The sequence below is a fragment of the Roseobacter sp. HKCC-CH-9208 genome, from assembly GCF_037805125.1.
GTDB lineage: Bacteria > Pseudomonadota > Alphaproteobacteria > Rhodobacterales > Rhodobacteraceae > M30B80.
In genome coordinates this window covers 853,362-910,756 of sequence record NZ_JBBLYK010000001.1, presented here as the reverse complement: position 1 = coordinate 910,756, position 57,395 = coordinate 853,362, and the positions used below count along the sequence as shown (strand labels likewise).

Below are 57,395 nucleotides of genomic sequence, written 5' to 3'. Positions count from 1 at the left end.
CCAAACGCTCGCCCGTGGCCTCGTCACGGCTGTCGATGATCCACCGATAGGCGTGCAGAAGCGCGGCTGGTCCAAGGTAGCGATCGCCGTTCCACCAATAGCTAGGGCAGGAGGTGGAGCAGGAAGCGCACATCACACATTCATAGAGCCCATCCAGTTTTTTGCGGTCTTCGATGGATTGGCGCCATTCCTTTTCAGGGCGCTGCGTTTTCGTCTCAAGCCAAGGCATGATCGAGGCGTGCTGCGCGTAGAAATGGGTCAGGTCGGGTATCAAATCCTTGACCACGGGCATATGGGGCAGCGGATAGATTTTCACATCGCCCTTGATCTCATCCATGCCATAGATACAGGCCAGTGTGTTGATCCCGTCAATATTCATCGCGCAAGACCCGCAAATTCCCTCGCGGCACGAACGGCGGAAGGTGAGCGTTGGGTCGATCTCGTTTTTGATCTTGATCAGCGCGTCCAAAACCATCGGCCCGCAGTTGTCCATATCCACCCAATAGGTGTCGACACGGGGGTTTTGCCCGTCATCGGGATTCCAGCGGTAAATCTGGAATTTGCGCAGGTTTGTAGCCCCCTCGGGCTTGGGCCAAGTTTTGCCCGTTGTGATCTGTGAATTCTTTGGAAGTGCGAGTTCTACCATGGTCGTCTCCGTCTCACTGGCTGCCCGTTTCGGGGTAGAGGGGTGTTTCGGGCGCTTGGCCCGTCAATCTGATAACGCAGGTGGTGTAGACATCTCCGGGGTCTCGCCCTGCGAGGTAGTCTGAGGAAAGGCCGATTTGCATACCCGCAGATGTGCCGCCAGTGCCAACACCGACCGCAATCTGGGTTTGCGGTCGTGTCGCCGCGTCTGCGCGTTGGCGGCATTGTGCTTCGGCCTGCGCCAATGTGGGCGGTGCGGGGGGCGTGCATGCGGCCATCAGCGCCACAGCAAGGAGGGGCCTAGTGCGTATCATGGCCTGCAGTCCCACCGCATTCTCCCTTAGTAAACCCGCGCTTTCGGGGCAATTTTCTTGAGGTCAATCCCGCCTTCTTCATGCGTGGTCAGCGGGTCAAGATGAACGGGGCGATAATCGAGCGCCACTTTTTGATCCTCAACCACCGCAAGGCTGTGTTTGCGCCATGTTTTGTCATTGCGGTCGGGATAATCCTCATGCGCATGTGCACCACGGCTCTCTTTCCGCGCCTCAGCCGAGACGATGGTGGCCAAGGCGTTTGGCATCAGGTTGGTCAGTTCCAATGTTTCCATCAGGTCTGAGTTCCACACGAGGCTGCGATCGGTGACTGATAGGTCATCCATCTTGGCGGCAACCGCCTCCATTTTTGCGCACCCTTCCGAAAGGGTCTTATCGGTGCGGAAAACAGCCGCATCGGCCTGCATGGTTTTCTGCATCTCAAGGCGCAATTCGGCTGTGGCGACCGTGCCCTTCGCATGGCGCAACCCATCAAAGCGAGCCAAAGCTGCATCAAGGCTGGCTTGGTTCAACGCAGGGTTAGGGGTGTTAGGATCGACAACCTTGCCTGCGCGGATTGCGGCAGCACGGCCAAAGACTACAAGGTCGATCAGCGAGTTTGATCCAAGGCGGTTGGCACCATGCACCGAGGCGCAGCCTGCCTCACCCACGGCCATCAGGCCAGGAACCACCGCATCGGGATTGTCCTTGGTGGGGTTCAAGACCTCGCCCCAGTAATTGGTGGGGATGCCGCCCATATTGTAATGCACAGTCGGCAGCACGGGGATTGGTTCGCGTGTTACGTCCACGCCTGCAAAAATCCGTGCGCTTTCCGAGATGCCGGGCAAACGTTCTGCCAAGGTTTCGGGCGGCAGGTGGTTGAGGTGCAGGAAGATATGATCCTTTTCCTTACCAACGCCACGGCCTTCGCGGATTTCCATTGTCATACAGCGTGAAACCACATCGCGTGACGCTAGATCCTTGTAGGTTGGGGCATAGCGCTCCATGAACCGCTCGCCCTCTGAGTTGGTCAGATAGCCGCCTTCGCCGCGCGCGCCTTCCGTAATCAAGCAGCCTGCGCCGTAAATCCCCGTGGGGTGGAATTGAACGAATTCCATGTCCTGCAGGGGCAGACCATGACGCGCGACCATGCCGCCGCCGTCGCCTGTGCAGGTATGCGCTGAGGTTGCGCTGAAATAGGCGCGGCCATAACCGCCTGTGGCCAGAACGACCATCTTGGCATTGAAGGCGTGCAGCGTGCCATCGTCCAATTTCCAAGCCAGAACGCCTTGGCACTGACCGTCTTGAGACATGATCAGATCAGTTGCGAAATATTCGATGTAGAAATTCGCGTTATTCTTCAACGACTGGCCGTAGAGTGTGTGCAAAATCGCGTGACCTGTACGGTCTGCGGCGGCGCAGGTGCGCTGCACGGGCGGGCCTTCGCCGAATTCGGTGGTATGGCCGCCAAAGGGGCGTTGATAAATCTTGCCTTCTTCGGTGCGCGAGAATGGAACGCCGTAATGTTCCAACTCATAAACCGCCTTGGGCGCTTCACGGGCGAGGTATTCCATCGCATCCGTATCGCCAAGCCAGTCCGACCCTTTGACTGTGTCATACATATGCCACTGCCAACTATCAGGCCCCATATTGCCAAGCGAGGCTGCGATGCCCCCTTGTGCCGCAACAGTGTGAGAACGGGTTGGGAAAACCTTGGTCACACAGGCAGTCTTAAGACCCTGTTCTGCCATACCCAAGGTCGCACGAAGGCCCGATCCGCCCGCGCCAACAACGACAACGTCATAGCTGTGGTGATGAATTTCGTAGGAAGCGGTCATGTTCCGTCTGCTCCTGTTTGTCTGTTCAGAACGCGAGTTTTGCAATCGCGAAAAGCCCGATCGCCATCAGCCCGTAGGAGATGATCGAAAAGGCGATGAGAAGGCCTTTGCGGGTCAAACCGCCGGTGTAATCCTCAACCACCACTTGGATGCCGAGGCGAAAATGGTGCAGGCCCACGATCAACATCAGCGCGATAATCAGCGCGCGCAGCGGATGACCGAGGGCTGCGATCACCGCGTCAAAAGGCTGGCCCAAAAGTGGCCCGAAGGTGAACACGAAAAGCGGGGTCAGAACCATGAGCGCCACCGAGGTGAGGGTCATTGTCCAAAAATGTTCTGTGCCTGAGCGGGCAGATCCAAGGCCGATCACGCGTTTGCGGTCTGTTGCGAATTTCATAACCTATGCCTTTCCTGCCTTAGACAAAGATGAGGGTGAGAATGGTCAGCGCCACCGCGCCCACAATCATGGCCCATCCCATGCGATCTGCTGCCTCAAGCTCTAGCCCGCGACCAGTGTCCCAGATCAGGTGACGCAGCCCGCCAAGCGTGTGATACCACAGCCCCAATACGGAAAGCGTCATCACAACATCTCCAAGCAACGATGTCATCAGCCCGTCTACGAGATCGAAATAGGCCTTCCCTGTCGCTGCGGCAAATAGCCACCAAACGATAAGCAAAGCCGAGCCAAGCATCGCGATACCCGTGATGCGGTTTAGGATTGATGTCGCGGAATTGAGCTGTTTGCGATAAATCTGCAAATGCGGCGACAAAGGGCGACTGCCCCGATTTACGTCTGCCATTCTGGGAACCCTCTCAGGTTGTCTTGGTCTGGTCGTCTGTTCAACGACCATCCATACCCGAATTTTCGCCCCTGTCACGGGGAGAGTGAACGCTAACAGGTGAATTAAGGGCAGAATTAGGTGATTTATTGCCGCAGTTGACCCTTTGTGATCACATTTAGAAATCCTGTGATCACTAAATTTCTATGGAATCTCAGCGTGGCATGAGTGTCCAGTAATCCAGATCAAGCAACACATGGGGCAGATATTTTCCTGCCTCATCGCGCAGCTGTCCTGCGGTGCCTGCCGCGCTGGTGGCAACCAATCGAAGGCGCAGCGCGCCGATATCTGGCGATGCAGTCTCAGCTTTGTCCAACACTTCAGACCATGCGCGGATTGTCGTGCCTGCAAAGCATGGGTTGGCATGGGCGCCCGCGTTTATGCCTGCAATCATCTGCGCATTGGCCAAGCCATTAAAGGACAAAGCCCGCGCCATGGAGATGACATGTCCCCCATAGATCAATCGCTGGCCGTCATCGCGGAAGGTCGCGTCAAAATGCACTTTGGCCGTATTCTGCCAAAGGCGGGTGGCCATCATATGTTCGGCCTCCTCGATGGTGACGCCGTGCACATGGTCGATCACCTCGCCAATTTCATAATCCCCCCAAAGATGCGGCTCTCCTGCCAGAGTGGTCGGGTAATTGGCGAAGGTAAGGCCTTGGGGAATAGCCAAATCGTCTGGTGCAATGACCTTTGCCAAATCTGGGATCACGGTTTCTGGTGCGGCGGCATCAAGATTGTTTTTGCGCACCATGACCCAACGCACATAATCAAGCACCACATCGCCATTTTGATTGCTGCCTTGTGTGCGCACATAGACCACGCCAGATTTACCATTGGAATTTTCTTTGAGGCCAATGACCTGACTTTTTGAGGTCAGGCTGTCACCTGCGTAAACGGGCTGCAAAAACCGCCCCTCAGCATAGCCCAAATTAGCAACGGCATTGAGCGAAATATCTGGCACAGTTTTGCCAAAGACGATGTGGAAGGTGATCAGGTCATCCAATGGGCTTTGAGCTAGCCCGCAGGATTGGGCAAAAGCATCAGAGGAATGCAACGCGTGGCGTGCAGGATAGAGCGCGTGATAGAGAGCCCGCTCTCCACCCGAAACTGTGCGTGGAACGGCATGCTCAATCACTTGGCCGAGGCGATAATCCTCGAAAAAATTGCCAGAATTGGTTTTCATGCCGCCATTCCTTTGCGTGTTTATTGCTGACCGAGTTTCATATCGGCGTGATAGGCATCTGCGATTGTCTTCGTCACTGCCTGCGCGCAGCGCATTTTGTTGGTGCTTGGATCAAAGGCGTAAGATGGGCTGCCATAGAGCACCCATCCCTTCGCTAGCGCATCTGACACTTTGTGGCAGAAGGCCGATGTGTCCTCTTCGGTAAGAAGTCTATAAATTACGTTTGCCTCAGCCATAGGGGAAATACCCCAGTAATGTGTGGATATAGCCCACAATTCCCATCACGATGATCCCGATGACAAGGGCCAAGATGTCCTTGACGATACTTGGATTGGCGGGACGCACCCAATCGCGACCTTGGCGGTTGATGATGATGACTGAGGCCACGGCCCAAGCCAACATTCCCCCAAACAAAATGATTGAGGCCAAATCGTCATTCACCAAGATATGGGCAATAGCCCAAGCCTTAATCGCAGACAGTTGTTTGTGGCGGATGCGGGCCGAGAGGGTGCCCGACATGTGCGAAAGCGCGAACAGCCAAAACGCGATCAGCACCAAAAGATTGTTGATATGGGTAAAGAAGGCTGGGGGTGACCAAATCTGCACAACGGGTGCTGCACGATAGCCGATGATCATCAGCACAACACCTGCAAGCATCGCAAAGGTCAGGATCAGCCGACCTTTAGGATCCCCCATGTTGGCACGAAAATCAGGTGCAAGCCGTTTGACCCAATGCCCGCCCGCGAACAGGACAAGCCCAAGGATGAGAAGGAGATAGCCCATTAAATTTGCTCCAATTCTGCAATTGCTTCTGCTTTTGCAAGCATGGCACGGGCTGTCTCGACATGGAGGTTTTCAACGATCTTACCATCTACAACCGCGACTGCCTCGCCACGCGCGATGGCGGCATCATAGGCGTCTATCTGTCGGCGGGCGAGGTCAATTTCAGGCTCAGACGGAGAAAAGACCTTATTTGCAATCTCAAGCTGCGCGGGATGGATCAAGGTTTTTCCATCCATGCCCCAATCGCGCCCCTCAAGGCATTCGGCATGAAGACCATCTTCATCCTTGAAGGCGTTATAAACCCCATCAATACAAACAATTCCATGGGCGCGTGCGGCCATGAGGCAGGATTGCAGCGCGAAATGCATCGCGCCTCTGGTGCGCGATCCTAGATCCTTGGCCAAATCATTCGTGCCCATGATAAAACCCGCCATGCGCGGGGCTGCGGCAATTGCGGCGGCATTCAAGATGCCCAGTGGCGTTTCCATCATCGCCCAAATCTGGGTATCCCGCGCTGCGTGTATTGTGTCGAGTAGGGCCGCAACCGCCTCAATATCCGCGGCGGTGTTCACTTTTGGCAGTAAGATCGCTTCAGGGCCAATCGCGGCAAGAGCCACCAGATCGTCCTTGCCCCAGACTGTGTCGCTGCCGTTGATCCGCACGATTTGTGCGCGCTTGCCATAGCCGCCCTGTTGCAGGCGATTTTTAAGAATGTCACGCGCTGCTATTTTCTCATCAGGGGCGACCGCATCCTCAAGATCAAAGATAATCGCATCAGTTTGAAGCGTCTGCGCCTTTTCCAAGGCACGTTCCTTAGAGGCAGGAATATAGAGAACGGAGCGATAAGGGCGGGCGCTGCGTGCGGATGGATCGGACATATGGCCCCCTTTGGGCTGATTGATTCTGCGTTGCAGCATAAAAAGCAGGATGGGCGTGCGACCGCAAGTTACGTTTTGACGCATCTATAAGAAATTTTATTACGCACGCCTTGCTGGTCAGAATAGCCCATCGTAAATTAACTTCACGCCCGTCAGCACCAATGCGACATAGGTGATCCCAAAAAATAGCCGCTCTGGGATGGCGTGATGGGCCTTAACACCCACCCATGTGCCGAAAATGGCAACAGGGGCAAGCAGCGCCACATCGCCCATCAAGTCCCATGAGAAGAGGCCAAGATAGGCGTAGCTTGCGAATTTCATCAGGTTGATTGCCCAAAACACAATAACCGTGGTCGCTTGGTATAATGTCTTTCCCACATTACGTTGCGACAGCATAAACACTGCTACCGCAGGCCCGCCTGCGTGGGAAATAAAGCTTGTGAAGCCTCCTGCGATGCCCGCGATGATGCCATCCCGACTTGAGAAATCGCGCGCGCGCGGGGAAATCCACCCCCGCGCGCGCGCCAATTGAAACAGGGGAAAGAGCAATGCAATCGCCCCAATCATGAGGCGCAGCGCATCAGCTGAGATGATTTTGAACAGTAAGATCCCAGCGATACAGCCAAAGACAGACCCAATCATAAGCACCCGGGTTGAGGGGCCATCCCATTGCTTCCAATAGGGTTTGAGGGCTGAGAAATCCATGATGATCAGAAGGGGCAGCATAAGGGCCAAGGCGTGGGTCGGCTCGAGAACGACAGCGAGAATCGCTGACGAAACAAACCCAATGCCAGACCCAAATCCGCCCTTTGAAATGCCTGCGACAAAGACCGCAAATGCCGCCAGCAGCCATAGCCATCCCTCTAGCATTTTGCCCTCTTTGTTCGCTGAATTATGACCAAAATACAGTGTTTTGAGTGAAGGGAAACCCCCGATGCTCGGGCCGCATATGGTGCGTCATGCGCTTTGTGCCGCAGCGCAGAGACTTGCAACGAGGCAGGGGCGGATGTAGGGGTCGCTTCAGTTTCAACACGGATCCGGAGACATTTCTCATGGCCAGACCTAAGATTGCACTGATCGGCGCAGGACAGATTGGCGGCACGCTTGCCCATCTCGCGGCGCTAAAAGAATTGGGCGACGTTGTCCTTTTTGATATCGCCGAGGGCACCCCGCAGGGCAAAGCCCTTGATATCGCCGAATCTGGGCCTTCTGAAAAATTCGATGCCAAGCTCAAGGGCACGAATGATTACGCCGATATCGCGGGCGCTGATGTGTGCATTGTGACTGCAGGTGTTCCTCGTAAGCCTGGCATGAGCCGCGATGATCTTTTGGGGATCAACCTCAAAGTCATGAAATCTGTTGGCGAAGGCATTCGCGATCATGCGCCCAATGCCTTTGTGATCTGTATCACCAACCCATTGGACGCAATGGTTTGGGCCTTGCGCGAATTTTCTGGCCTGCCGCATGAAAAGGTTTGCGGCATGGCAGGCGTTTTGGACAGCGCGCGCTTCCGCCATTTCTTGGCGGAAGAGTTTGACGTGTCCATGAAAGACGTCACAGCGTTTGTTTTGGGCGGCCATGGTGACACGATGGTGCCTTCTGTGCGCTACTCAACAGTTGCAGGTGTTCCTTTGCCTGACCTGATTGAAATGGGTTGGACAACGAAGGATCGCTTGGATGCCATCGTGCAGCGCACCCGTGATGGTGGGGCTGAAATCGTGGGTCTTTTGAAAACGGGCTCTGCATTCTATGCGCCTGCGACATCCGCGATTGAGATGGCCGAAGCCTACCTTAAAGACCAGAAGCGTGTTTTGCCATGCGCGGCCTATTGTGATGGCCAGTTTGGCCTGAAAGGCATGTATGTTGGTGTTCCCACAGTCATCGGTGCAGGCGGTGTTGAGCGCATCGTTGAGATCAAGCTGACCAAAGACGAGAAAGCGATGTTCGACAATTCTGTCGCTGCCGTGAAGGGTCTTGTGGATGCTTGTAAAGGCATCGATGAGAGCCTCGCTTGATCTAAGTGAAGAATTCCAAAACTTATCTAAAAGGCGGCGCTTTGCGCCGCCTTTTTTGGTTTTGATGAATGGTGAGTCGGCAAAGTTAATACACTCTTAAAGCGAGTAGGCCGCGGCCCTGCCTTGGAAACCCGTTTGTGATCACGCTTATTTTTTCTGTGATCACAAATGTCGAATTTTGCGCTTAAAACTAAGCTGTTGGGCAGATTGCCGTTTATTTTATGCGGCGGGATGTGCTTACACGCCGTGAAACGACAGCAACACACGGGACAGTTTCATGAACATTCATGAATATCAAGCGAAAGCCTTGCTTCGCCAATACGGCGCACCGGTCAGTGATGGCCGCGTTGTTCTAAAAGCCGAAGAGGCCAAAACCGCAGCGGGCGAATTGGATGGCCCGCTTTGGGTGGTCAAGGCGCAGATCCACGCAGGCGGTCGTGGCAAGGGTAAGTTCAAAGAATCCGATGCGGGCGAAAAAGGCGGCGTACGCCTTGCCAAGTCGGTCGAAGAGGCCGCAGCCGAAGCCAAAAAGATGTTGGGCCGCACCCTTGTGACCCATCAAACTGGCCCGGTCGGCAAAGTTGTGAACCGCATCTATATCGAAGATGGGTCGGGCATTGAGCGCGAGCTTTACCTCGCCCTTTTGGTGGATCGCCAATCGAGCCGTATCTCCTTCGTCTGCTCCACTGAGGGCGGCATGGATATCGAAGATGTGGCCGCAAAGACACCAGAGAAAATCCTGTCTTTCGCTGTTGATCCTGCCACTGGATACCAAGCCTTCCACGGGCGCCGCATTGCCTTTGCGGTTGGCCTTGAAGGCAAGCAGGTCAAAGAATGCGTAAGCCTGATGGGCATCCTCTATAAGGCCTTCGTTGAGAAGGATATGGAGATGTTGGAAATCAACCCGCTGATCGTGACGGATGAGGGCAGCCTCAAGGTGCTGGACGCGAAAGTTGGTTTTGATGGCAACGCCATTTATCGCCATGCAGATATTGCTGCGCTGCGTGATGAGACCGAAGAAGACGCCAAAGAATTGGCCGCATCCAAATTTGACCTGAACTACATCGCGCTTGATGGCGAGATTGGCTGTATGGTCAACGGCGCGGGTCTTGCAATGGCCACGATGGATATCATTAAGCTCTATGGCGCTGAGCCCGCGAACTTCCTTGATGTGGGCGGCGGTGCAACCAAGGAAAAGGTGACCGAGGCGTTCAAAATCATCACCTCTGACCCCAACGTAAAAGGTATTCTTGTGAATATCTTTGGCGGCATCATGCGCTGCGACATCATCGCCGAAGGCGTTGTGGCCGCAGTGAAAGAGGTGGGTCTGCAGGTGCCACTGGTCGTGCGCCTTGAAGGCACAAACGTGGAGAAGGGCAAGGAGATCATCAACACCTCTGGCCTCAATGTGATCGCGGCTGACAATCTGTCGGACGCGGCCCAGAAAATCGTTAAAGCGGTGAAAGGCTGAGCTTATGGCTGTTCTTGTCGATGAAAATACAAAAGTCATTTGTCAGGGTTTCACGGGAAGCCAAGGCACATTCCATTCTGAACAGGCGATTGCTTACGGCACAAAAATGGTTGGTGGCGTGACCCCTGGTAAAGGCGGTCAGACCCATCTTAACCTGCCCGTTTTTGACAGCGTGCATGAGGCGAAAGCCAAAACCGAAGCAAACGCATCGGTGATCTATGTGCCACCGCCCTTTGCGGCTGACTCCATCCTTGAGGCGATTGATGCTGAGATGGAATTGATCATCTGCATCACCGAAGGCATCCCTGTGCTGGATATGATGAAGGTCAAGCGTGCTTTGGAGAATTCATCTTCCAAGTTGATCGGGCCAAACTGCCCCGGTGTGATTACACCTGACGCCTGCAAAATCGGCATCATGCCGGGTCATATCCATCGCCGTGGGTCGGTTGGTGTGGTGTCGCGCTCTGGCACCTTGACCTATGAGGCGGTGAAGCAAACCACAGATGTGGGTCTGGGTCAGTCCACTTGTGTTGGCATCGGGGGTGACCCCATCAAAGGCACCGAACATTTGGATGTGTTGGAATGGTTCTTGGCGGACGATGAAACCCAGTCGATTATCATGATCGGTGAAATCGGTGGTTCCGCGGAAGAAGAAGCGGCGCAATTCCTTAAAGACGAAGCCAAGCGTGGCCGCAAGAAGCCTGTGGCGGGCTTTATTGCAGGGCGCACGGCCCCTCCAGGCCGCCGTATGGGCCATGCTGGCGCAATTGTTGCCGGCGGCAAAGGCGGCGCAGAAGATAAGATCGAAGCGATGAAATCCGCAGGGATCGTGGTGGCAGACAGCCCCGCAACCCTTGGTGAAGCAGTTCTCAAAGCAATCGGTTAAACACAGTTGCCTCGCGCGCTCAATTTGATCGTGCGGGGCTATTCCATTTCTCAGGTGCGGTCATGACTGAACAAAGCCCGAATGATATCTTCCACGCCTCAAGCTTTATGCAGGGGCATAATGCCGAATATCTCGAACAGCTTTATGCGCGTTATGCGCAAGACCCAAATTCGGTCGAAGAAAGTTGGCGGGCGTTTTTTGCTTCGCTTGGCGATGCACCAGCTGATGCAAAGGCCGAGGCCGCAGGCCCCTCTTGGGCGCGTGGTGACTGGCCGTTGCAGCCTGCCGATGATTTGACCCGTGCGCTCACGGGCGAGTGGCCTGCCGCAGCGGTCGAAGTCAAAGGCGCAGAAAAGAAAATCCGCGAAAAGGCGGCAGATGCAGGCATCGAGTTGACCGATGCACAGGTGCAGCGCGCAGTTTTGGACAGTATCCGCGCGCTTATGATCATCCGTGCCTATCGTATCCGTGGTCATTTGATTGCCGATATCGATCCGCTTGGCATGCGTGACCAGACCCCCCACCCAGAACTTGATCCGCGCAGCTATGGTTTCACCGATGCGGATATGGATCGTCCGATTTTCATCGACAATGTTTTGGGCCTGCAAATGGCCTCAATGCGCCAGATCATGGAGATCGTGAAGCGCACCTATTGTGGCACATTCGCGCTGCAATATATGCACATCTCTGATCCTGAGCAGTCCAGTTGGCTCAAAGAGCGGATTGAGGGTTATGGCAAAGAGATCGCCTTCACCCGCGAGGGCCGTAAGGCCATCTTGAACAAATTGGTCGAGGCCGAAGGTTTTGAGAAATTCCTCCATGTGAAATACATGGGCACAAAGCGTTTCGGCCTTGATGGTGGCGAGGCGTTGATCCCCGCGATGGAGCAAATCATCAAACGTGGTGGCGCGCTTGGCGTGAAAGAAATCGTGATTGGCATGCCCCACCGCGGGCGCCTCAGCGTTTTGGCCAATGTGATGGGCAAACCTTACCGCGCGATTTTCAACGAATTCCAAGGCGGCAGCTTTAAGCCTGAAGATGTCGATGGATCAGGGGATGTGAAATATCACTTGGGCGCGTCTTCGGATCGCACTTTTGATGATAACACTGTCCACCTTTCCTTGACCGCGAACCCAAGCCACCTTGAGGCGGTTAACCCCGTTGTTCTGGGCAAAGTGCGCGCCAAGCAAGATCAGTTGGGCGACACAGAACGTCACCAAGTTTTGGGTATCCTTTTGCATGGTGATGCGGCTTTTGCGGGGCAGGGTGTGGTTGCGGAAGGCTTGGGGCTTTCGGGCCTGCGCGGCCACCGCACAGGTGGCACAATCCATATCGTGGTGAATAACCAAATCGGCTTTACCACCGCGCCCCATTTCAGCCGTTCTTCGCCCTATCCGACAGATATTGCTTTGATGGTTGAGGCGCCGATTTTCCATGTCAACGGGGACGATCCCGAAGCCGTTGTTCATGCCGCAAAAGTTGCTACGGAATTCCGTCAGAAATTCGGCAAAGATGTTGTGATTGATATCTTCTGCTATCGCCGCTTTGGTCACAACGAAGGCGATGAGCCGATGTTCACCAACCCGATGATGTATAACCGCATCAAGAAGCACAAAACGACCTTGCAACTCTATACCGAGCGTTTGGTGCAGGACGGGCTGATCCCCGAAGGTGAAATCGAAGATATGAAGGCGGCCTTCCAAGCCCGTCTGAATGACGAGTTTGAGGCAGGTAAGGAATATAAGCCTAACAAAGCGGATTGGCTTGATGGCCGTTGGAGCCATCTCAACCGCGAGGGCGAGGATTACCAACGCGGTGAGACAGCAATCAAGCCCAAGACGATGAAAGAGGTCGGCAAGGCCTTGGTGACCGCGCCCCAGAACTTCGTGCTGCATAAGACTGTGGCGCGTCTTTTGGAAACGAAACAAGAGATGTTCGACACGGGCCAAGGGTTTGATTGGGCGACTGCCGAGGCTTTGGCCTTTGGCAGTTTGCTGACCGAAGGATATCCAGTTCGCCTTGCAGGCCAAGACAGCACCCGTGGCACATTCAGCCAGCGCCATTCGGGCCTGATCCATCAGGAGAGCGAGGAACGCTATTATCCTCTCAATAACATTCGTGAGGGCCAAGCGCGCTACGAGGTCATCGACTCGATGCTGTCCGAATATGCGGTGCTGGGCTTTGAATATGGCTACAGCCTTGCGGAACCGAATGCCTTGGTCATGTGGGAAGCGCAATTTGGCGATTTCGCCAATGGCGCGCAAATCATGTTTGACCAATTCATCTCATCGGGCGAAAGCAAATGGTTGCGGATGTCTGGATTGGTGATGCTGTTGCCGCACGGGTTTGAGGGCCAAGGCCCCGAGCATTCCTCCGCGCGTCTTGAGCGGTTCTTGCAAATGTGTGGTCAAGACAACTGGATTGTGGCCAATTGCACCACACCCGCCAATTATTTCCATATCTTGCGCCGCCAGATCCATCGCAGCTTCCGTAAGCCATTGGTTCTGATGACGCCGAAATCCCTTTTGCGGCATAAAAAGGCCGTCTCACGTGCGGAGGAGTTCACAACAGGGTCTTCCTTCCACCGCGTGCTGTGGGATGATGCCCAATATGGCAATTCGGATCTCAAGCTGAAATCAGACGATAAAATCCGCCGTGTCGTGATCAGTTCAGGCAAGGTCTATTATGACTTGCTTGAAGAGCGCGATGCGCGTGGTCTGGATGATGTCTATCTCTTGCGTCTTGAGCAGTTCTATCCATTCCCTGCGATGTCGCTGATGAAGGAATTGGAGCGCTTTAAGACCGCAGAGATTGTCTGGTGTCAGGAAGAGCCGAAAAACCAAGGGGCTTGGACATTCGTTGAACCAAATCTTGAATGGGTTCTGACACGGATTGGCGCAACCCATAGCCGCGCCACTTATGCAGGCCGCGCCGCTTCGGCTTCGCCTGCGACTGGCTTAGCCTCACAACATAAAGCACAGCAAACCGCGCTCATCAATGAAGCGCTGACGATCGAAGGGTAAAGACAATGGCGACAGAAGTCCGCGTGCCCACTTTGGGCGAATCCGTGACCGAGGCCACCGTGGCAACTTGGTTCAAAAAACCAGGGGATACAGTCGCGCAGGATGAGATGCTGTGCGAATTGGAAACCGATAAAGTGACTGTTGAAGTTCCTGCCCCCGCCGCAGGCACATTGGGCGAAATCGTTGCGGGCGAGGGCGAGACGGTTGGCGTTGATGCCTTGCTGGCCACAATTGCGGCCTCGGGTGCAGGCACCACTGCTGCTGCCCCTGCCGCAAAGCCAGCGGCCGCTGCGTCTTCGGGTGCATCGGTCGATATTATGGTTCCCGCGTTGGGCGAGTCTGTGACCGAAGCCACCATCGCCACATGGTTTAAACAGATCGGCGATACGGTCGCACAAGACGAGATGCTGTGTGAATTGGAAACAGACAAAGTGTCGGTCGAGGTTCCCGCCCCCGCTGCAGGTGTTTTGGCGCGCATTGATGCGGCCGAAGGTGCGACTGTAAATGCAGGTGGGCAGCTTGGTGTCATTTCCACCGATGGCGCGGCTGTCGCCGCCCCTGCCGCAGCACCCGCTGCGGCCCCTGCTGCCGCTGCACCGACAAGCAGAGGTCGGGATGTAGAAGATGCCCCATCAGCCAAGAAGCTGATGGCGGAAAAAGGCATTGACCCCGCGGCTGTTCAAGGCTCGGGCAAGGATGGACGCATCATGAAAGAAGATGTTTTGAAGGCCGCAATTGCCCCCGCTGCCGCGCCTGCTGCTGCCCCTGCCGCCGCTCCGCGTGCGCCTGTGGCCGCAGAGGATGCTGCCCGCGAAGAACGGGTCAAAATGACCCGTCTGCGCCAGACGATTGCAAAGCGTCTGAAGGATGCGCAAAACACCGCAGCGATCCTGACCACCTATAACGAGGTGGACATGACTGAGGTGATGGCCCTGCGCAACGCCTATAAAGACGAGTTCGAAAAGAAGCACGGCGCGCGTTTGGGCTTTATGTCCTTCTTCACCAAGGCCTGTATCCACGCCTTGAAAGAGGTGCCTGAGGTGAACGCTGAAATCGATGGCACCGACATCGTCTACAAAAACTTCGTTCATATGGGCATCGCGGCAGGCACGCCGCAGGGTCTGGTTGTGCCAGTGATCCGTAACGCCGATCAGATGTCTTTTGCCGAAATCGAAAAGGCGATTGCCGAAAAGGGCAAGCGCGCGCGCGATGGCAAGCTGTCTATGACCGAGATGCAGGGCGGCACGTTCACCATTTCGAATGGTGGGGTTTACGGCTCGCTCATGTCCTCGCCCATTTTGAACCCGCCACAATCGGGTATTTTGGGGATGCATAAAATCCAAGACCGCCCCATGGTCATTAATGGCGAGATCAAAATCCGCCCGATGATGTATCTGGCGTTGTCCTATGACCACCGCATTGTCGATGGCAAAGGTGCGGTGACCTTCCTTGTCCGCATCAAGGATGCACTGGAAGACCCACGCCGTTTGTTGATGGATCTCTGATCCCCACAACGACTTAGAACACGACCGCGAAACGCCCCCGTTCTGGCTGCATAGGATGGGGGCTTTTTGCTGCCTAATACCCTGCCACGCGATCCACCAGATGCAAGAGGGCCTCGCCCGCCTCACCACGGCGGATATTCTCGGCAATGGTTTCCGATGCCGTCTCGGCCCTTGTGGCAGAGGCGATATGCGGGGTTACAGTGACCCGTGGATGGCGCCAATAGGGATGTGAGGCAGGCAGGGGTTCGATACTGAAAACATCCAAAGTGGCCGCTGCGATCTTGCCTGTATCAAGGGCGGCCAAAAGCGCGGCATCCTCGATCAAACTGCCACGTCCTGGATTGATGATCTTGGCCCCATGGGGCAGGGCGGCGAGGGTGGTTTGATTGATCACCCCGCGCGTGGCGGCGGTGTCGGGCAGAAGTGTTACCAAAATCTCGGCATGGCGCACTGCATCGAAAAGCCCGTCTTCACCATGATAGCAGGCGATGCCTTCGATTGATTTGGGGCTTCGCGACCAGCCTGCGACATCAAATCCAATCCGCGCAAGGCTTTGCGCTGCAGCCGCGCCCAATACACCAAGACCCAAGATGGTCACCTTGCGATCCCGCGCCAAGGGCGGCACCAAATTGGGGCGCCAGACCCCATCTTGTCCTGCAAGGAAATCGTCAATCATGAGGTGATAACGCAGCACATGACCCGTGACGAATTCGAGCATACCTTGCGTTAGGCCATAATCGACCATGCGGGCAAGCGGCATGGTGATTGTTTCATTGCCGACAATATCCTCAACCCCTGCCCAAAGGCTCAGCACGGCCTTTGCGCGGGTGAAGGGGGTAAAATCCTGTAGCCCCGAATTGGGGGCGTAGATGATATAATCCGCCTCAGCTGGGTCAGCTTCAGTGGTTAGGCCCGTGGTATCAACCCCTGCCTTCTGCAACGCCTTGCGCAGTGCGGGTTCATATTCCGCCCATTTTTCAGATTTTGCAGCGAAAAGGATGGTGGGGGATGGCATGGCCTGCTCCTGATATATGAGATGCGATTAGGGCTATCAGAGGGCGCAGGGCGGGAAAACCCGCCAATTTCACTTTAGCGTGGACGATGGATATGGGCCGATTGTACCAAACCAAACGCTGCTAAAAGCACCATCATTGCTGAGCCGCCATAAGAGACGAGCGGCAAAGGCACGCCCACCACGGGGGCCAACCCCATGACCATTGCCATATTGATCGCGAAGTAGAGGAAAAAGGTTGCTGCAATCCCAATGCTAAGCAGCGAGGCAAAGCGATCTTTGGTGGAAAGGGCCGTCCAAATACACAAGGCTACAATCAGTAGATAGATAAACAGGAGGGAGGATGCACCGATAAAGCCGAATTCCTCAGCCAAGGTCGTGAAGATGAAATCGGTGTGTTTTTCGGGCAAAAAGTTTAAGCGGCTTTGCGTGCCTTCCATAAATCCCCGTCCAGAAAACCCGCCCGATCCAAGCGCGATCTGACTTTGGGTGATGTGGTATCCGGCGCCAAGCGGGTCTTGGGTTGGATCGAGGAAGGTGTCGATGCGGCGGAATTGGTAATCTTTGATCAATTGCCATGATGTGCCGCGTGATGCGAACACAGCAAAGACCGCGCCCACGCCCGCCGCAATCAACCCGCCAAAATAGGCCCAGTGAACGCCCGCGGCAAAAACCACCGCGCCACCGCCCAAAAGCAGCAGGAGGGCTGTGCCCAGATCGGGCTGCTTCAGGGTCAAAAACACAGGCACCAAGATCAAGAGCAGTGGCGGCAGGATATAGAGCGGATGCGATTTCTTCGTGGTATCGAGGCGCGCATAATAGGCGGCCAAGACCATCACGATGGTGATTTTCGCCAATTCGGAGGGTTGCAAGCGGAACCCACCAAGGTCAATCCATCGTTGTGCGCCCATACCGACCGTGCCAAAAAACTCGACCACGAGCAGCAACACAAGCGAGAACGCATAGCCCAACCATGACACCATCCGCCAAAAGGCAATTGGGATTAGCGCGATGATGAACATTGCGGCCATGCCGAGCGCGAAACGCTGCACTTGCGGAATGACCCAAGGTCGTGTTGAGCCCCCCGCAACTGAATAAAGCATCATAAACCCGATGCAGGCCACAAGGGTCAGAAGTAACACAAGCGGCCAGTTGAAATACAGCACCTTGCGCCACCCGCTTGGCATCGTATTGATCTGGTAGAGTGAAAAACTCATGCGCGGCTTGTCCCTGTGGTGCCAGATGTTGGGGCATCTGGACTGCCGCGCCGCGGCAAAAGGGTCATGGCGGCATGGCGCTCTTGCACTGCCGCCCGCTGGTTTGCGGGATAGGCGTGCAACGGGGGCAGATCATCAAACATCGCATAAAGCAAAATGTCGCGCGCAAGGGGCGCTGCTGCCGCCGACCCGCCGCCGCCATGTTCCACAATCAGGGCAATGGCATAGCGTGGTGCGTGTGCGGGGGCATAGCCCACAAAAAGGGCATGATCGCGCCGCTCCCACGGCAGGTCTTCATTGCGGATCACGCCTGCGGACCGCTCGGCGGCGGTGATATTGCGCACTTGGCTTGTTCCTGTTTTGCCCGCAATCAAATAGTCCTGCAAAACAGTGCGGCTGCCTAAGGCTGTGCCGCGCGCGCCATTGGAGACTTCAAACATCCCATCGCGAATTTTTGTCAGATTGGCAGGATTTACATCCAAAGGCATGATGGCAGGGTAATCAGGCTCTACCCCGTCCACGCTGCGAATAAGACGCGGATTAAGGTTTAGGCCAGAGGCAAGCCGCGCGGTCATCACAGCCAGTTGCAACGGTGAATTAAGAACAAAGCCCTGACCGATTGACGCGTTGAGCGTGTCGCCCATCACCCATGGCTCGCCACGGTTGGATAATTTCCAATCCATCGTGGGCGCAATGCCCGTGGCTACGCCTGAAAGGGGCACATCATGGCGCACGCCGCAGCCCAGCCGTTCGGCCATGGCTGAAATGGCGTCAATGCCCACGCGTTGCGCAAGATCGTAATAATAGACGTCGCAGCTTTGCGCGATGCTTTGCACCATATCTATCCGACCATGGCCACCCCGCTTCCAGCAATGAAAGCGTCGATTGCCCAACTGTAGGGATCCACCACAAAACACAGTGTCGGACGGATCAATTAACCCTGCCTCTAGCGCGGCCAAGGCCACGACCATTTTATAGGTCGATCCGGGCGGGTAGAGGCCCTGCGTGGCTTTGTTGGCCAAGGGGCGGTAGGGGTCGGTGTTGAGCGTTTCCCAGATGGACGAGGGGATGCCGCGCACAAAGAGGTTCGGATCATAGGTGGGCGCTGACGCCAAGGCGAGAACGTCGCCATTTTGGGTGTCGATCACCACCGCGCCCGCGCTTTCGCCTTCAAGCCGCGCTTCGGCATAGTTTTGGAGATAGGCATCAACTGTCAGTTGCACATCCGCACCAGGTTGGGCCTCACTGCGGTCAAGCTCGCGCATCACGCGACCTGCGGCGTTCACCTCGACCCGCTTGCTGCCTGCGCGCCCGCGCAAGACATCCTCAAGCCGCGCTTCGACATTGTAGCGCCCGACTTGGAAATCGGGGATTTGCAGCACGGGATCCGTGTCCCCTGTCGTCTCAAGATAATAGTCCGAGACGGGCCCCACATAGCCCACAATGTGAGAGAAATCTGCCCCAAGCGGATAATCCCGCGACAATCCCACATCAGGCGTGATCCCTGGAAGTGCGGGGGCATTGACCGAAACCAGAGAGAACTCCTCCCATGATAGACGATCTGCAATGGTGACAGGCACGAAGGGCGGGCGGGACATCATCTCGTCACGTGCCCGATCTAGTTTCGCGCGGTCGATATTCACAATGCGGCTTAAGCGCGACAGCACCAAATCTATATCCCCCGCATCCTCGCGCACCATCGTGATGCGGTAATTGGGCGAGTTGTCGGCCAGAACTGTGCCATGGCGGTCATAGATCACCCCACGCGCAGGGGGTAACAGGCGGAGGTTGATCCGATTTTCTTCAGCCAAAAGCCGAAAATCATCAGCCCGCTCAAGTTGCAAATAGCGCATGCGCCCTGCCAGCACGAGGCAGGTGGTGCTCATAAGCCCACCCAAAACCAACGCGCGGCGGGACATTTGCGCGTTATTATCTTGGTTTTTGCGTTTCTGACTGCGGGCCATGGTTAAACATTGTCTGGGTCTGCGGCGGATAGTCTATCCAACCCGAGCAAGTATTTCGAGATCACAACCAGCGCGGGGTAAGCTGCGATGGTCACAATCGCGCGCAAGGCCACCTCGCCAAAGGGGGGCTGATCCGCCAAAAGCAATGTCAAAAGCACCCGCTCGGCCAAAGTAACAGCCAAGATCACGGCGGTCACAGTGCCGAACTCGCTGAGAAACGTCATGTTTTCGATTTGCGGCTGGCGTTTGCGCAGACTTTCGGTGGCTAAGACTATCAGCAGCGCGCCCAAGCCGACAGGCGCATGGGTCAAAAAGTCTGAGATTAAGAAAACGATGGCAATAGCCCCAAGCGGGACAACATTGGGATGCCTGAGCAGCCAAGCAAGGGTTAGCGCCGTGATCAAGTCGGGGCTTGGCAGACTACCTTCGTCAAAACCTAAAGGCAGGATTTGCCAAAGAAGGATGAACAGGCAGAGCGCCAGATAATAAGCGCGATAAATCCATATGCGGAGGGTCAAAGGGTCGGTCATCTGCCATCCCCCTCCGTGTCTTGTGCTGCGGCGGTTTCTGGCACGGGGTCGGCTTCGATCTGATCCCCTGTTTCCCCATTTTCGGGCAAGGGAGGGCCGATCAACGTGTCGCTGTCATTGAGCGGCACAACATCGGGGTTGCGCATGACCCGCAGGAAATTCAGCCGACCAAAATCAGCAGCAAGGCGTGCGCGCAGGTCGCGTTCTGGGTCAACGACCACTTGGCCAACCAAGAGCCCCGCAGGGTATAATCCGTCCGCCCCCGATGTCACGATACGATCCCCTGCGGCGATGTCTTCGGGGGTTTCGATGAAATCAATAAGCGGGGCGGCGCTGTTGTCGCCTGTCAGCAGGGCCTGCTGACCAGACGGTTGGATCAATACAGGCACGCGGCTGTTGCTATCAGTTAACAATAAAACGCGCGCTGTGCGTTCTCCAAGGCCCGCGATCCGTCCGACCAAGCCAAGCCCGTCCATGGCGGCCCATCCGTCTTCCACCCCATCGCGCGCGCCCACATTCAGCAGAACTGAGCGGCGGAACGGCGATCCGCTATCAGCCATAACAATCCCTGAAATCCAAGTCAGCGATGGGTCAGGCTTAACGCGGTTCAAATCCAAGAGGCGGGCATTTTCTTGTTCAAGCTGAATCGCCGCCTCACGCCATGCGCGCATCTGTTGCAACTCGCGGCGCAGCTGTTCGTTCTGTTCGTAGAGGTGCGCGTAAGATTGGAAATCATCGACCATCCGCGCAAGCCCAGTAACGGGTGCCATAGCCCATTCCATGTTGGGAACGATGCGATCTACCACAGCGGCGCGGATGCGTTCTGCGCGCGGGTTGTCAATGCGCCACAGCAAGATGAACCCGAAAAGGACGATGATCAGAATGACCACCAAAAGGCGGCGTGTTGGATTGGCGAGATTTTCCTCGTGTCTATCCCGTGCCATATCCGCATAACCTTGTCATCTCGCCTCAGCCTCTCTGCCCGTAGACAGGAGACTGACCCAATCACGACTCGTAATCAATGGCGTGGCGGAGTTGCTTTTCATATTCAAGTGCCTTGCCCGTGCCAAGTGCGACGCAATTGAGGCTTTCATCCGCAACGGAAATGGCGAGGCCAGTCTGTTCACGCAGCGCCAGATCAAGTTCGCCCAAGAGTGCACCGCCACCTGTTAGCATAACCCCGCGATCTACGATATCAGCCGCCAAATCTGGTGGTGTCGCTTCAAGCGCGCTCATCACCGCCTCGCAAATCTGTTGCACAGGTTCAGACAGCGCCTCGGCCACATGGGCTTGGTTCAGTTCAATCTCTTTTGGAACCCCGTTTAAAAGGTCACGGCCACGGATTGCCATAACTTGCCCTTTGCCATCACGCGGCATGATTGCGGTGCCGATGGTTGTTTTGATCCGCTCAGCCGTGCTTTCCCCAACAAGCAAGTTATGCTGACGGCGCAGATAGGAGATGATTGCCTCATCCATGCGGTCGCCGCCGACCCGAACAGAGCGGGCATAGACCACATCTGCAAGTGACAAGACCGCCACCTCTGTGGTGCCGCCGCCAATATCAACAACCATGTTGCCCGTTGGGTCTGTGATGGGCATCCCTGCGCCAATGGCGGCTGCGATGGGTTCTGAGATCAGGCCCGCCTTGCGCGCGCCTGCGCCCAACACGGACTGACGAATTGCGCGCTTTTCAACGGGGGTGGCCCCGTGCGGCACGCAAACGATAATCTTTGGCTTAGTGAAAGTTGTGCTTTTATGCACTTTGCGAATGAAATGTTTGATCATTTCTTCCGCAACATCGAAATCTGCAATCACCCCATCCCGCATCGGACGGATCGCCTGAATGGAACCAGGGGTGCGGCCCAGCATCAGCTTGGCATCCTCGCCAAAGGCCAGTGCCTTTTTCACGCCGTCCTTGACCTGATAAGCCACCACGGAGGGTTCGTTAAGAACAACACCCTTGCCACGCACATAGACCAGCGTGTTTGCGGTGCCCAAATCAATCGCCATATCGGCAGTGAATAGTCGTCCAAGTCCAAAGGCCATAATGTGGCGATCCCAAATAGTCATCCTACGCAGCCGAGGTTGACCCGTTAGCAGCCGATCATCCTCTGAACCGCATATAGGCAAAGGCCCATGGTAAGGTAAAGAACAATAAGGGCGTTTTTACCAAACCGCCGATGGTTGTAGCAAAAATCCGCCCCAAATGTGGGGCGGATTTTAGGATTGGCTTAGTTTGCGTCCCGATAGGAAACCTCCTTGCGGTCGCCGCCCGCTTTCCCACGCCGCAGGATCAGACGATTGAGCGCGTTGATATAGGCCTTCACGCTTGCCACAACGGTATCGGTATCTGCTGATTGCGCGGTTGCAATGCGTCCCTCTTCTTCCATCCGCACCGAGACGGTGGCTTGCGCATCGGTGCCTTCGGTCACCGCATGCACTTGGTAAAGTTGCAAACGGGCCGAATGTGGGAAGGCTTGTTTGACGGCATTAAAGGCGGCATCCACAGGGCCATCACCCGTTGCCACAACAGTTTTTTCTTCATCTCCCACACGGATCACCAGATCCGCATTCTGGGGGGCTTCGGTGCCGCAGATGACACGCAGGAATTTCAGTTCCAGATGGTCAGAGGCATCAATGGCGCCTGCATCTGTCACCAAGGCGATGATGTCGTCGTCAAACACTTCTTTCTTGCGGTCTGCCAATGCTTTGAAGCGCACGAATACATCGTTGAGCTGATTATCGGCCAATTCAAAGCCCAAATCCCTGAGCTTTGCGCGCAAGGCCGCGCGACCAGAGTGCTTGCCCAGTGGCAGCGATGTCCCAGAGAGGCCGATATCCTCGGGGCGCATGATTTCGAACGTGTCGGCCGATTTCAGCATTCCATCTTGGTGGATGCCCGATTCATGCGCAAAGGCATTTTTACCGACAATCGCCTTGTTGAACTGCACAGCAAACCCTGAAACTGTGCTAACGCGGCGCGAGATGTGCATGATTTTCTTAGCATCCACGCGGGTGTGATAGGGCATGATGTCATTGCGCACGCGCATGGCCATCACGACCTCCTCAAGGGCGGTGTTTCCTGCCCGCTCACCCAAGCCGTTGATGGTGCATTCAATCTGACGCGCCCCGCCTTCCACTGCGGCCAAGGCATTGGCGGTCGCCATGCCGAGGTCATTGTGACAATGGGTGGCGAAGATGACATCCTCTGCGCCAGGCACATCCGCGATAAGGCGTTCAATCAGGCGCGCGCTCTCGCGGGGGGCTGTGTAGCCGACTGTGTCGGGGATGTTGATGGTGGTCGCGCCTGCCTTGATGGCAATTTCTACAACGCGCTTGAGATAATCCCATTCGGTGCGGGTGGCGTCCATCGGCGACCATTGGATATTGTCGCAAAGATTGCGCGCATGGCTGACCGTCTCGTGGATGCGCTCGGCCATTTGATCCATCGAGAGGTTCGGGATCGCGCGGTGTTGGGGCGAGGTGCCGATAAACGTGTGGATGCGCGGGCTTTTGGCGTGGCGAACCGCCTCCCAGCAGCGGTCAATGTCTTTGAAATTCGCACGCGCAAGGCCGCAGATCGTGGCATTTTGGGTTTGCTTGGCAATCTCGGAGACAGCCGCAAAATCACCTTCTGAGGCAATTGGAAAACCAGCCTCGATGATATCAACACCCATCTCGTCAAGAAGGGCTGCGATCTCGAGCTTTTCAGCATGGCTCATGGTCGCGCCTGGGCTTTGTTCGCCATCGCGCAATGTCGTGTCAAAAATCAAGACGCGGTTTTTATCGTTCGTCATTGGGTTCTCTCCCCAGCCAGTCTTTTGCGGCCCTGTGCATCTGCAAAGCGGCCTTGTCAATCAATGATGCTTTGTTTTGGTGAAGCTTTCGGCGCTAAATCCCCCCTGAGCGGTCGCGCCGACTGGCACGCTCAGAGGCGGCTAAGAAGAAGCGCTAGCAATGCGTTTAGGCCGCCTGCTGGGCGGCTGTGCATCGCTGTCATATGTATCGCAGTCTTGGTCATGATGCGCAGACTATGCCGCGCAAGATCAGGGATGAAAACCCCCTTTTTCACCCCAATGTCAAACTTGCCCCGCCTGCGCCGCCCCCTACATCACGCCCTATGACAGAGAATAGATTTCAGCGCGTTCTCATTGTGGGCGCATCAGGTGGCATCGGGCGCGCATTGGTTGCCCATTATCGCGAAAGTGGTGCTGAGGTGTCTAGCCTGTCGCGCCGCGAGGACGGCTTTGATCTGACCGCGCCTGCCACAGTCGAGGCCCATTTAGCGGCACAAACTGGCCCATTTGATTTGGTCGTTGTCGCCACAGGGGCGCTTGAGATTGACGGCAAAGGCCCTGAGAAATCTTTAAGCCACGTCAATGCAGACGCGCTTGCGCGGCAATTTGCGATCAACGCCATTGGCCCCGCTTTGATCTTGCGCCATGTGCCGCGCTTGATGGATCAGCAGGGCGCGGGCGTCTGTGCCGTCTTGTCCGCGCGGGTGGGATCGATCGGGGATAACCGCGCCGGCGGGTGGTATGGCTATCGGGCGGCAAAGGCTGCGGTCAATCAGATCGTGCGGACAGGGGCGATTGAATTGGCGCGCAGTCACAAAGGCGCGGCCTTGATTGCCCTACATCCTGGCACAGTGCGCACAAAATTCACCGAAAACTATCTTGGGCGCCATCCTGCCGTTGCGCCCGAGGAGGCCGCCGCGAATATCGCGCGTGTTTTGGCAGGGATCGGCCCCGCGCAAACAGGCCAGTTTTTCGATTGGAAAGGCGAGCCTGTGCCATGGTGAATTCCCCGCCCCGCTTGATCCTGATTTTAGGGGATCAATTAAGTCCCGCTATCGTGGCGTTGCGCGAAGCAGATAAATCCCGCGACATCGTGGTCATGGCTGAAGTGTGGGATGAAGCGAGCTATGTGCCGCATCATCCCAAAAAAATTGCCTTGATCTTTGCAGCAATGCGCAAATTCGCGCAAGAATTGCGGAATGATGGCTGGTCTGTCGCATACACCCGCCTTGACGATGCGCAAAATGCGCAATCCTTGGTGGGTGAAGTCATCCGCCGCGCTGCTGAAACCGGCGCACAAGAGGCGATTGCCACAGCCCCTGCCGAATGGCGCGTGATTGCCGCCTTGGAGGATTGCCCAATCCCCGTTCATCAATTTCCTGATGATCGTTTTTTGTGTCATGCCTCAGAATTCGCCGATTGGGCCGAAGGGCGTAAAGAATTGCGAATGGAGTTTTTTTACCGCGAAATGCGCCGCAAAACAGGGATTTTGATGGCGGGTGATCACCCTGAAGGGGGAAAATGGAACTTCGACCATGACAATCGCGAACCGCCAAAGGAGGGGCTGTCCAATCGTATGCCCCCGCAATTTGAACCAGATGAAACCGTCCTTGAGGTGCTTGATCTGGTTGAGTTGCGATTTGGCGCACATTTTGGCCGCTTGCGCCCCTTTTGGTTTGCGACAACCCGCGCCGAGGCTTTGGTCGCGTTAGAAGATTTCATCCAGAACCGCCTCCCTGATTTTGGGCGGTATCAAGATGCAATGGTGCAGGGCGAGGCGTTTCTGAACCATTCGATCTTGTCGATGTATTTGAACATTGGGCTGTTGAATTGGCGCGAGATTTGTGAGGCGGCTGAGGCAGCCTACCGCAAAGGAACGGCGCCCCTAAATTCGGTCGAGGGGTTCATTCGCCAGATCATTGGTTGGCGTGAATATATTCGCGGCATTTATTTCCTTGAGGGGCCAGATTACACATCGCGCAACGCGCTTGGGCATAGCCGTAGCTTGCCTGCGTTTTACTGGTCGGGCGATACGGACATGGCCTGTCTGCGGGATGCGATCCTGCAAACGCGTGACCATGCCTATTCGCACCACATCCAACGCTTGATGGTGACGGGGAATTTTGCGCTTCTTGCGGGGGTTGATCCCAAAGAGGTGCATGAATGGTATCTGGCGGTTTATGCCGATGCCTTTGAATGGGTCGAAGCTCCCAATGTGATTGGGATGAGCCAATTCGCCGATGGCGGCATTGTGGCCTCAAAACCATATGTCTCGGGCGGCAATTATATCCATAAGATGTCAAATCATTGTGGGCGTTGCGCTTATAAGGTGAAAGAAAAAATTGGGGCGCAAGCCTGCCCCTTTAATGCGTTCTATTGGCATTTCTTGATCCGAAACAAAGAAAAATTCGCAAAAAATCCGCGTATGGCGCAAATGTATCGCGTTTGGGCCAAGATGGATGCCGATACATGCGCCGCAACCCTTGAGACAGCCGAGGCCAATTTAGCGCGGATTGATCAATTGTGAGGATCATTTTGGGGCTTCCCAAACCCGTGGGATTTTGCACATAGCTTAATGGTGCCTCCTGCCGATCATTGGGATCGGGGCAGGGTGGTGCGATGGGTTTCTGACATGATGGATGTTTACGCTGCCCCTGCGGCATTCACCGAGGCTGAATGTCTGCGTATTTTGGATCAGATCGCGTCTGCCCCTACCCGCGATGCGAAACTGGTGGGACTAGCGCAGCACCATAATGTGCGCCGTGCGGATCTGGTTTGGTTGGACGAGGTCGAGGGATGCGAATGGGTGACCGAGCGCGCGATTGATCTTGTGCGCGTGGCCAATCGTGAGATGTTTGATTTCGACATCACCGATTTTTCCGAAAGCCCACAGGTTGCCCGATATGACAGCAGCCGCGAAGGTCATTTTGATTGGCATTCCGATATTGGGGATGGCCGATTGGCCGCGCGGCGCAAATTAACCATTGTCATCCAACTTGATGCAGGGGTGGGATATCAGGGCGGGGATTTGCAGATCATGCCAAGCAACCACACTGTGACTGCCGCACGCGGGCGTGGGGATGCGGTGATGTTTCCGTCTTTCATGTTGCATCGGGTGACGCCCGTCACCAAAGGCACGCGCCATTCGCTGACCTTGTGGTGTCACGGCCCAAGCTTTCGCTAATGGGATTTCGCAACATCTCACCCGCAGCGATATGGACAAATCTGATGGGCTGTGAAACACGGGGCGCTTGAAACACAGGAGATTTCGAGCATGACAACAGTCACCCGTTTTGCGCCGTCCCCAACTGGCTATTTGCACGTTGGCAACCTGCGCACGGCTTTGTTCAATCACCTGATTGCGCGGCGCACAGGCGGCAAATTTATCTTGCGCCTTGATGATACGGATCCCGAACGCTCAAAGCAGGAATATGCGGATGCGATCCGCGAAGATTTGGAGTGGCTGGGCCTGACTTGGGATCAGGAGGAGCGCCAATCGGCGCGGCTTGATCGATACGAGGCCGCCGCCCAAGACTTGCGCGACAAAGGACGATTTTACGAGGCGTTTGAAACGCCCACAGAACTCGACCTTAAGCGCAAAAAACAACTGAATATGGGGCAGCCGCCTGTCTATGATCGCGCTGCGCTTAAATTGAGCGAGACCGAGCGCGATGCATTGCGCGCGGAGCGTGGTATGGGCGTTTGGCGGTTCTTGTTGGATCAAGAACGGATCGAGTGGACGGATGGCATTTTGGGCGATTTGTCGATTGACGCGGCCAGCCTGTCTGACCCTGTTTTGATCCGTCAAGATGGGCAGTTTTTGTATACATTGGCCTCGGTGGTCGATGACACAGAAATGGGCATCACCCATGTTGTGCGCGGGTCGGATCACGTGACCAATACAGCGACACAAATCCAGATTATGGCTGGCCTTGGCTTTGCTGCGCCTAACTTCGCGCATCATTCACTTTTGACAGGCCCGCAGGGTGAGGCGTTATCGAAACGACTTGGCACTTTGGCCTTGCGCGATTTGCGCGCAGCAGGAGTGCATCCTATGGCGTTGTTGTCGTTGATGGCGCGGCTTGGATCCTCCCAACCTGTTGAGATTGCAAGCAGTCTTGATGAGTTGGCTGCTGGATTTGATTTGGCGCATTTTGGCGCGGCCCCGACAAAATTTGATGTTGATGATTTATATCCGCTGACCGCACGCATTCTGGCAGCGCAAGATTTAAGCGTGGTGGCAGATGCGGTGCGGGCTGCGGGGGTGCCAGATAATCTCGCACGCCTATTCTGGCAGGTGACGCGTGAAAACATCACCACGCTGCATGATCTGGCGGGGTGGTGGCAGCTGTGCCGTGATGGTGCGGCCCCATTGGTAGACGCAGAGGATCAAGCATTCATTGCCGAGGCCCTCGCCCTGCTTCCTGAGCCACCTTACGGGCCAGAGGCATGGTCGAATTGGACGAACGCGGTGAAAGACGCCACGGGACGCAAGGGGAAATCCCTTTTCATGCCGCTGCGCAAAGCTGTGACAGGGCGTGAGCGCGGGCCTGAAATGGCCGATCTTTTGCAGTTGTTGCAAAACAAGCCCACGCTGTAAGCGCCTGTTGAAAGCACTGCCTTTTTCATGCCACCCTAATCACCATTGGGGTGGCAAATAGAAAGGTTCAGGTTCTCGTGAACGCGCAAGCCGCAAAACCGCCAAAATTCCCCGAGATTTGCCAGACGGGTTATGCTGGACTGGTTGTGCGCTTTGGCGATCAATTGAGCGAAGCAGGCAATCGCGCAAGCCTTGCCTTCGCTGCTGAGGTGACTGCCGCAGGTCTGGCGGGGGTTTTGGAAGTCTCAACCGCCCTGCAATCTGTCCTTTTGCGGTATGACCCGCTGCTTGTATCCCCTGAAGCACTCCGCGAGGATCTCGCGGCGGTTCTTAAGCAGCGCGATTGGTATGCTGCATCCCTGCCTCAGGGGCGCGCGCTTTGGGAGGTGCCTGCCTGTTTTGGCGGTGCATATGGCCCAGAATTCGAACAGGCTTGTTCGCTCGCAGGTGTCAGTCAGGCTGAGGCGGTTGCAGAATTGTGTGCAACCCCGCTTCGGGTTCAGGCAATCGGGTTTGCGCCGTCACAGCCCTATTTGGGAGAGTTGCCACCCAATTGGGACTTCCCAAGACAGGCAACCCTAAATCCGCAGGTGCCAAAAGGGGCGTTGGTTGCAGCAATTCGCCAGATTGTTCTGTTTTCCGTGCCATCGCCAACGGGCTGGCTGCATATTGGTCAAACGGGCCTCAGCCTGTTTAACCCCGCGCGTGACCCCGCCTTCATGTTGCGGGCGGGAGACGAAATTGCACTTCGGCCTGTTTCTGAGGCGGAATTTGAGACGTCATGTGCCGCCGCGCCATATGGCGGTGCTGTACGGCGGGCTCTGCCATGACGGCAACTTTTCTTTTTCACCAAGCAGGGCCTGCCGTGACTGTGCAGGATTTGGGGTGGCACGGCTATGTCGCCCAAGGTGTGTCGCGCGGCGGGGCGATAGATATAGCAGCGATGGCAGAAGGCGCGGCCTTGTTAGGGCAATCGCCCAACTTTGCAGCGTTAGAGATGGCAGGGTTCGGCGGTGTCTTTAGCGCCACCCGCGACTGCGTCATTGCGCTGACGGGGGCCGAGATGCGCGCGGATTTGGACGGGCGTGCTTTGGCATGGAATGCAACCCATGCTGTGCCTGCGGGCGCGAAACTGAAGATCGGGCCGGTCATGCGCGGAGTTTATGGGTATCTGCATATATCAGGCGGATTTGAGCCACCATTGATCTTGCAGGGGCGCGGAACGCATTTGGCCGCATGCCTGCGCGCGGCAATTTGCGTGGGGGCGGAACTGCCCTTTGGCGCATCCTCCGCGACCCGAGCAGGCCTGTCCCTAAATGTGGCAGATCGCAGTGCGGGCGGTGTCATTCGCATTTTGCCGACCCTACAAAGTGATATGTTCGGAGCTGATCTGTTAGCGGCGTTTCAAAATACAAGTTTCACGCGCGACCCGCGCAGCAATCGGATGGGGGTGCGCTTGGCCGCGCCCGATGCGCCCAATTTCGCACCTGAGGCCGCGCGCAATATCCTTTCTGATATTGTGATGGAGGGGGATATCCAGATCACAGGCGATGGAACACCTTATGTTTTGATGGCCGAAAGCCAGACGACAGGGGGCTATCCACGGATCGCGCAGGTTCTGCCTTGTGATTTGCCGCGCTTGGCGCAACTCTCAAGTGGGGCCGAGGTCAGGTTTCAGATGATCAGCCACGGCGAGGCGGTAGAGATTGAGCGCACCGCACAGGCTGCGCGCGCGCAACTTGGGGCCATGTGTAAGCCAGTTTTGCGTGACCCGCGCGAGGCAGGTGATCTTCTGGCAATGCAATTGATCAGCGGTGTCACCGCTGGGGAGGACGAGGGATGAAGGTCGATCTCAATGCCGATTTAGGCGAAGGTTTTGGCCCTTGGCCAATGGGGGCTGATACGGCGATGATGGATGTGATTTCATCGGCCAATATCGCCTGCGGCTTTCACGCGGGCGATCCCGATCAGATGCTAAAATCCATGGCAGCTGCAGTGGCGCGTGGCGTGGGCTTAGGCGCGCATCCGGGGTTTCCTGATTTGCAAGGGTTTGGACGGCGCCCGATGCAGATGAGCCATGCAGAGGTGGCCAATATGGTAACCTATCAAACAGGCGCTGCCATGGCGATGGCGCGCGCGGCGGGGGGGCGCTTGCGCCATGTCAAATTGCATGGGGCCTTGGCCAACATGGCGGCTGATGATGCGGCCCTTGCACGCGCCGCCTATGAAGGGGCGTTGCGGGCGGATCCTGACCTGATCGTTATGGTGATTGCTGGCACAGATCAGGAAGAAGCTGCCCTTGCCATCGGTGCCCCAATCGCGCGCGAGATTTTTGCGGATCGGGCCTATTTGCCAAATGCCCGCCTGCAAGATCGCAAAATTGCAGGCGCGGTGATCCATGATCCAGAGCAGGTCGCGACACGCATTTTGGCGATGTTGCAGGAGGCCGCGATTATTGTCGAGGATGGAACCCGCATCCCCACACAAATTGATACAATCTGCCTGCATGGGGATACGCCGCAGGCGGTTGAGATTGCCCGTAATTTGCGCACGCGCCTTGAGGCGGAGAATATCCAAATCGCGCAATTTTAATTGCTTCTGCGAAGGTTCTGCCGTTTTTTGTGGCGCAATAGTCGTAAATGTTGCGATTATTCTTGATGCCCTGCGCGGCATTAATTATGCTAGATGCATATACAGGGAGACATTGCGCCACTTGCGCAAGGCCGAAGGAGCAACCGCCCCGGTAAACTCTCAGGCAAAAGAACCTGTATGTGCGAAAACTCTGGAGAGTGATGCGGTGTTGCGCATCCGCCGAAGGGATAACGATCTCAGGCGAAAGGACAGAGGGGGCATCGACAGCCGATTTTTCGGCGTAACCGATTCCGAGTACATCTCGGGGTGTTGGAGGGTTGATGACCACGGGGCTTTTGGAACTGCCACTTAAGGGGCTTCACGCAGAACTAGGCGGAAAATTCGTGCCTTTTGCGGGCTACTCTATGCCCGTGCAATATGCTGCGGGCGTGATGGCCGAACATCTTTGGACGCGCGAAAAGGCGGGACTATTTGATGTCTCGCATATGGGGCAGGTGCGGCTGCCCTTAGATCAAGCTTCGGCACTTGAGCGGATCGCGCCCATTGAGGTTGAAGGCCTCGCAGAGGGTCGCCAGCGCTATGGTTTCCTCACCAATGAGGTGGGTGGTTTGGTCGATGATTTCATGATCGCGCGCTATGAAGATTGTTTCGTTATCGTGATCAATGCCGCCCGCCGCGCCGAGGATTTGGCACTGTTTGAGAAACATTTGACGGGCTTTGAGGTCATCATTGACCGTGCCCTTTTGGCTTTGCAGGGGCCACTGGCCGAAAGCGCGCTTGCGCGTCTGCTGCCTGATGTAGCGACACTGCGCTTTATGGATGTGCGCAGATTGACATGGCAAGGTTCGGAGCTGTGGCTGAGCCGTTCTGGCTATACGGGCGAGGATGGGTTTGAGATTTCCGTGCCTGTGCCCGTCTGCAATGCCTTCGCCCGCGCTTTATTGGCGATGGATGAGGTTGCGCCCATTGGTTTGGGGGCGCGTGACAGTCTGCGGATGGAGGCGGGCCTGCCCTTATATGGCAACGATCTTTCCGAAACCATTTCCCCAGTTGAGGCAGGCTTGTCTTGGGGTATTTCCAAATCACGCCGCCCCGATGGGGCCAAGGCGGGCGGGTATTTGGGTGTTGGGGTAATTGCCTCTCATCTTGCGGGTGAAGCTGCGCGCAAACGGATCGGTCTTGTGCCAGAGGGGCGCGCGCCGATGCGCGGCGGTGTGCCCCTGTTTTTGTCAGAGACAAGCCAAACACAAATCGGCGAGATCACTTCGGGTGGGTTTAGCCCAAGCCTGGGTCACCCGATTGCGATGGCGCTGGTGCAATCTGACACGGATGCAGATGCGCCAATCTGGGGCGAATTGCGTGGCAAACGACATCCTATGCGGCAGGTTGATCTGCCATTCTTCAAAACATCCTACAAACGATAAGACAGGGAGACATCCAAATGCGTTTCACAGAAGAACATGAATGGTTGTTGGTCGATGGTGATCTGGTTGTGGTCGGCATCACCGAACACGCGGCCACTCAGTTGGGTGATGTGGTTTTCGTAGAATTGCCAGAGCTTGAGACTGCAGCCGCGAAGGGTGATGAGGTTGTGGTTATTGAATCTGTCAAAGCGGCCTCTGACATCTTGGCCCCGCTGGATGGTGAGATTGTCGAGGTCAATGACGCCTTGGTTGATAACCCCTCTTTGGTCAATGACGATCCCACCGGTGAGGCGTGGTTCTTTAAGATGAAGGTAGACGATCTCTCTGCGGTCGATGCCTACATGACCGAGGATGAATACAAAGATTTCATTGGCGAATAAGCCCCCCGAGCAGGTGTGAGACATGACAAAGTGGATGCGTGAAACCTATGATCCGACTGATTTTGGCAATCGCCGCCATATCGGGCCTTCCCCTGCCGAAATGGCAGAGATGTTAAAGGTGATCGGTGCACCAGATTTGGATGCGCTGATTGATGAAACATTGCCGAAGGATATTCGTCAGACCAAGCCACTTGAATGGGCGGCAATGTCTGAGGCGGAATTGCTGGCGCATATGCGCGAGATTGCAGCCAAGAATAAGGTCATGGTTTCGATGATTGGGCAGGGGTATTACAACACCCATACCCCGCCTGCGATCCAACGCAATGTCTTGGAAAACCCTGCTTGGTATACGGCCTATACCCCCTATCAGCCTGAGATCAGCCAAGGCCGCCTTGAGGCCCTGCTCAATTTCCAGACGATGGTTGCTGACTTAACAGGGCTTGAGATTGCCAATGCTTCGCTTCTTGATGAGGCCACCGCCTGCGCCGAAGCGATGGTGATGGCCGAGCGCGTTGCAAAATCAAAGGCGCGTGGTTTCTTCATCGACCAAAATTGCCACCCGCAAAATATTTCCGTGATGCAGCGCCGTGCAGAACCTTTGGGGATTGAGGTGATTGTGGGCGATCCGAAGGATATGGACGCAAGCACGGTCTTTGGTGCGATTTTCCAATATCCAGGCACATTTGGGGATCTCCATGATCCATCTGCGCAAGTTGCGGCCTTGCATGCTGCAAATGCCGTGGCGATTGTTTGCACGGATTTGCTGGCCCTAACAGTTCTGCGCGAGCCTGGGGCGATTGGCGCCGATATCGCGGTGGGCTCAGCGCAACGCTTTGGTGTGCCGCTGGGATATGGTGGCCCGCACGCAGCATTTCTTTCCTGTCGCGAGGCCTATAAGCGGGCCATCCCGGGTCGGCTTGTTGGCGTATCGGTCGATGCGCAGGGGCGCCGTGCCTATCGGCTGTCCTTGCAGACGCGCGAGCAGCACATTCGCCGCGAGAAAGCCACCTCGAATGTCTGCACTGCGCAGGCGCTTTTGGCCGTCATGGCCTCGCTTTATGCGGTGTTCCACGGCCCGCGCGGATTGCGCGCGATTGCGCAGCGGGTGCATTTGCACGCAGCGCGTCTCGCCAAAAGTCTGGAGGCGGGCGGCTTTGCGCCGCTGACGCAAAGCTATTTTGACACGATCACAGTCAAGGTCGGGGCCAAACAATCGCGGATCATGGCCGCGGCTGTGGCGCGGGGGATCAACCTGCGTGATGTTGGTCAAGATCGGATTGGTATTTCCGTGGATGAGGTGACAACCGAAGCCCATTTGGCCGCGGTCTGTGAGGCGTTTGGCACACCGCTTTTGGATGCGGTTGAAGCGCCATCTATCCCTGACGCGCTCTTGCGGGAAACAGAGTATCTCACCCATCCGATTTTCCACATGAACCGCGCGGAATCCGAGATGATGCGGTATATGCGCCGCCTGTCGGATCGTGACTTGGCACTGGATCGTGCCATGATCCCGCTTGGCTCTTGCACGATGAAGCTGAACGCCGCGGTTGAGATGATGCCAATCACATGGCCCGAATTTGGCGGGCTGCACCCTTTTGCGCCACAAGATCAGGCCGAGGGCTATGCGCAAATGCTGGCGGCCCTGTCGGATTATCTGTGCGAGATCACAGGCTATGATGCGATGTCGATGCAGCCCAATTCGGGTGCGCAAGGTGAATATGCAGGCCTTTTGACCATTGCCGCCTATCATCAGGCGCGCGGGGATCATCATCGCAAGATCTGTCTGATCCCTGTTTCCGCACATGGCACCAACCCTGCCTCTGCACAGATGGCGGGAATGGATGTGGTTGTGGTCAAATCTGCGGAAAACGGTGATGTTGATCTTGAAGATTTCCGCGCCAAGGCCGAGGCGGCGGGTGATCGTCTGGCCGCTTGCATGATCACCTATCCGTCCACCCATGGCGTGTTTGAAGGCACGGTGCGCGAGATTTGTGAGATCACTCATGCCCATGGGGGCCAAGTCTATCTGGATGGTGCGAACCTCAACGCCATGGTGGGCCTGTCCAAACCCGGTGAGATCGGGGCAGATGTGAGCCACTTGAACTTGCACAAAACCTTCTGCATCCCGCATGGTGGTGGCGGGCCGGGCATGGGGCCGATTGGCGTGAAGGCGCATCTTGCCCCCTATCTGCCGGGACATCCAGAATTGGACAGCGACCAAGGGCCTGTGTCGGGCGCGCCCTATGGTTCGGCTTCGATCTTGCCGATTTCTTATGCCTATATCAAATTGATGGGTGGGGCAGGTCTGACGCAGGCCACCAAAATCGCAATTCTCAATGCCAATTACATCGCCAAGCGCCTATCGGATGCCTATCCGATCCTGTTCACAGGGCAGGGCGGGCATATCGCGCATGAATGCATCCTTGATTGCCGCCCCTTTGCCGAGGCGGGCGTGACGGTCGATGATATCGCCAAGCGTCTCATGGATAACGGTTTTCACGCGCCCACGATGAGTTGGCCTGTGGCAGGCACATTGATGGTCGAACCAACCGAAAGCGAAACCAAGGCGGAGATTGACCGCTTCTGCGATGCAATGCTCGCTATTCGGGCGGAGATTGCCGATGTCGAGGCGGGCAAAATCGCCGCCGAAGACAGCCCCTTGCGCCATGCGCCCCATACGGTCGAAGATTTGGTTGGCCCATGGGAGCGCGCCTATAGCCGCGAGGTGGGCTGCTTCCCTGCGGGGGCGTTCCGCGTTGATAAATATTGGCCGCCCGTGAACCGCGTGGACAATGTCTATGGCGACAGGCATCTGATTTGCACCTGCCCGCCCGTCACAGATTATCTGGACGCGGCGGAATAGGCCCTAACCCCCGAAGCGGCGATACAGCTGATCGAGCGTGTAGGTTTTGGCTGCTTCGGGATGTGGGTCTGAGACAATATTTGGGTCTGCGGGCAGACAATTCTCGCCGCAGACCTGACGCATCACGCCCCTCTGGCCATCAATAAACCATAACCGCCCCGCAGGGGTGGCGACCCATCCATTCGTGCCACGGCTCATATCGCTCTCAACATCAATCGTGGAGGGCACCTCATTATCATAGCGCGGATCAAAAGCCGCATGGGTGTGCCAAGAGGATATAATCCGCATCCCCGCAGGCGCATCCATCATCGCGCAACTGTCACGCCCGCCCCAACTGGATTTCGAACTGGACAAGCGCCCCGCTTGATTGCGCAGGACGTAGCCACAGACCTCGCGGTTATAGGTGATGGAATGACGGTTCATGGAGTGCATCAGTGCCATGACCAATTGCTGTTCATCCGCATCTTGCGTATGGGCGGGCAGGCCGAGGCACAGGCCAACGAACAGACTTGCAAGGGTCAACTTCATCTTGGGCATGGGCGGTGCTCCCTGAACCAGTTGCCTATGAAATAAAGGAATTGGGGCAGTAAACCAGAGCTTAGGTTTGGGAAATCTAGGAACTCATGTCGTGTTTCTTAAGATTGGCGAGTGTGGGGTCTGCGCTCACGGAGTTGAAAATGAATGCAGCGTTCGGGTTCATCGTCAGAATTCACCCGAGAGAAAGCCGCCCCGTAGCGGGGCGGCTTTGTTATCTCACCGCGCGAATTTCTTGTATTTCACCCGTTTCGGCTCAAGCGCATCTGGCCCGAGGCGGCGTTTTTTGTCTTCTTCGTAATCGGAGAAGGCGCCTTCGAACCATTCCACATGGGCCTCGCCTTCGAAGGCGAGGATATGGGTGCAGATGCGGTCAAGGAAGAAGCGGTCGTGGCTGATCACCACGGCGCAGCCTGCGAAATCCGTCAGCGCGTCTTCGAGCGCGCGCAGGGTTTCCACGTCCAAATCGTTGGTCGGTTCGTCCAACAGAAGAACATTTCCTCCTGATTTCAAAAGTTTGGCCATATGCACGCGGTTGCGTTCGCCCCCTGACAGAAGGCCCACTTTCTTTTGCTGATCTCCGCCTTTGAAGTTGAAGGCCGAGCAATAAGCGCGGCTGTTCATCGTGGCATCGCCCAGTTCGATGATCTCGGCCCCGCCCGAAACCTCTTCCCAAACTGTTTTTTCTGGATCCAGTGCATCGCGGGATTGGTCGACATAGGACAGCTTGACCGTATCGCCATATTCAAGTGTGCCCGCGTCAGGCCCTTCTTGGCCCGTCAGCATCCGAAACAGCGTGGATTTACCCGCGCCGTTTGGCCCGATCACGCCCACGATCCCGCCAGGCGGCAAGCTAAAGCTGAGATCTTCGATCAATAACTTGTCGCCATAGGCCTTGGTCAGGTTTTCGATTTCGATCACCTTTTGACCCAAGCGTGGCCCATTGGGGATGACGATCTGTGCGCGGCTGATTTTATCGCGCTCGGATTGGCCCGCCAATTCTTCATAGGCGTTGATACGGGCCTTTTGCTTGGCCTGACGCGCCTTTGCGCCCTGTCTGATCCATTCCAATTCGCGCTCAAGAGTTTTCTGGCGCGATTTATCCTCGCGGGCTTCTTGCTCAAGGCGTTTGGCTTTTTGCTCCAGCCAGCTTGAGTAATTGCCTTCGTATGGAATGCCGCGGCCGCGGTCGAGTTCGAGAATCCAGCCTGTGATGTCGTCCAAAAAGTAACGGTCATGGGTGACGATCAAAATCGTGCCTTTGTAGTCGATCAAATGCTGCTGCAACCAAGCGATGGTTTCCGCGTCCAAGTGGTTGGTCGGTTCGTCCAACAGCAGCATATCAGGCGCTTCAAGGAGCAATTTGCACAGCGCCACGCGGCGGCGTTCCCCGCCTGAAAGATGCTCTGGCATGGCCTCATCGGGCGGGCAGCGCAAGGCCTCCATGGCCACATCAATCTGGCTGTCGAGATCCCACAGGTTGTTGCTGTCAATCTCATCTTGTAGCGCGGCCATTTCATCGGCGGTTTCATCCGAATAGTTCATGGCCAATTCGTTAAAGCGATCAAGCTTGGCCTTTTTCTCGGCCACACCCAGCATGACGTTTTCGCGCACTGTGAGGGTTTCATCGAGTTGCGGCTCTTGAGGCAGATAGCCCACCTTTGCGCCTTGCGCGGCCCATGCCTCGCCAGAGAAGTCCCTGTCCCAGCCCGCCATAATCCGCAGCAATGTGGATTTACCTGCGCCGTTGACACCGACCACACCGATTTTCACACCGGGCAAGAAGCTGAGGCGGATATTCTCGAAGCATTTCTTGCCACCAGGATAGGTCTTAGAGACACCGTCCATGTGGTAGACATATTGATAGGAGGCCATGCGTGCGTTGTCCTTTGAGAGTAGATTTTGTCCTCTTCTAATGGGGATGGCTGCTTTCGGCAATCGCTTCGCCTGCTTTCCTTGCGGCTTTGCTTCGTGATAGAGGCGAAGGTGGACGTCTGATTTGTCGTGGAAGTTTACCCTGTGTTTCGCCACACCTTGCCTTTTGCCCCTGAGGCTGCACGCATTGGCCTCTTTGGTGGTTCGTTTGATCCGCCACATGCGGGGCATTTGCATATCAGTCGTGAGGCGCTCAAGCGGCTGCGGTTGGATCAGGTTTGGTGGTTGGTCAGCCCAGGTAATCCGTTGAAATCTCGCGGGCCTGCGCCCCTTGATGCGCGGATCAACGCCGCGCGGGCCTTGCAAGCGGGCCATCCGAAACTGCGGGTCACGGGTATTGAAGCGCAGCTTGGCACAAGGTTCACCGCGCAGACCTTGCGACAAATGCAGGCGTTTTATCCAAAGCTGCGGTTTGTGTGGATGATGGGGGCTGATAATTTGGCCCAGTTTCACCTGTGGCAGGATTGGCAGGAGATCATCTCAAGCCTACCGATTGCTATTTTTGCGCGCCCGCAAGCGGGGTTGCCTGCCCGCTTCTCGAAAGCTGCGCGCGCCTACGATGCCGCGCGGGTGGCGCCTGAATTGGCCTATAGCTTGGCCGATTACGAAGCCCCAGCTTGGACTTATCTTACCCTACCTTTGCGCAGTGAAAGTTCATCGCAATTGCGCGCAGCGGGTGTATGGTCTTGAGAAACCCGTTCGGGCTTGGCTTACCGCGCGGCAAGATTGGCAAAGGATAACGAGGTGGGCAGATGATCACGCGGCGCGGGGTTTTGGCGGGTGGTATCTCGGCTGCGGCAAGCGCGGCCTATGGGCAGGCCCCGTTGTCTTCCCTCGTGCCGATGCCGCGTCCGACCGCGCCCACCCCCGCAGGGGCCGCAGGTCTTGAGAACCTTATTGCCGCAAGCCCCTATCAAGGCGCGGTGGCCGCTGTTGTGGCCGATGCGCGCACGGGCGAGATATTACAGGGCCATAACGCCAGCGCAAACTTGCCCCCCGCAAGCACGATGAAGGTTTTAACCACGCTTTACGCGTTGGACGCCCTTGGGGCAGGCTATCGATTTGCAACGCGGGTTTTGGCCACGGGAAATTTGCGAAACGGGCGGCTTGAAGGGGATCTTTGGCTGTATGGCGAGGGGGATCCCCATTTGGACACCACGGGGCTTGCCACGCTGGTCACGGGCCTGCGCGATATAGGTCTGCGCGAGGTGACAGGCGCGCTGCACCTCGTGGATACATCCCTGCCGTCCATTCCCCTCATCGATGTGACACAGGCCGATTATGCGGGGTATAATCCTGCAATCTCGGGTCTGAACTTGAATTTTAACAGGGTCTATCTGGCATGGGAGCAGGGGACGAATGGCCTACAGGTTGGGCTTGATGCCCGCGCGGATGACTTGCGCCCTGCGGTTTTGGGAATTGGCTTGTCAGTCGCGGATCGCGCGGCCCCTGTTTTGGACTACCGCGCGGAAACGGCAACGGCGCGCGAGGGTTGGTCGGTGGCCAGATCGGCCCTTACGGGTGATGGGGGGCGCTGGTTGCCTGTGCGCAATACGGCCGCCTATGTGGGTGAAGTTTTTGCCTCCCTTGCGCGATCCTCTGGCATCGTACTGAGCAGGGTGCAGCGCGCAACTGCCGTGCCGTCTGAGGCTGTGGTTCTTTCGGAAATTTCAAGCGCGCCGCTTGATGCGATGCTGCGCTCTATGCTGCGCTATTCGACAAATCTCACGGCTGAGGTCGTAGGATTGCGCGCAACACAGACCCTAACGGGGGCGGCCAATCCAAGTTTGCGCCAATCTGCCGATCACATGGCGGCACGGCTTGAAGGGCGCTATGTGTCGGGGCGGGCTGAGTTACATGATCATTCTGGCTTGCAGGATTTAAGCCAGATGACGCCTGTGCAAATGGTGCAGGCTTTGGTGGTGGCGGGGCCAAGGGGGCGCTTGCGAAACCTGTTGCGGGCGCATCGCGTGAATGACGAGGTGCAAGCCCAAATTGGCACGGCCGAGATTGTGACGAAGACAGGCACGTTGAATTTTGTCTCAACCTTAACCGGCTATATCGAGGGTCCCAATCGGTCCTTGGCCTTCGCTATTTTTAATGCAGATTTGCCCCGCCGTGCGGCGCTTGGCCCTGATGAGCGCGACCGCCCCCCCGGTGGGCGGACATGGATAGGTCGCGCCCGCACATTGCAAAATGATATGCTAGTGTCATGGCTGCGCGGCTTTGGGTGACATTTACCGATCAGGCGGTGTCCAATCTTGCGGCGGAACTTTGCGCCGCTTCAGTCTCAGCGCAAGGCCGATGGCCACACCCGTAGCGATTGCAACGGTTAGATCCGTGAAGACCGTCAAAACCAGCGTCAGCACAAAGAGGCCACGATCAGAGACGGGCCCCGCTGTTACATAGCTGCTCCAATGATGCGGTTCGGACATATTCCAAGCCGTCAGCAACAGCAGCCCACCCAAAGCGGGCAGGGCCAAGTAATTTGCCAAAGGCGCTGCAAAAAGAAAGACCAACAAGATGACCCCCGCATGCACCATCCCCGCAACAGGGGTTGTGCCGCCTGCGCGAATATTGGTCGCCGTGCGTGCAATTGCACCCGTTGCGGGAAGCGATCCAAAGGCCGCACATGCCAGATTGGCGACACCTTGTGACATCAATTCTGCATTTGGGCGATGCACATTCTTGGTCATCCGGTCTGCGACCATCGCCGATAGAAGCGATTCGATCCCTGCCAGAAAGGCGATGATGAGGGCAGAGGGCAGCAATTCCACTATGCGCTCATAGGTGATCTGCGGCAGGGTCGGCCACGGGAATTCGGTGGGTAATGCGCCAAAGCGACTGCCGATTGTGGCCACATCAGGTAGGGACATAAACGCCAGTCCAGACGCCCCCGCGACAGCTAAAATCAAGCCCGGGAAGCGTGGAAAGAACCGCCGCAACAGGACGATGGCCGCCATGGTTGCAAGGCCAATCGCAAAGCTTGGCAGTGCGATTTGATCACGCGCCTGCCAAATAGCGGCCAGTTTTCCCAAGAAATGCGCGGGCGCATCATTTAAGGGAATTCCCAAAAAATCGGGCAGTTGGCTTGTGGCGATAATCACCGCAATGCCAACGGTAAATCCGTTGATCACGGGTTCTGGCATATGCGCGATGAGGCTGCCTGCACGAAACAGTGCAGCGAGCGATAGGATCACGCCCGCGATCAGCGTGGCCAATACCAAGCCATCCATCCCATGTTGAGAGATGACATCATAGACCACAACGATGAACGCGCCTGTTGGCCCGCCAATTTGCACATGACTGCCGCCAAGGGCAGAAATGAGGAACCCGCCCACAATCGCGGTGATCAGCCCATGAATGGGTTCTGCACCCGAGGCGATCGCAATCGCAAGGCACAGGGGAATGGCCACCATCGCCACAGTGACGCCTGCAAAAACGTCACGCGTTGCTGCCGCTGCCGTATAGCCCGGCCACGTGCTTAGGATTTGTGGTTTCATGGTGCCGCCATCGAATCGCGGCGAAAATTGCCGCCTTAAAGTGTAACATGCCGCGCGCGTGCGCCGCGTTCAATCGCTGCCGCCGCAAGACGATCAATGTCCAATTGATAGCGGATTTCCATTAGCATACGCAGTTCCGTTTGCCCCAATAACCCATCTGCGGCGGCCACATCGCAGCACAGCGCATATGCGGTTTCATGGAGCTTTTCTGGCAAGGCTTGGTTCACTAGACCAAACAGCGCATCCAAGCCATCTTCCTCTTCGAACAGGTCGAACACAGTTTTTGAGACATTTTGCATCCGATCTGCATCGTAATTGGCAAAGACTGGCAAGTTATTCACTAAGGCCTCAATGGTGACCAGCTCAGCGGTGCCGACTGACTCATCCGAGAGCGAGACTGCCATCATGAGCGCAACGAGCGCGTCTTGCGCAGAAAGGGAGGTTTCAGAGCTCATGCGGGATCCTTTCAGGGTTCTGTTTTGGGTTTAGATTATTGACCCCGCTCGGTTGCCGCAATAGGTGCAGGGGCGATGCGGCCACCCGATGCCGCGCTTGTGATGGATGAAGCCAAATGTCTGATTTTCGTGATGCCGCCCTCAGTTCCAAAGCTTGGCCTTTTGAGGAAGCGCGCGCGATTTTGAAACGGTATGAAATAGCCCCGCCTGAAAAGGGCTATGTGCTGTTTGAAACGGGCTACGGCCCCAGTGGCTTGCCACATATCGGCACATTTGGCGAGGTGCTGCGCACCACAATGATCCGCCGCGCCTTTGAAGCGATCAGCGACATTCCAACGCGTCTCATTTGTTTCTCGGACGATCTTGATGGGATGCGGAAGGTTCCGGGCAATGTGCCTAACCAAGACATGCTGCGTGAGCATCTACAAAAGCCGCTGACATCAGTGCCTGATCCGTTCGAAGAATTTGACAGTTTTGGCGACCATAACAACGCCATGCTGCGGCGGTTTCTCGATACATTTGGTTTTGAATATGAGTTTTATTCGGCGACCGAATTCTATCGGTCAGGCCAGTTTGATACCGTTCTAAAGCGTGCTGCGGAGCGCTATGACGATATCATGAAGGTGATGTTGAAATCGTTGCGCGAAGAACGCCAACAGACCTACTCCATCTTCTTGCCGATCCACCCTGAAACGGGCCGCGTGCTGTATGTGCCGATGAAAGAGGTGAATGCGCAGAACCATACGATCACCTTTGATGATGAGGATGGGCGTGAATGGACGCTGCCCGTGACGGGCGGCAATTGCAAATTGCAGTGGAAGCCTGATTTTGGCGCGCGCTGGGCGGCGTTGGGCGTTGATTTCGAAATGTATGGCAAAGACCATTCCACAAACACGCCGATTTATGACGCGATTTGTGAAATCTTAGGCACACCTGCGCCGCATCATTTCACCTATGAATTGTTCTTGGATGAGACAGGGCAGAAAATCTCGAAATCGTCTGGCAACGGGATTTCGATTGATGAATGGCTCAGCTACGCCTCGACCGAGTCCTTGAGCTATTTTATGTTTGGCAAACCCAAAACCGCCAAGCGGCTTTATTTTGATGTGATCCCCAAGGCCGTGGATGAATATCACCAACAATTGCGGGCTTATCCTGATCAGGACTGGGCGCAGAAATTATCCAACCCTGTGCATCACATTCATAACGGCACTGTGCCTGCCTCCGATATGGTGGTCAGTTTTGCGATGTTGCTCAATCTTGCCTCTGTGGCTGGGGCGGAAGACAAGGAAACCCTATGGGGGTTCATCCGCCGTTATGCGCCTGATGCCTCGCCTGAAACCAATCCAGATATGGATCAAGCGGCGGGTTTTGCGGTGCGGTATTACAATGATTTTGTGAAGCCAGAAAAAACCTTTCGTCTGCCCAATGACACAGAGCGCGCTGCCCTTGGGGATCTTGTTGCGCGGCTCAAGGTCTATGATGGGCCGATTGAAGATGAGGCGCTGCAAACGCTTGTCTTTGCGGTTGGCAAAGATCATGGGTTCGAGCCGCTGCGCGATTGGTTCCGCGCACTTTATGAGGTGTTGATGGGCGCAAGCCAAGGCCCGCGCTTTGGCGGGTTCATCGCGCTTTATGGTGTGAACGAGACAATCGCGCTGATCGAGGCAGGATTGCGCGGCGATTTGGCGGCATGAGGCGCAATTGACCTTTACCTTTTGCCCCCTACCTCTTGCCAGCAAGGGATAGAGGTCAAAGGTCATCAGGCGTGATCCGTCATTATGTCATCACTTTGATTCTGGTTCTGGGGGTGGGCTTGGCCGGTGCGCCGCGCTCGGCGCTGGCGCAGTCTGCACCTGAGATTGATAATCGCGTTGAAGCGACCATTGCCGCCCAGCTTGAAGCCTTTCGCGCCCAAGACATCCCCCGCGCATGGAGCTATGCAAGCCCCCTTATTCAAAATTTATTTGGCGATCAGGATCAATTTGCCCGCATGGTCGAGCAAGGTTATCCCATGGTGTGGCATCCGCTGACCTATCGGTTTGGTGCGGCGCGTATGACCCAAACTGGCGTTTTTCAGCAGGTCGAAGTAATTGATCGCGATTGGCAAAGCCATCTTTTGATTTACGAAATGGTCCAGATTGCGGGTGATTGGCGGATCAATGGTGTCCATTACATGCCGCAGCCGCCCGCCTCGGTCTAAGGATTAAGATGTTTTTAACACGTTTGACGTGGAACCCCTCCGCAACGCATCTATCAAACCAATATTTTACATTCTGCGAGGTTCGGTTCAGGGCTTTGCGGGACACCCAAAACCCTGTGACGCTTGCCGTCACGGAAAACAGCCCGCAGCAGGTTTGGGAGGTGGATTTGCGCGATTGGCTGCCCTTTGAGGGTCAGGCGCGGGTTGCGGCCTCTGCCCTGCCTGAGGGGCTGTTGCGCAACAGCGGCAATGTTGTCCAATACGTCACCCCCTATGCCACCACGCGGCATCGGGTTGGGCGCGGCTCAATTCGCCTGAACTGGCCTCAGCCTGTGCGTGGCACATTGCAATTGACCGCGCGCTGTGACACGCCCTAAGGCCGCAGATCATCGGGGGTAAGGTGAAAGGCCTGACCAAAGCCGCCATTTAAAAACGCGGCTTTGACGGTGAATTCCACCATACGGAAATCGCCAAAATCAAAATAGAGCTTTGCTTTGGGATAGGCGGCCAGATAGGCCGCCTTTTTTTCGGCCTTGTCACAGGGCAGGGCATAGGTTTCTAAACTCAGGCGGGGATGGGTCAAAGGATCGCCGCGATCATGCACAGAGCCGATCAACAGCCCACAGTTTGGCCGCTCTGCCAAGGCGCGACTATGCGCGGAGAGATCTGAAATAAGACTAAGAATTTGTGCTGTCTCAGGCAGCCAGACATAGGCGACACGGCTGAGAGTGGGCGCACCTGTCTGCGGGTCAGTGACCCCAAGCGCCGCATAGTTATGGTCTGCCAATATCCCACGGGCCAATGCGCGCGCCGCATCGTCGGTCGGGCGTATGGGGTTTGTCGCTTTTTCCATTGGCCCGCGCCTTTCGCTTGCAAGTTTTGCCTCTGCGCGCCACGGTCTGCGCAGCACAGGGAAAAGAATGGAGACCCGCATCATGGCATTGATCCGCCCGCTTGAGGAAGAGGAAATGGAGCGCGATCTGGCAGATCACGTTCAGTTTTTCAAAGGGCCGTTGGGGGTGATCCCAAATTCTGTGCGCACCATGGCACATCGTGCGCCAATCGCGCGGGCCTTTACCGATTTGAACGTGGCGGTCATGACGGATTACGGCGCAGTCACGCCTGAATTCAAACGCCTGCTTGGGTATGTGTCCAGTCAGGCATCAGGCTGCCTGTATTGTCAGGCCCATATGATCTTGGCCTCCGAGCGGTTTGGCGCGTCAGAAGATCGGTTGAACGATGTGTTCACCTTTGAAGATAGCCCCCATTTTACCGAGGCCGAGAAAGCCGCCTTGGCCTTTGCGCAGGCGGCAACCCTTGTGCCAAACGCGGTGACACAAGAAATCGGCGCACGCCTTAAGGCGCATTGGGGCGAGTCTGCTGTGGTCGAGATCATGGCCGTTGTCGCGCTGTTTGGGTATCTTAATCGTTGGAATGACAGTATGGGATCCGCCCTAGAAGATCTTCCAATCAGCAAAGGTGAGGCGCGTTTGAAAGACGCCACTGGGTGGAGTGTCGGCAAGCATGTCTGAGCGCCCCCAAGCCCCGCATCAGATGAAGATCGTGTTGTTCCAACCTGAGATACCCGGGAACACGGGCACGATTGGGCGCACTTGCGTGGGCTTGGATATGGAATTGATCTTGATCCGACCCTATGGGTTTGAGCTATCGGAGAAATCAGTGCGCCGCGCGGGATTGGATTATTGGAAACATGTGCGCCTGACAGAATATGATGATTGGGAAGCGTTTATCGCAGCGCGCAGGCCGCGCGCGGATCAGTTGTTTCTCTTTGAAAATGATTGGGCGCAATCGGCCTATGAGGTCGAATTTCCCCAAGATGCCTATTTGGTTTTTGGCCGTGAGACGACAGGGCTGTCTCCTGAGATTATCGCAGCCCATGCGGATCGGCTTGTCTCCTTGCCGATGTATTCCCCGCATATTCGCTCTTTGAATCTGGCGAATATCGCTTGCGCGGCAGCCTACCAAGCCTTGCGCAGTCACGCCTTAGCGTAAAGCGGTCAGCAGGGTTTGCGAGGGTTGGCCTGTGATGGGCCATCCTCTTTCAGCCTCAAAGGCGCGAATGGCGGCTTCGGTTTGGCGGCCAAATACGCCATCAATCTTGCCAATCTGATAGCCACGCGCCTTAAGGCCCCCTTGGATAGCGCGGCGATCTTCGATCAGCAGTCCATATTGATCTGGTGGGAATGGCGTTGATATAGGCCCCGCCCCAGTCAGCCGCCCTGCGAGGTAGATGACACCAAGCGCGTAATTATCCGATGCATTATATCGCAAGAGCGCGCTGAAATTGGGCGAAACGAGGAACCCAGGCCCGTTTGGCCCTGCAGGCAGCAGCAGGGCGGGATTGCCCAAATTGCGGGTGGGCGTCACCACAGGCACCACGCCGCGCGCAATCCAAGTGGCAAGCGTGCTTGGCGCGCCGCGCCCAGAAGGCCCCGAATATCCTTGGGGCAGGCGCACCTCGCAACCCACGCCAAATTGGCTTTGCCATGCGCCCCCTTCGCGCAGATAGGCGGCGGTTGAGGCCAAGGCATCTGTGGGATCAATGCTCCAAATATCTTTTTTGCCATCACCATTGAAATCCACCGCATGGGCCGCAAAGGTGGTGGGAATGAATTGGGTATGCCCCATGGCCCCTGCCCATGATCCTTTGAGGTTTTCGGCGGCTGTATGGCCTTGCTCTAAAATCCGCAGAGCAGCAAAAAGCTGCGCCTCGAAAAAGGCCGCGCGCCGTCCGTCATAGGCAAGGGTCGATGTGGCTGAGATCACGGGAATATCCCCGCGATTTGTACCAAACTCGCTTTCAACGCCCCAAATTGCCGCCACCACTTCGCGTGGGACGCCGTATTGGTCTTCGATGCGGCGCAAGAGGCGCGATTGATTGGTAAAGGCTGCGCGGCCCGAAGTCACCTTGGCCTCAGAGGCGACAAGGTTCAAATAATCCTCGAAACTGCGAGAGAATTCTGCCTGATTGCGGTCGCGGGTCACGACACCTGGCAAATAGCCTGTGCCACGGAAAGCTTGCGAAATGGTGACGGGGTGTATTCCCCGTGCCTCTGCGCGAGATTTGAAATTGGCCACCCATTGGGCATAGCCCGCATTTGGGGTTGGTTGCAGATCAGGCGGGGTTGGGCGCAAGAAGTTTTGACCTGCTTGGGTCAAGCCATCCAACGGGTTTGGCACGCACCCGCCAAGCAGGGATGCGCCCGTGGTTAGCATCATCATGCGTCTGGTGAGGGTCATGCTCGCGGCCTCTTGTTCTTATGCGCGTCCTTCTACCAAATTCTTCGCGCAAGGGCGATAAGAATGCGGGATGATGATCCACAAAAATTGGCAGATGTACCGTTTCAGAGGCCTTTGTCGGCGCGGTTCAAAAGGCGAGCTTGGGCTGTGAGGGCGCGCAGGGTGCCGCCCTATCTGCGGCGCTTGACCCCACCCCGTTGCCCAGGCCGCCCTGCGGTGCTGCGTCCTTTTGCGGCGCTTGCCGCCTCGACCGCTTCATCCACGGCAGATTGGCGGGCCAGCGGGTCATCCGCCACAGCCAGTTCCACCGCCTCTAGGCGCTTGACCTCATCGCGCAAGCGCGCGGCCTCTTCAAATTCCAAATTCTCTGCTGCTTTGCGCATCTGTGCGCGCAGCCCATCGAGATGGGCAGCCAGATTTGCACCGACCATAGGTTTGTCGACTTTTGCGGTGACGCGGCTCATATCCACATCGCCTTGATACAGCCCCGCCAAGATATCCTCGACATTCTTCTTCACTGTTGTGGGGGTGATCCCGTGTTCCTCATTATAAGCGATCTGCTTGGCGCGGCGGCGATCCGTTTCCGCAATCGCGCGTTCCATGCTGCCTGTGATCCGGTCAGCATACATGATGACACGGCCATCCGCATTTCGAGCGGCCCGTCCGATGGTTTGAATGAGCGAGGTTTCAGAACGCAAAAAGCCCTCTTTGTCGGCATCCAAAATTGCGACAAGCCCACATTCGGGAATGTCCAATCCTTCGCGCAACAGGTTGATCCCGATCAGAACGTCAAAGGCGCCAAGGCGCAAATCGCGCAAAATCTCGATCCGTTCGATTGTGTCGATATCGCTATGCATATAGCGCACGCGGACGCCTTGTTCATGGAGATATTCGGTCAAATCTTCGGCCATGCGCTTGGTCAATGTGGTGACAAGCACACGCATGCCCTTGGCCGCGACTTGGCGGATTTCATCCAACAGGTCATCCACTTGCGTCTCAATTGGCCGGATCTCAATTTGCGGGTCTAACAGGCCCGTTGGACGGATCACTTGTTCGGTAAAGACGCCGCCTGCCTGTTCCAATTCCCAAGTAGCAGGGGTGGCCGAAACAAAGATAGATTGTGGCCGCATCGCGTCCCATTCTTCGAATTTCAGCGGTCGGTTATCCATGCAAGAGGGCAGTCGGAACCCGTGTTCGGCTAAAGTAAATTTGCGCCGATAGTCTCCGCGATACATGCCCCCGATCTGCGGAACAGTAACATGCGACTCATCGGCAAAGACGATGGCGTTATCTGGAATATATTCAAACAAGGTGGGGGGCGGCTCGCCCGGGGCGCGGCCTGTCAAATAGCGCGAATAGTTCTCAATACCGTTGCAGACGCCTGTGGCCTCAAGCATTTCGATGTCGAAATTTGTGCGCTGTTCAAGGCGCTGTGCCTCAAGCAGTTTCCCGTCAGCCACAAGATGATCCAAGCGCTGGCGCAATTCTTCTTTGATGGCCTTCACCGCCTGTTGCATGGTTGGGCGTGGGGTGACGTAATGCGAATTGGCGTAGATACGGATTTTGTCGAATTTATCGGTGCTTTGACCCGTCAGCGGATCAAATTCGGTGATGCCTTCGAGTTCCTCGCCAAAAAACGAAAGACGCCATGCCCGATCTTCGAGGTGCGCAGGCCAAATTTCCAAACTGTCGCCGCGCACCCGGAATGAGCCGCGCTGAAACGCCTGATCATTGCGCCGATATTGCTGTGCAACCAAATCGGCCATGACCTGCCGTTGATCATAGTCTTGTCCTGCGAATAGATCGACTGCCATAGCCGTATAGGTTTCGACCGAGCCAATGCCGTAAATACAGGACACCGATGCCACGATGATCACATCGTCTCGTTCCAACAACGCGCGGGTGGCGGAATGGCGCATTCGGTCAATCTGTTCGTTGATCTGGCTTTCTTTCTCAATGAACGTGTCCGTGCGCGGGACATAGGCCTCGGGTTGGTAGTAATCGTAGTAGCTGACGAAATACTCGACCGCGTTATTGGGGAAAAAGTTTTTGAACTCCCCGTAAAGCTGAGCTGCCAAGGTCTTGTTATGGGCAAGTATGATTGCGGGGCGCTGTGTTTCTTCAATCACCTTGGCCATGGTAAAGGTCTTGCCCGTGCCAGTTGCGCCCAACAAAACTTGGTTGCGATCCCCATCTGTTACGGCGGCTGCAAGCTCGGCAATCGCGCTGGGTTGGTCGCCCGCGGGGATAAACTCGGTCTGCATCACAAAGCGCTTGCCGCCTTCGAGTTTTTCGCGTGCCAAACGATCGCTATTGGCGCGTCCCTCGCGCGGGGACGCAGCGCGTGGCAAATCGGGCATAGAGCTTGGCGAATTGTTATGCATTTTGGCCCTTCCACAGGTCACACGCATGGTCTGTGCGCAGGGTCTATCCTATCGCGCTGCGCGCCAAGGACAAGCGATAGAGGGCTCATTCATTGGGGCGCTGTGAGGTTTCCAAAAAGTTAATCAACTCAGAACAATTTGTCGCAAATTTATACAACTTTAAGGAGAAATTTTGATTACATCCGAGAGAAAATTTCCGTAGCTTTTTCTTGCAAGCAGCAAATTGATTGTCGGTCGGGATCGCACCACCCACCCCTCGCTCCCTAGATCTCGGCCGGCAATTCAATTTTGGGGTATTTCCTGATGCCCGCGCTCATCTTCATCTTGCAACTTCCGCGCGTTTTGCCGATATGTGAACCAGTTTTGATGGCTGAGCGATACCCCGAACGCTCAGAACCAATAGAATGACGGAGCAAGCCATGGTCGCGCGCATTTACAAACCCGCCAGAACCGCAATGTCCTCGGGCACTGCAAAAACCAAGGATTGGGTTCTAGAATTTGCTCCTGAGAGCGCGCCCGAGATTGATCCACTGATGGGGTGGACATCAAGCGGCGATACGAAAGCGCAAGTGCGCCTTTATTTCGACAGCCAAGAAGCGGCCGAGGATTACGCCCGCGCCCATGGGATCGAAGCAGTGGTGTTGCGCCCCAAATCGCGCAAGCCAAATGTGCGCGCAGGCGGCTATGGCGAGAATTTCGCCACCAACCGCCGCACGGTTTGGACGCATTAACCCAACATCCCCCTTTGCCCGTTTACGCAGGCCCTAAGATTGGGTAATCAGCCCGTATGCGGTCCCTTAGCTCAACTGGATAGAGCAGCTGACTTCTAATCAGCAGGTTCGGGGTTCGAGTCCTCGAGGGATCGCCATAAAAATAGGTGGTAAAATCGATGACGGGGCCTGAATTTTTAAATTCAGCGAGACGCTCAGCGAGACAAGATGGCGTGGAATCGCGTAATTTGACGTCAAATTGCGACCCACCGTTCTACGCGCACGCGGCTGCGTGTTTGCTCCCGCGCGCGTGCGCGTTGCTCCCGACCGATGAGCTATCCTACTCTCCTGCTTGATCGACCTATGGGCAAGGGTCCAAGGATGATCTGGACCATCGCTGGTGCGACGTCGCAGCTTTTTCAATAGCGTTGTCCAGCGTGACTTCTTCCGTAAACCCATAGCCCATCAAGGTTAGTTTTAGACTGCCACAGCGTTCATCAACAACGCCAACCAGATAACACTCAAGATCGCTCCAGATCATGTAGCGATGAAAATCCCCGGGTTTTCCCACAGGCGACACGCATGTGTCGCGCCTATTTCGCCGCTTTTGTCTGTGCCATGGCCTCGCGCTGGGCGTTCTGCCAATCGGGCGCAATCCAAGGATCGAGGTTCTCGGACGCCAGGCGCGCGCGGCCAAGGATGTGATCGGCCGCCTTTTCGCCCACCATGATCGAAGGCGCGTTGAGGTTGCCATTGGTGATCTGGGGAAATACCGAACTGTCGGCCAGGCGCAGCCCATCGACGCCGATCACCCGCGCCTCCGGGTCGACGACCGCCAAAGGGTCGTCGGCACGCCCCATGCGACAGGTGCCGCAAGGGTGATAGGCGCTTTCGGCATGGTCGCGGATGACGGCATCGAGGGCTTCATCGCTTTGCGCCTCCGCCCCCGGCTGGATCTCGTGATCGACGAAACCCGCCATCGGTTCGATCGCGAAAATCTCGCGCGTCAGCCGTATGGCGGTGCGGAACTCATCCCAATCCTCGGGGTGTGACATGTAGTTGAACAAGATGCGCGGGGCTTCGCGCGGATCGGCCGAGCGCAAGCTGACCGCGCCCCGGCTTTTCGAGCGCATGGGCCCGACATGGGCCTGAAACCCGTGGCCTTGGGCCGCCGTCTTGCCGTCATAGCGCACGGCGATGGGCAGGAAGTGATACTGGATATCGGGGTAGGAAATGCCCGCGCGCGACCGGATGAAGCCGCAAGCCTCGAAATTGTTCGACGCGCCCAAGCCCTTGCGGAAGAACAGCCATTGCGCACCGACCAGCGCCTTGCCCCAGAGCGACCAATAGGGCGCAAGGCTGACGGGTTTTGTCGCGGCGAACTGGATGTAAAGCTCCAGATGGTCTTGCAGGTTTTGGCCCACGCCCGCGCGGTCGGCGATCACGGGGATGCCGTGGTCTGCCAGATGCTGGGCAGGGCCGATCCCGCTTTGCATAAGGATCTTGGGGGAGTTGATCGCACCTGCCGACAAGATCACCTCGGCACGCGCGCCGATCACCTGACCGCCGACAAGCCGCACGCCGGTGGCGCGGCCATCTGCGATTTCGATCCGGTCCACTAGCCCGCGCGCAACGCTGCATTTTCCCGTCTTGAGCGCAGGCCGCAGATAGGCCTTGGCGGCTGACCAGCGTTCGCCCTGCCAGACCGTCATCTCGAAGGCGCCGAAGCCTTCTTGCCGCGCGCCGTTATAGTCGTCGGTCGCGCCATAGCCCGCATTGGCGCCCGCTTGGATGAAGGCATCGAACAGCGGGTTCTTGCGCGGCCCCCGCGTGATGTGAAGCGGGCCGTCATGGCCGCGATAGGCCGCATCGCCCGCATCGCCATGCCAGGTTTCCGCGCGTTTGAAATAGGGCAGCACATCGGCGTAAGACCAGCCGTCCGCTCCCATTTCGGCCCATGTGTCATAGTCATGGGCATGGCCGCGCACATAGATCATGCCATTGATCGAGGAGGACCCGCCCAGCACCTTGCCGCGCGGGCAGGCCATGACTCGGCCGCCCATATGCGGCTCTGGCTCGGTCACATAGCCCCAATCGTAGCGGGACATGCCCATCGGGTAGGACAGGGCCGCGGGCATATTGATGAAGGGGCCCCAATCGCTGCCGCCATGTTCGACGACGATCACGGAATTGCCCGCTTCGGCCAGCCTGTAGGCGATGGCGCAGCCCGCGCTGCCCGCGCCGATGACGACGTAATCGGCTTGCATCGTTTCCGCCATCAATAGGCCGCCTCCACCGGGGTCATGCCGACATAGACGGTCTTGAGCTGGGAATAGGCCTCGATCGCGGCACGGCTGTTTTCGCGCCCCACGCCCGAGCCCTTGACGCCGCCGAAGGGCACTTCGACCGGCGTCAGGTTGTATTGGTTGATCCAGACCGATCCCGCCTCGATCGCGTGAACGACGCGGTGGCCGCGCGCGAGGTCACGGGTAAAGACCGCGCCTGACAGGCCCAGATCGGTGGCATTGGCGCGCGTGATGACCTCTTCCTCGGTGTCGAAGTCGAGGACGGACATGACAGGGCCGAAAATCTCTTCGCGCGCGATGGTCATCTCGTCGGTGACATCGGCGAAAACCGTGGGCGCAACGAAGGCACCGGGCCGGTCGAGCCGCGCGCCGCCCGTAATCAGCCGCGCGCCCTCGGCCTTGCCGATCTCGATGTAGCGCAGGACGATGGCAAGCTGTTCCTCGCTGACCATGGGGCCGAAAGTCGTGGCCTCCTCGCGTGGGTCGCCGATGACGGCGCGGGCCAGACGGGCGGTCAGACGCGCTAGGAATGCGTCCTTGATCCCTCTGTGCACGAAGACGCGCGTGCCGTTGGAGCAGACTTGGCCGGTGGCGAAGAAATTGGCGTTGATCGCGGCCGACACGGCACTTTCCAGATCGGCATCGTCGAAGATGATCAGGGGCGACTTGCCGCCCAGTTCCATCGTGACATGCTTCATCTGCGCCGCCGCCCCGGCATAGACCTTTTTGCCTGTCTCGGCCGATCCGGTGAGCGAAACCTTGGCGACGCGGGCATCCTCGACCAGCGCGCGGCCCACGCTTCCCGCCCCTTGGATCACGTTGAAGACACCGGGCGGTGCGCCCGCCTCGATCAGGATCTCGGCCAGTTTCAAGGCAGATAGCGGGGTTTGTTCGCTGGGCTTGAAAACCATCGTGTTGCCGCAGACAAGTGCTGGCGCCGCTTTCCATGCCGCGACTTGGGTGGGGTAATTCCACGCGCCCAGCCCCACGCAGACGCCCAAGGGGATGCGCATCGTATAGGCCCAATCGGCCCCGAGCGGCACATGCTCGCCCGTCAGCGTGCCCGCTAGACCGCCGAAATATTCCAGCGCATCGGCGGCCGATGTGGCATCGGCCACAAGCGTTTCCGAGATCGGCTTGCCGGTGTCGAGTGTCTCAAGCTCCGAAAATGCGCGGTTGCGGTCGCGGATGATGTCGGCCGCGCGGCGCAGGATGCGGCCACGTTCCACGGGCATCAGCGCCGCCCATGGCCCTTGGGCCGCTTTGGCGGCGGCAAAGGCCGCTTCGATCACCGCCGGTGTCGCCTCGTGCAGCTTTGCGATGGTGTCGCCCGTGCCGGGAAAGATCACGGGTAGGGCGGTGCCCTCGGTATCCTCGAGATAGGCGCCGTTCACGAAATGGCTGGCTTTGGGTTGGGCTTGCATCATTCCCTCCCTTTTTTTGGTTCGGGGGCTATTCGCCCCGGGGGTAGCGTTGATTTTCTTCAAGGACATTCAGGTCCATATGGTTGCGCATGAAGCGTTCGGAGGCGGCGCGCAGCGGCTGGAAATCCCAAGGATAATAGGCGCCGTTGCGCAAGCTTTCGTAAACGACCCAGCGGCGCGCCTGGCTTTCGCGGACGGCGGCGTCGAAGGCTTCGAGATCCCAGCGGCCGGCGGCCATGACGCGAAACCGTTCCAGCGTAGCGGCATGGGCGGGGTCATCGGCAAGGTTCACGCGTTCCTGCGGGTCGGCCCCAAGGTCGAACAGCTGCTCGGGGTCGGCGGCGCAGTTGGTGTATTTCCAGCGGTCTTGGCGCAGCCCCACCAGCGGCGTGATGCTGGCCTCGGCGGCGTATTCCATCGCGACGGGGCTGGTCCGGCGGCGGCCTTGGGTCAGCGGCAACAGGCTTTCGCCATCCGTCCAGGGCATGACATCGGCCATCGACACGCCCGCCAGATCACACAGCGTTGGGCACAGGTCGATGGTCGAAACCGGGTCATCGACGCGGCGCGGGTCAAGACCGGGGGCCGCGATCATCAAGGGCACGCGGGCCGAACCCTCGTAGAAGTTCATCTTGAACCACAGGCCGCGTTCCCCAAGCATATCCCCATGGTCAGAGACAAAGACCACGATCGCCTCTTGCCGGGTCCGTTCCAGCACGTCCAGCAAGCCGCCGATTTTATCGTCGAGATAGGAGATATTGGCGAAATAGGCGCGGCGGGACCGGACGATGTCATCCTCGGCGATCTCGAAATTCCGCCAATCATTCGCATCGAAAATGCGCTGGGCGTGGGGGTCGTGATCCTCATAGGGCAGGGCGGGCACATCTGGCATCAGATGCGCGCAATCTTCGTATAGATCCCAGTATTTGCGCCGGGCGACGTAGGGGTCATGCGGATGGGTGAAGCTGACGGTCAGGCACCAGGGCCGGTCGTCACGCCCCCGCGCAAGGTCATAGAGCTTTTGCTCGGCGGCAAAGGCGACCTCGTCGTCATATTCCATCTGGTTGGTGATCTCGGCCACGCCTGCGCCGGTCACGCTGCCCATGTTGTGATACCACCAGTCGATCCGCTCGCCCGGTTTGCGGTAATCGGGTGTCCAGCCGAAATCGGCGGGGTAGATGTCGGTGGTCAGGCGCTCTTCGAACCCGTGCAGCTGATCGGGGCCGACGAAATGCATCTTGCCCGACAGGCAGGTCTGATAGCCCGCCCGGCGCAGGTGATGCGCATAGGTGGGGATGGAGGAGGCGAATTCCGCCGCATTATCATAGACCCCCGTGCGCGACGGAAGCTGGCCGGACATAAAGCTGGCGCGGGCGGGCGCGCAAAGGGGGCTTGCGGTGTAGCTGTTGGCGAAGCGTAGCGAGCGGGCGGCCAAGGCCTTGAGGTGCGGGGCGTGCAGCCAATCGGCCGGGCCGTCGGGAAAGAGCGTCCCGTTCAGCTGGTCGACCATCACGATCAGGATATTGGGGCGGCTCATGGGCGCTGTCCCGTGGCAAGGTCGAGATAGGTCTCGAGCGTGGCGATGGCCGCACCCGCGTCGGGTGGTCCGGCATCGGCCAAGGCGTGGCGGATATAAAGCCCGTCGATCAGCGCCGCTGCCGTGCGCGCCAAGCCGACCGGATCATCGCAAAGCGGGCGCGCGGCATGGATCAAATTGGCGACAAGGCGCTGTTGATAAATGCGCAAAAGCCGCGCGGCCTGTGGTTGGGTTTGGGCCAGCACGTAGAAATTCAACCATGCCGCCACCACCTCGGGCTGGAAATTGCGTCCGCCGAAGCTTGCCTGCACCAGCGCCGAAAGCCGCGCGCGGGGGGTGTGGGCGGCGGCAAGGGCGCGCCGCGCCTTCAGCCCGAATTCGGAAAGAATCGCCCGCATCGCGGCAAGCAACAGATCATCCTTGGAGCCGAAATAATGATGCGCCAGGGCCGAAGAGACCCCAGCCGCCCGCGCGATCTGGCCCATGGTCACATCCAGCGACCCTTTTCGCCCGATCTCGCCAATCGTCGCCTTGACAAGCGCGTCTTTCCGAAGTGCCATCATACCCGTTCGCGGCATGGGGTTCCCTTATTGATTGTATCGCCGCAAGAAACATAATTTTAATTGACTGGTCAATCAATAAAAAGACCGGAACAGGGAAATTTCGAAATGACCATCCCTACGCGGACCGCGTGCAGCCTGTTGGCCTTGGGTTTGAGCGCCGGATCGGCGCTGGCCGGCGGGCATGGCTCTTTGCTGTTTGGTGAATTTGTCGATTTTTGATCGATCGATGTAGCAAGATACGGTGGGCATTTATCAGCGAGACTTTCAGCGAGACAAATTGGGGTAAGTTTGCGAAGCATAGCGTGGTTTAGTGCTTCTTGAAAATCTGATTTATTCAGAATATTTGGATTATAATGCTTACTTGTCCTTTAGCTCAACTGGATAGAGCAGCTGACTTCTAATCAGCAGGTTCGGGGTTCGAGTCCTCGAGGGATCGCCATTAAATCAATAACTTAGATAGAGCGCGTGCACTTAATGCTAATGCCACCTAAATCCCTGATTGCCGTCGGTGGTGAAAATCTCATCGACTCCATCCAAGATCAAAGCGGTAGTGCGCCTGATGGTTACTTTCACAACCTAGGCGGCTCACCCTACAACGTAGCCGTCGCCCTTGCGCGTCAGGGAATAACTACTCATTACATCACGCCGATTTCGTCCGATGCATTCGGCGACCGCTTGGCGGCACATCTACAAGATCAGGGAGTTGTCACCTCTGGACCACGTCTTGCGGCGCCGACTACGCAAGCAATCGTCACGCTCGAACAAGGGGTGCCAAAATACCAGTTTTTGAGAGATGGTACTGCTGAACGCATGGTGACCAC

General features: G+C 56.7%; 52 protein-coding genes, 1 tRNA gene and 2 riboswitches (2 of these 55 cut by a window edge). Of the genes, 25 read left to right on the top strand and 28 right to left on the bottom strand.

Annotation, left to right across the window (positions count from 1 at the left end; all coding sequences use genetic code 11):
• From AAC621_RS04500 to AAC621_RS04455, 10 genes are all read right to left on the bottom strand, one after another.
• Positions 1-646 carry the 5' portion of a succinate dehydrogenase iron-sulfur subunit gene (locus AAC621_RS04500; RefSeq protein WP_340252623.1) on the bottom strand. It extends 134 nt beyond the left edge of the window, so the window shows 646 of its 780 coding nt (coding positions 1-646); its start codon is at positions 644-646; the stop codon falls past the left edge of the window.
• 13 nt (positions 647-659) lie between these two features.
• Positions 660-959, bottom strand: a complete 300-nt coding sequence (locus AAC621_RS04495; RefSeq protein WP_340252621.1) for a hypothetical protein — start codon at positions 957-959, stop codon at positions 660-662.
• A 26-nt stretch (positions 960-985) separates the two neighbouring features.
• The gene (sdhA, locus tag AAC621_RS04490; protein WP_340252619.1) at positions 986-2,794 is read right to left on the bottom strand and encodes a succinate dehydrogenase flavoprotein subunit; all 1,809 of its coding nucleotides are present in this window, start codon (positions 2,792-2,794) and stop codon (positions 986-988) included.
• Positions 2,795-2,819: 25 nt separating this feature from the next.
• Complete coding sequence (gene sdhD, locus AAC621_RS04485; RefSeq protein WP_340252617.1) at positions 2,820-3,191, bottom strand: succinate dehydrogenase, hydrophobic membrane anchor protein; 372 nt, start codon at positions 3,189-3,191, stop codon at positions 2,820-2,822.
• Between the two features lie 19 nt (positions 3,192-3,210).
• Complete coding sequence (gene sdhC / locus AAC621_RS04480; RefSeq protein WP_340252615.1) at positions 3,211-3,594, bottom strand: succinate dehydrogenase, cytochrome b556 subunit; 384 nt, start codon at positions 3,592-3,594, stop codon at positions 3,211-3,213.
• 193 nt (positions 3,595-3,787) lie between these two features.
• Complete coding sequence (locus tag AAC621_RS04475) at positions 3,788-4,819, bottom strand: MaoC family dehydratase (protein ID WP_340252613.1); 1,032 nt, start codon at positions 4,817-4,819, stop codon at positions 3,788-3,790.
• 20 nt (positions 4,820-4,839) lie between these two features.
• A complete protein-coding gene (locus AAC621_RS04470; protein WP_340252611.1) occupies positions 4,840-5,055 on the bottom strand; it encodes a DUF1737 domain-containing protein in 216 nt (71 codons plus the stop codon).
• On the bottom strand, positions 5,048-5,602 hold the full coding sequence (locus AAC621_RS04465; RefSeq protein WP_340252609.1) for an NnrU family protein: 555 nt from the start codon (positions 5,600-5,602) through the stop codon (positions 5,048-5,050). Before AAC621_RS04465 ends, AAC621_RS04470 begins: the two co-directional genes overlap by 8 nt.
• A complete protein-coding gene (locus AAC621_RS04460) occupies positions 5,602-6,480 on the bottom strand; it encodes an HpcH/HpaI aldolase/citrate lyase family protein (protein WP_340252607.1) in 879 nt (292 codons plus the stop codon). Before AAC621_RS04460 ends, AAC621_RS04465 begins: the two co-directional genes overlap by 1 nt.
• Positions 6,481-6,597: 117 nt before the next feature.
• A complete protein-coding gene (locus tag AAC621_RS04455) occupies positions 6,598-7,350 on the bottom strand; it encodes a sulfite exporter TauE/SafE family protein (protein ID WP_340252605.1) in 753 nt (250 codons plus the stop codon).
• 182 nt (positions 7,351-7,532) lie between these two features.
• Here AAC621_RS04455 and mdh point away from each other — a divergent pair, with 182 nt between their 5' ends.
• From mdh to odhB, 5 genes are all read left to right on the top strand, one after another.
• Positions 7,533-8,495, top strand: coding sequence for a malate dehydrogenase (gene mdh / locus AAC621_RS04450; protein ID WP_340252603.1), 963 nt, complete (start codon positions 7,533-7,535; stop codon positions 8,493-8,495).
• Positions 8,496-8,772: 277 nt separating this feature from the next.
• Positions 8,773-9,966: an ADP-forming succinate--CoA ligase subunit beta gene (sucC, locus tag AAC621_RS04445; RefSeq protein WP_340252601.1), complete on the top strand. Its 1,194-nt coding sequence runs from the start codon at positions 8,773-8,775 to the stop codon at positions 9,964-9,966.
• Between the two features lie 4 nt (positions 9,967-9,970).
• Complete coding sequence (sucD, locus tag AAC621_RS04440) at positions 9,971-10,852, top strand: succinate--CoA ligase subunit alpha (RefSeq protein WP_317656432.1); 882 nt, start codon at positions 9,971-9,973, stop codon at positions 10,850-10,852.
• Positions 10,853-10,914: 62 nt separating this feature from the next.
• The gene (locus tag AAC621_RS04435) at positions 10,915-13,875 is read left to right on the top strand and encodes a 2-oxoglutarate dehydrogenase E1 component (protein ID WP_340252599.1); all 2,961 of its coding nucleotides are present in this window, start codon (positions 10,915-10,917) and stop codon (positions 13,873-13,875) included.
• Between the two features lie 5 nt (positions 13,876-13,880).
• A complete protein-coding gene (odhB, locus tag AAC621_RS04430) occupies positions 13,881-15,380 on the top strand; it encodes a 2-oxoglutarate dehydrogenase complex dihydrolipoyllysine-residue succinyltransferase (protein ID WP_340252597.1) in 1,500 nt (499 codons plus the stop codon).
• A gap of 73 nt (positions 15,381-15,453) precedes the next feature.
• Here the strand turns inward: odhB and AAC621_RS04425 are convergent, their stop codons facing one another.
• The 7 genes from AAC621_RS04425 to AAC621_RS04395 form a co-directional block, all read right to left on the bottom strand.
• A complete protein-coding gene (locus tag AAC621_RS04425) occupies positions 15,454-16,395 on the bottom strand; it encodes a 2-hydroxyacid dehydrogenase (protein WP_340252595.1) in 942 nt (313 codons plus the stop codon).
• 74 nt (positions 16,396-16,469) lie between these two features.
• Complete coding sequence (rodA, locus tag AAC621_RS04420) at positions 16,470-17,609, bottom strand: rod shape-determining protein RodA (RefSeq protein ID WP_340252593.1); 1,140 nt, start codon at positions 17,607-17,609, stop codon at positions 16,470-16,472.
• Positions 17,606-19,573: a penicillin-binding protein 2 gene (gene mrdA / locus AAC621_RS04415; protein ID WP_340252591.1), complete on the bottom strand. Its 1,968-nt coding sequence runs from the start codon at positions 19,571-19,573 to the stop codon at positions 17,606-17,608. The genes rodA and mrdA overlap by 4 nt, the downstream gene beginning before the upstream one ends.
• A 2-nt stretch (positions 19,574-19,575) precedes the next feature.
• A complete protein-coding gene (locus AAC621_RS04410) occupies positions 19,576-20,103 on the bottom strand; it encodes a rod shape-determining protein MreD (RefSeq protein WP_340252589.1) in 528 nt (175 codons plus the stop codon).
• A complete protein-coding gene (gene mreC / locus AAC621_RS04405) occupies positions 20,100-21,047 on the bottom strand; it encodes a rod shape-determining protein MreC (RefSeq protein WP_340252587.1) in 948 nt (315 codons plus the stop codon). Before mreC ends, AAC621_RS04410 begins: the two co-directional genes overlap by 4 nt.
• Before the next feature lie 61 nt (positions 21,048-21,108).
• Positions 21,109-22,149 carry a rod shape-determining protein gene (locus tag AAC621_RS04400; RefSeq protein ID WP_317656701.1) on the bottom strand — a complete coding sequence of 347 codons (1,041 nt, stop codon included), beginning with the start codon at positions 22,147-22,149 and terminating at the stop codon, positions 21,109-21,111.
• Positions 22,150-22,334: 185 nt separating this feature from the next.
• Complete coding sequence (locus AAC621_RS04395; RefSeq protein ID WP_340252585.1) at positions 22,335-23,900, bottom strand: 2-isopropylmalate synthase; 1,566 nt, start codon at positions 23,898-23,900, stop codon at positions 22,335-22,337.
• A gap of 323 nt (positions 23,901-24,223) precedes the next feature.
• Here AAC621_RS04395 and AAC621_RS04390 point away from each other — a divergent pair, with 323 nt between their 5' ends.
• From AAC621_RS04390 to gcvP, 10 genes are all read left to right on the top strand, one after another.
• Complete coding sequence (locus AAC621_RS04390; protein WP_340252583.1) at positions 24,224-24,904, top strand: SDR family NAD(P)-dependent oxidoreductase; 681 nt, start codon at positions 24,224-24,226, stop codon at positions 24,902-24,904.
• Positions 24,898-26,427 carry a cryptochrome/photolyase family protein gene (locus AAC621_RS04385; protein ID WP_340252581.1) on the top strand — a complete coding sequence of 510 codons (1,530 nt, stop codon included), beginning with the start codon at positions 24,898-24,900 and terminating at the stop codon, positions 26,425-26,427. Before AAC621_RS04390 ends, AAC621_RS04385 begins: the two co-directional genes overlap by 7 nt.
• Positions 26,428-26,532: 105 nt before the next feature.
• Positions 26,533-27,084, top strand: coding sequence for a 2OG-Fe(II) oxygenase (locus AAC621_RS04380; protein ID WP_340252579.1), 552 nt, complete (start codon positions 26,533-26,535; stop codon positions 27,082-27,084).
• Positions 27,085-27,174: 90 nt separating this feature from the next.
• Positions 27,175-28,500 carry a glutamate--tRNA ligase gene (gene gltX, locus AAC621_RS04375; protein ID WP_340252577.1) on the top strand — a complete coding sequence of 442 codons (1,326 nt, stop codon included), beginning with the start codon at positions 27,175-27,177 and terminating at the stop codon, positions 28,498-28,500.
• A 77-nt stretch (positions 28,501-28,577) separates the two neighbouring features.
• Complete coding sequence (locus tag AAC621_RS04370) at positions 28,578-29,330, top strand: 5-oxoprolinase subunit B family protein (protein ID WP_340252575.1); 753 nt, start codon at positions 28,578-28,580, stop codon at positions 29,328-29,330.
• Positions 29,327-30,343 carry a 5-oxoprolinase subunit C family protein gene (locus AAC621_RS04365; RefSeq protein ID WP_340252573.1) on the top strand — a complete coding sequence of 339 codons (1,017 nt, stop codon included), beginning with the start codon at positions 29,327-29,329 and terminating at the stop codon, positions 30,341-30,343. The genes AAC621_RS04370 and AAC621_RS04365 overlap by 4 nt, the downstream gene beginning before the upstream one ends.
• Positions 30,340-31,092 (top strand): LamB/YcsF family protein, encoded by a 753-nt coding sequence (locus tag AAC621_RS04360; RefSeq protein ID WP_340252571.1) that lies wholly within the window; start codon positions 30,340-30,342, stop codon positions 31,090-31,092. Before AAC621_RS04365 ends, AAC621_RS04360 begins: the two co-directional genes overlap by 4 nt.
• A gap of 93 nt (positions 31,093-31,185) precedes the next feature.
• Positions 31,186-31,277: riboswitch (glycine riboswitch) on the top strand.
• A 3-nt stretch (positions 31,278-31,280) separates the two neighbouring features.
• A riboswitch (glycine riboswitch) is annotated at positions 31,281-31,346 on the top strand.
• Between the two features lie 66 nt (positions 31,347-31,412).
• A complete protein-coding gene (gene gcvT, locus AAC621_RS04355) occupies positions 31,413-32,516 on the top strand; it encodes a glycine cleavage system aminomethyltransferase GcvT (protein ID WP_340252569.1) in 1,104 nt (367 codons plus the stop codon).
• A 17-nt stretch (positions 32,517-32,533) separates the two neighbouring features.
• Positions 32,534-32,896 (top strand): glycine cleavage system protein GcvH, encoded by a 363-nt coding sequence (gene gcvH / locus AAC621_RS04350; protein WP_340244695.1) that lies wholly within the window; start codon positions 32,534-32,536, stop codon positions 32,894-32,896.
• Between the two features lie 22 nt (positions 32,897-32,918).
• On the top strand, positions 32,919-35,759 hold the full coding sequence (gcvP, locus tag AAC621_RS04345; RefSeq protein ID WP_340252567.1) for an aminomethyl-transferring glycine dehydrogenase: 2,841 nt from the start codon (positions 32,919-32,921) through the stop codon (positions 35,757-35,759).
• A 3-nt stretch (positions 35,760-35,762) separates the two neighbouring features.
• On the opposite strand, the gene AAC621_RS04340 is transcribed toward gcvP, so the two are convergent.
• Positions 35,763-36,296 (bottom strand): DUF4329 domain-containing protein, encoded by a 534-nt coding sequence (locus AAC621_RS04340; RefSeq protein WP_340252565.1) that lies wholly within the window; start codon positions 36,294-36,296, stop codon positions 35,763-35,765.
• Between the two features lie 216 nt (positions 36,297-36,512).
• On the bottom strand, positions 36,513-38,168 hold the full coding sequence (ettA, locus tag AAC621_RS04335) for an energy-dependent translational throttle protein EttA (protein WP_340252563.1): 1,656 nt from the start codon (positions 38,166-38,168) through the stop codon (positions 36,513-36,515).
• A gap of 144 nt (positions 38,169-38,312) precedes the next feature.
• Between ettA and AAC621_RS04330 the strand changes: the two genes are divergently transcribed.
• The gene (locus tag AAC621_RS04330) at positions 38,313-38,918 is read left to right on the top strand and encodes a nicotinate-nucleotide adenylyltransferase (protein WP_340252561.1); all 606 of its coding nucleotides are present in this window, start codon (positions 38,313-38,315) and stop codon (positions 38,916-38,918) included.
• Positions 38,919-38,980: 62 nt separating this feature from the next.
• Positions 38,981-40,462: a D-alanyl-D-alanine carboxypeptidase/D-alanyl-D-alanine endopeptidase gene (gene dacB, locus AAC621_RS04325; protein WP_340252559.1), complete on the top strand. Its 1,482-nt coding sequence runs from the start codon at positions 38,981-38,983 to the stop codon at positions 40,460-40,462.
• 3 nt (positions 40,463-40,465) lie between these two features.
• Here dacB and AAC621_RS04320 read toward each other — a convergent pair whose 3' ends face one another.
• Together AAC621_RS04320 and AAC621_RS04315 are read right to left on the bottom strand one after the other, a co-directional pair.
• The gene (locus AAC621_RS04320; protein ID WP_340252557.1) at positions 40,466-41,731 is read right to left on the bottom strand and encodes a SulP family inorganic anion transporter; all 1,266 of its coding nucleotides are present in this window, start codon (positions 41,729-41,731) and stop codon (positions 40,466-40,468) included.
• 35 nt (positions 41,732-41,766) lie between these two features.
• Positions 41,767-42,186, bottom strand: a complete 420-nt coding sequence (locus AAC621_RS04315) for a tellurite resistance TerB family protein (protein ID WP_340252555.1) — start codon at positions 42,184-42,186, stop codon at positions 41,767-41,769.
• A 116-nt stretch (positions 42,187-42,302) separates the two neighbouring features.
• Here AAC621_RS04315 and AAC621_RS04310 point away from each other — a divergent pair, with 116 nt between their 5' ends.
• From AAC621_RS04310 to AAC621_RS04300, 3 genes are all read left to right on the top strand, one after another.
• Positions 42,303-43,883, top strand: a complete 1,581-nt coding sequence (locus AAC621_RS04310) for a lysine--tRNA ligase (RefSeq protein ID WP_340252553.1) — start codon at positions 42,303-42,305, stop codon at positions 43,881-43,883.
• Positions 43,884-43,954: 71 nt separating this feature from the next.
• Complete coding sequence (locus AAC621_RS04305; protein ID WP_340252551.1) at positions 43,955-44,389, top strand: DUF4864 domain-containing protein; 435 nt, start codon at positions 43,955-43,957, stop codon at positions 44,387-44,389.
• Between the two features lie 8 nt (positions 44,390-44,397).
• Positions 44,398-44,766 (top strand): hypothetical protein, encoded by a 369-nt coding sequence (locus tag AAC621_RS04300; protein WP_340252549.1) that lies wholly within the window; start codon positions 44,398-44,400, stop codon positions 44,764-44,766.
• Here AAC621_RS04300 and AAC621_RS04295 read toward each other — a convergent pair.
• Complete coding sequence (locus tag AAC621_RS04295; protein ID WP_340252547.1) at positions 44,763-45,242, bottom strand: pyridoxamine 5-phosphate oxidase; 480 nt, start codon at positions 45,240-45,242, stop codon at positions 44,763-44,765. The two genes, AAC621_RS04300 and AAC621_RS04295, sit on opposite strands and share 4 nt — an antisense overlap.
• 82 nt (positions 45,243-45,324) lie before the next feature.
• Between AAC621_RS04295 and AAC621_RS04290 the strand changes: the two genes are divergently transcribed.
• Both AAC621_RS04290 and AAC621_RS04285 read left to right on the top strand, forming a co-directional pair.
• Entirely contained in the window at positions 45,325-45,921 is a 597-nt protein-coding gene (locus tag AAC621_RS04290; protein WP_340252545.1) for a carboxymuconolactone decarboxylase family protein, read from the top strand.
• A complete protein-coding gene (locus AAC621_RS04285) occupies positions 45,914-46,402 on the top strand; it encodes a tRNA (cytidine(34)-2'-O)-methyltransferase (RefSeq protein ID WP_340252543.1) in 489 nt (162 codons plus the stop codon). The genes AAC621_RS04290 and AAC621_RS04285 overlap by 8 nt, the downstream gene beginning before the upstream one ends.
• Here the strand turns inward: AAC621_RS04285 and AAC621_RS04280 are convergent.
• Entirely contained in the window at positions 46,394-47,650 is a 1,257-nt protein-coding gene (locus tag AAC621_RS04280) for a lytic murein transglycosylase (RefSeq protein WP_340252541.1), read from the bottom strand. The two genes, AAC621_RS04285 and AAC621_RS04280, sit on opposite strands and share 9 nt — an antisense overlap.
• A gap of 170 nt (positions 47,651-47,820) precedes the next feature.
• Positions 47,821-50,010, bottom strand: a complete 2,190-nt coding sequence (gene uvrB / locus AAC621_RS04275; RefSeq protein WP_340256322.1) for an excinuclease ABC subunit UvrB — start codon at positions 50,008-50,010, stop codon at positions 47,821-47,823.
• A gap of 443 nt (positions 50,011-50,453) precedes the next feature.
• Here uvrB and AAC621_RS04270 point away from each other — a divergent pair, with 443 nt between their 5' ends.
• On the top strand, positions 50,454-50,765 hold the full coding sequence (locus AAC621_RS04270) for an ETC complex I subunit (protein WP_340252539.1): 312 nt from the start codon (positions 50,454-50,456) through the stop codon (positions 50,763-50,765).
• A 60-nt stretch (positions 50,766-50,825) separates the two neighbouring features.
• Positions 50,826-50,902 (top strand) — tRNA-Arg (locus tag AAC621_RS04265).
• Positions 50,903-51,337: 435 nt separating this feature from the next.
• On the opposite strand, the gene betA is transcribed toward AAC621_RS04265, so the two are convergent.
• The 4 genes from betA to betI are packed head-to-tail and all read right to left on the bottom strand — an operon-like array spanning position 51,338 to position 56,589.
• The gene (gene betA, locus AAC621_RS04260; protein WP_340256319.1) at positions 51,338-53,011 is read right to left on the bottom strand and encodes a choline dehydrogenase; all 1,674 of its coding nucleotides are present in this window, start codon (positions 53,009-53,011) and stop codon (positions 51,338-51,340) included.
• Between the two features lie 11 nt (positions 53,012-53,022).
• On the bottom strand, positions 53,023-54,477 hold the full coding sequence (gene betB / locus AAC621_RS04255; RefSeq protein ID WP_340252537.1) for a betaine-aldehyde dehydrogenase: 1,455 nt from the start codon (positions 54,475-54,477) through the stop codon (positions 53,023-53,025).
• Between the two features lie 25 nt (positions 54,478-54,502).
• Entirely contained in the window at positions 54,503-56,011 is a 1,509-nt protein-coding gene (gene betC / locus AAC621_RS04250) for a choline-sulfatase (protein ID WP_340252535.1), read from the bottom strand.
• Entirely contained in the window at positions 56,008-56,589 is a 582-nt protein-coding gene (gene betI, locus AAC621_RS04245) for a choline-binding transcriptional repressor BetI (RefSeq protein ID WP_340252533.1), read from the bottom strand. Before betI ends, betC begins: the two co-directional genes overlap by 4 nt.
• Positions 56,590-57,054: 465 nt before the next feature.
• Between betI and AAC621_RS04240 the strand changes: the two genes are divergently transcribed.
• Positions 57,055-57,395, top strand: partial view of a carbohydrate kinase family protein gene (locus AAC621_RS04240; protein WP_340252531.1) — the start only. Its footprint extends 631 nt past the window's final position; the window shows 341 of its 972 coding nt (coding positions 1-341); its start codon is at positions 57,055-57,057; the stop codon falls past the right edge of the window.

Coding starts and splice junctions, on each gene's coding strand:
- betB (WP_340252537.1), bottom strand. CDS start 54,477: ATGATGCAAGCCCAACCCAAAGCCAGCCATTTCGTGAACGGCGCCTAT.
- AAC621_RS04270 (WP_340252539.1), top strand. CDS start 50,454: ATGGTCGCGCGCATTTACAAACCCGCCAGAACCGCAATGTCCTCGGGC.
- AAC621_RS04290 (WP_340252545.1), top strand. CDS start 45,325: ATGGCATTGATCCGCCCGCTTGAGGAAGAGGAAATGGAGCGCGATCTG.
- AAC621_RS04460 (WP_340252607.1), bottom strand. CDS start 6,480: ATGTCCGATCCATCCGCACGCAGCGCCCGCCCTTATCGCTCCGTTCTC.
- dacB (WP_340252559.1), top strand. CDS start 38,981: ATGATCACGCGGCGCGGGGTTTTGGCGGGTGGTATCTCGGCTGCGGCA.
- AAC621_RS04470 (WP_340252611.1), bottom strand. CDS start 5,055: ATGGCTGAGGCAAACGTAATTTATAGACTTCTTACCGAAGAGGACACA.
- AAC621_RS04410 (WP_340252589.1), bottom strand. CDS start 20,103: ATGACCGACCCTTTGACCCTCCGCATATGGATTTATCGCGCTTATTAT.
- AAC621_RS04315 (WP_340252555.1), bottom strand. CDS start 42,186: ATGAGCTCTGAAACCTCCCTTTCTGCGCAAGACGCGCTCGTTGCGCTC.
- odhB (WP_340252597.1), top strand. CDS start 13,881: ATGGCGACAGAAGTCCGCGTGCCCACTTTGGGCGAATCCGTGACCGAG.
- AAC621_RS04475 (WP_340252613.1), bottom strand. CDS start 4,819: ATGAAAACCAATTCTGGCAATTTTTTCGAGGATTATCGCCTCGGCCAA.
- AAC621_RS04435 (WP_340252599.1), top strand. CDS start 10,915: ATGACTGAACAAAGCCCGAATGATATCTTCCACGCCTCAAGCTTTATG.
- AAC621_RS04425 (WP_340252595.1), bottom strand. CDS start 16,395: ATGCCATCCCCCACCATCCTTTTCGCTGCAAAATCTGAAAAATGGGCG.
- AAC621_RS04300 (WP_340252549.1), top strand. CDS start 44,398: ATGTTTTTAACACGTTTGACGTGGAACCCCTCCGCAACGCATCTATCA.
- ettA (WP_340252563.1), bottom strand. CDS start 38,168: ATGGCCTCCTATCAATATGTCTACCACATGGACGGTGTCTCTAAGACC.
- mrdA (WP_340252591.1), bottom strand. CDS start 19,573: ATGGCCCGCAGTCAGAAACGCAAAAACCAAGATAATAACGCGCAAATG.
- betA (WP_340256319.1), bottom strand. CDS start 53,011: ATGCAAGCCGATTACGTCGTCATCGGCGCGGGCAGCGCGGGCTGCGCC.
- gcvH (WP_340244695.1), top strand. CDS start 32,534: ATGCGTTTCACAGAAGAACATGAATGGTTGTTGGTCGATGGTGATCTG.
- mdh (WP_340252603.1), top strand. CDS start 7,533: ATGGCCAGACCTAAGATTGCACTGATCGGCGCAGGACAGATTGGCGGC.
- AAC621_RS04495 (WP_340252621.1), bottom strand. CDS start 959: ATGATACGCACTAGGCCCCTCCTTGCTGTGGCGCTGATGGCCGCATGC.
- AAC621_RS04310 (WP_340252553.1), top strand. CDS start 42,303: ATGTCTGATTTTCGTGATGCCGCCCTCAGTTCCAAAGCTTGGCCTTTT.
- sucC (WP_340252601.1), top strand. CDS start 8,773: ATGAACATTCATGAATATCAAGCGAAAGCCTTGCTTCGCCAATACGGC.
- AAC621_RS04400 (WP_317656701.1), bottom strand. CDS start 22,149: ATGGCCTTTGGACTTGGACGACTATTCACTGCCGATATGGCGATTGAT.
- AAC621_RS04395 (WP_340252585.1), bottom strand. CDS start 23,900: ATGACGAACGATAAAAACCGCGTCTTGATTTTTGACACGACATTGCGC.
- sdhD (WP_340252617.1), bottom strand. CDS start 3,191: ATGAAATTCGCAACAGACCGCAAACGCGTGATCGGCCTTGGATCTGCC.
- betI (WP_340252533.1), bottom strand. CDS start 56,589: ATGCCGCGAACGGGTATGATGGCACTTCGGAAAGACGCGCTTGTCAAG.
- AAC621_RS04385 (WP_340252581.1), top strand. CDS start 24,898: ATGGTGAATTCCCCGCCCCGCTTGATCCTGATTTTAGGGGATCAATTA.
- uvrB (WP_340256322.1), bottom strand. CDS start 50,010: ATGCCCGATTTGCCACGCGCTGCGTCCCCGCGCGAGGGACGCGCCAAT.
- sdhA (WP_340252619.1), bottom strand. CDS start 2,794: ATGACCGCTTCCTACGAAATTCATCACCACAGCTATGACGTTGTCGTT.
- gcvP (WP_340252567.1), top strand. CDS start 32,919: ATGACAAAGTGGATGCGTGAAACCTATGATCCGACTGATTTTGGCAAT.
- AAC621_RS04455 (WP_340252605.1), bottom strand. CDS start 7,350: ATGCTAGAGGGATGGCTATGGCTGCTGGCGGCATTTGCGGTCTTTGTC.
- sucD (WP_317656432.1), top strand. CDS start 9,971: ATGGCTGTTCTTGTCGATGAAAATACAAAAGTCATTTGTCAGGGTTTC.
- AAC621_RS04340 (WP_340252565.1), bottom strand. CDS start 36,296: ATGCCCAAGATGAAGTTGACCCTTGCAAGTCTGTTCGTTGGCCTGTGC.
- AAC621_RS04295 (WP_340252547.1), bottom strand. CDS start 45,242: ATGGAAAAAGCGACAAACCCCATACGCCCGACCGACGATGCGGCGCGC.
- sdhC (WP_340252615.1), bottom strand. CDS start 3,594: ATGGCAGACGTAAATCGGGGCAGTCGCCCTTTGTCGCCGCATTTGCAG.
- AAC621_RS04380 (WP_340252579.1), top strand. CDS start 26,533: ATGATGGATGTTTACGCTGCCCCTGCGGCATTCACCGAGGCTGAATGT.
- AAC621_RS04360 (WP_340252571.1), top strand. CDS start 30,340: ATGAAGGTCGATCTCAATGCCGATTTAGGCGAAGGTTTTGGCCCTTGG.
- AAC621_RS04465 (WP_340252609.1), bottom strand. CDS start 5,602: ATGGGCTATCTCCTTCTCATCCTTGGGCTTGTCCTGTTCGCGGGCGGG.
- AAC621_RS04365 (WP_340252573.1), top strand. CDS start 29,327: ATGACGGCAACTTTTCTTTTTCACCAAGCAGGGCCTGCCGTGACTGTG.
- rodA (WP_340252593.1), bottom strand. CDS start 17,609: ATGAGTTTTTCACTCTACCAGATCAATACGATGCCAAGCGGGTGGCGC.
- AAC621_RS04390 (WP_340252583.1), top strand. CDS start 24,224: ATGACAGAGAATAGATTTCAGCGCGTTCTCATTGTGGGCGCATCAGGT.
- gltX (WP_340252577.1), top strand. CDS start 27,175: ATGACAACAGTCACCCGTTTTGCGCCGTCCCCAACTGGCTATTTGCAC.
- AAC621_RS04285 (WP_340252543.1), top strand. CDS start 45,914: ATGTCTGAGCGCCCCCAAGCCCCGCATCAGATGAAGATCGTGTTGTTC.
- mreC (WP_340252587.1), bottom strand. CDS start 21,047: ATGGCACGGGATAGACACGAGGAAAATCTCGCCAATCCAACACGCCGC.
- betC (WP_340252535.1), bottom strand. CDS start 56,011: ATGAGCCGCCCCAATATCCTGATCGTGATGGTCGACCAGCTGAACGGG.
- gcvT (WP_340252569.1), top strand. CDS start 31,413: ATGACCACGGGGCTTTTGGAACTGCCACTTAAGGGGCTTCACGCAGAA.
- AAC621_RS04280 (WP_340252541.1), bottom strand. CDS start 47,650: ATGACCCTCACCAGACGCATGATGATGCTAACCACGGGCGCATCCCTG.
- AAC621_RS04320 (WP_340252557.1), bottom strand. CDS start 41,731: ATGAAACCACAAATCCTAAGCACGTGGCCGGGCTATACGGCAGCGGCA.